Genomic DNA, 49,814 nt, shown 5'->3' with positions numbered 1-49,814 from the left:
GGCCAAGGCCCGCGCCGCCGGAGTCGACCTCGGCCGCCTGGTCGAGGAGCTCAAGCGCGTCACGGCGCAGCTCGCCCCCGACGCCGAGACGTACGCCTCGGTGGGGGTGGCGGCGGGCACGGTGCGGGTGTGGAGGAGGGTCATGACGAGTCCTTGGCTGGTCGGATCCGGGACGAGTGTCCGAGGGAGCGGATCCGGGTGTGCGCGATCGAGCCGGCCCGCGGTACGCGGTGGCGGCAGAGACGGATGCGGGGCATCCAGGGGATCGTCCGCGCCTCGGACGCTCAGCCGATCGTGACGATCAGCGGGCGGAGGCGGTGCGGGGATCCGGCGAGGTCAGTTCCTCATGCACACATTCGACAGCACATGACGGGGCCACCGGCCATCATCATGCCGGCATTCCCGATGGCCTCGAGGGAGGTCAGGGCGTGCAGGGTGTCAGTCATGTCCGTCAGTAAAGCGGAGGCCGGTGCGGTGCGTCAACACTTCCGTGGGATGGACGGCGCGTCGGGGGTGGTTCCGGTGCTCGGGAGGAGGCGTTAGTCGTGACGGGGGATCGCGATGCGGCCGCTGCGCGGGCTGCTCGATCAGCAGGACGGGCGGTGCCGGACGGTCTCGCTGAGGGGGTGTCGAGACCCTCGCTGCGCCGACCGACCGGCACGGCTCAGCGGGGCTCCCTGTTCCGGGGCGCGACGCGAGGCCCGCTCGTCCGGGAGCCGGCCGGCTCAGCCCGCGAGGCCGTAGAGGCGGTCGCCCGCGTCGCCGAGGCCGGGGACGATGTAGCCGAGCTCGTTGAGCCTCTCGTCGAGGGAGCCGAGGACGATGGTCACGTCGCGGTCGCCGAAGGCCTTCTCGACGGCGGCCAGGCCCTCGGGGGCGGCGAGCAGGCAGACGGCGGTGACGTCGACCGCTCCCCGGTCGAAGAGGAACTGGATGGCCGCGACGAGCGAGCCGCCGGTCGCGAGCATCGGGTCGAGGACGAAGCACTGGCGGTTCGACAGGTCGTCGGGCAGGCGCTCCGCGTACGTGGTCGGCTCGAGCGTCTCCTCGTTGCGTGCCATGCCCAGGAATCCGACCTCGGCGGTCGGGATGAGCTTGACCATGCCCTCGAGCATCCCGAGGCCGGCCCGGAGGATCGGGACGACCAGCGGCTGCGGGTCGCTGAGCGCGAGGCCGGTGGTCTGCGTCACGGGGGTCTCGATGGTGACGGTGCGGGTGCGGACGCCGCGGGTGGCCTCGTAGGCGAGGAGAGTCATCAGCTCCTCGGCGAGCTGCCGGAAGGTGGGGGAGGGGGTGCGCTTGTCACGCAGCACGGTGAGCTTGTGGGTGATCAGCGGGTGGTCGGCTACGTGGACGCGCATAAGCTCAATCTACTGGCCGGAGCGGCGCCCCACCGGCCGCAGCGGGCCGCCGCAGGAGGGGGAGCGATGCGCGACAGCGATCTCCGCGTCCCCCGCCGCTCCGAGGAGTGGATGGGCCTGGCGCTCGACGAGGCGCGGCGGGCCGCGGGCTGGGGCGACGTCCCCGTGGGCGCGGTGGTCCTCGACTCGGAGGGTGCGGTGCTCGGGCTCGGGCGCAACGAGCGCGAGCTGCGGCGGGATCCGACGGCGCACGCCGAGGTGGTCGCGATCCGCGCGGCGGCCGAGGCCCGCGGCGACTGGCATCTCGAGGGCTGCACGCTGGTGGTCACGCTCGAGCCGTGCGTGCTCTGCGCCGGAGCGATCCTGGCGGCGCGGATCGACCGCGTCGTCTTCGGCGCGTGGGACGAGAAGGCGGGCGCCTCCGGATCCGTGCACGACCTCCTCCGCGACCGCCGGCACAACCACGTGGTCGAGGTGTACCCCGGGGTCCGCGCCGCGGAGAGCTCGCGGCTCCTGCTCGACTTCTTCGCCGACCGCCGCTGACGCCGAGCGCCGCCGAACCCCTCAGCTCGGAGCGCCCAGCCACTCCGTCAGCGCGAGCCGCGTCGCCGCGTGCATCCGCTCGAAGCGCTCCGCCGCGACGTCGTCGGCCAGCACGGCGGCGTCGTAGCCCGCCGCTCCTGCCCACTCCCCGTCGCCCTCGAGCCACTGCGCGGCCATCGTGCCGGTCAGCTCGGGGTGGAACTGCACGCCGAGGAGCCAGTCCTCCACGGCGAACGCCTGCACCTCGCCGGTCGTCGACGACGCCAGCAGCGCCGCTCCGCTCGGCAGCGCGAAGGTGTCGCCGTGCCACTGCATCACGTCGACGCCGGCGAGGTGCCGGAGCGGGGAGCCGGCGCCCTCCTCCGTGAGCACGACCGGGCGGAAGCCGACCTCGCGGGCCGATCCGGGATGGACGGACTCGCCCAGGGCGGCCGCGATCAGCTGCGCTCCGAAGCAGACGCCGAGCGTGGGACGGCGGTGGTGCATCCGGTCCTGCAGGAGCGCGATCTCGGGGCTGATGAAGGGGTGCCGCGAGGTCTCGTAGACGCCGGCGCTGGAGCCGAGCGTGACGACGAGGTCGGGGGCGAGGATGTCGATCGCGTCGAGGTCCGTCCCTGAGACGGCGTCGACGGCGAACCCCCGCTCGGTCAGCATCGGCTCGAGCGCGCCGAGCCCGGCACCGCGCTCGTTGACGATCGCCAGGGCCCGGCGCATCTCAGGCGCTCCCGTGCGGCGCGGCCGGCGGGGAGGCGGCGGGCGGAGCGGCGGCGGCCGGAGCGGCCGCGGCGGCCGTCCCTTCCGCCTCGGTCACGGCCGGACGGGCCGCCACCGATCCCGCGCGTCCGCGGTCGACGTCGGGCTCGAGGTAGATCGTGGTGGCGGCCGGGACGGCCTCGCGGATCCGCTTCTCCGCGGCGTCGATCCCGGCGGCCACGTGCTCGAGGGTCTCGGCGGCCGGGAAGGCGAGCTTCGCGGCCACGAGGATCTCGTCCGGTCCGAGGTAGAGCGTGCGCATGTGGATGACGCGCTCGACGTCGCGCCCGGCCTCGAGCGCGGCGCGGATCGAGGCGGCGTCGGCGGGAGTCGCCCCCTCGCCGACGAGCAGGCTCTTCGTCTCGACGCCCAGCACGATCGCCACCACGATCAGCAGGGTGCCGATCATGATCGTTCCGATCGCGTCGTAGACCGAGTCGCCGGTGATCACGGTCAGCCCGACTCCGAGCAGCGCGAACGTCAGGCCGGTGAGCGCGGCGACGTCCTCGAGGAGCACGACCGGCAGCTCCGGCGCCTTCGCCCGGCGGATGAACTGGAACCAGGACTGCGAGCCGCGGACCCGGTTCGACTCCTTCACTCCGGTGCGCAGCGAGTAGCCCTCGAGGCAGATCGAGATCACGAGGACCAGGATCGGCAGCCAGGCGTTCTCGAGCTCGTGCGGCTCGGCGATCTTCTCGATGCCCTCGTAGAGCGAGAAGACGCCGCCGACGGAGAACAGGATGATCGACACCACGAAGGCGTAGACGTAGCGCTCCCGTCCGTAGCCGAACGGGTGCTCCTCGTCGGCGGCCTTCCGCGACTTGCGGCCGCCGAGCAGCAGGAGCAGCTGATTGCCGGAGTCGGCGAGTGAGTGCACGCCCTCGGCGAGCATGGAGGCGGATCCGGAGAAGAACCAGGCGACGAACTTCGTCAGGGCGATGCCGAGGTTGGCCGCGAGCGCCGCGATGATCGCGGTGCCGCCTCCGGATGCGCTCACGTGGTCTCCTCGGGCTCGCCGCTGGATGGTCGGGCCATCCTACGAGGCGCCGGACCGCCCCTGGACCCCCTTGCCGCGGGCTCTTCGTAGGATGAGCGGCGTGACCGATGCGCCCGTCCTGCTCCCGTCCATCGCCGTCCTCGGCCTCGGCTCGATGGGGGGTGCGATCCTCCAGGGCCTGCTGGCTCCCGGCGTGCGCGTCGAGGGGGGCGTGCGGGTGACCAACCGCGACTCCGCGAAGGCCGCCGCGTGGGACGGCCACCCGGTGGTCACCGCCTTCGCCACCGCGGACGACCCGGAGGCCAACCGGCGCGCGATCGAGGGCGCGGCGATCGTGCTCGTGGCCGTCAAGCCGCACATGGTGACGGACCTGCTCGACGAGATCGCCGACGCGCTCGCCCCGGGCGCGGTCGTCGTCTCCGTCGCCGCCGGCGTGACCGCGGCCACGTTCGAGCAGCACCTGCCCGCGTCCGTCGCCGTGCTCCGCTCGATGCCGAACACTCCCGCGGTCGTGGGCCGCGCCGTCACCGGCCTCAGCGCGGGCACGCGGTCCGGCGACGAGGACCTGGCGCTCGTGCGCCGCCTGTTCGAGACGGTCGGCGAGGTGGTCGAGGTGCCGGAGTCGCAGCTCGACGCGCTCTCGACGATCTCCGGCTCGGGGCCCGCCTACGTGTTCCTGCTGATCGAGGAGCTCATCGCGGCCGCTGTCGCGAAGGGCTTCACTCCGGAGCAGGCGTCGACGATGGTGGTCAGCACGTTCCGCGGCGCCGCCGAGCTGCTCGCGGACTCCGGCGAGGAGCCCGCGGAGCTGCGCCGGCGGGTCACGAGCCCGAAGGGCACCACCGAGCGGGCCGTCGCGGTCCTGCAGGAGGCCGACCTCGCCGCCCTCTTCACGCGGGCGACCGACGCCGCGCTGGCCCGCGCCCGCGAGCTCGCCGCCTCCTGACTCCGCCCTCCTCTCCGCGAGATGCCGCTCGGGTACGCGACACCCCGGAGCGGGCGTACCGGAGCGGCATCCCGCAGAGGAGGAGGAGGGAGGGGGCGCGGGTCAGGAGCCGAGGGCCGCGAAGCGCTCGATGTCGCTGGGGGTGCCGCTGACCACGATGAGGTCGTGGTTCGAGACGACGGTCTGCTCGGTCGCGTAGGTGAAGGGCTTGCCCGGGCTCTTGACGCCGACGACGGTCACGCGGTGCTTGCGGCGCACGCCCGACTCCGTGAGCGTCAGCCCCCGGATCGGCTTGGGCGGGTACATCTTCGCGAGCACGAAGTCGTCGTCGAACTCGATGAAGTCGAGCATGCGGCCCGAGACCAGGTGCGCGACGCGCTCGCCCGCCTCCGCCTCGGGGTAGATCACGTGGTTCGCGCCGATCCGCTCGAGGATCTTGCCGTGCGAGCGGGAGATCGCCTTCGCCCAGATCTGCGGGATCTTGAGGTCGACGAGGTTCGCGGTGATCAGCACGGACGCCTCGATGGAGGAGCCGACCGCGACGACGGCGACCTGGAAGTCCTGCGCGCCGATCTGCGCGAGGGCGTCGAGCGAGCGGGCGTCGGCCTGCACCGCGTGGGTGACCCGCTCCGACCACTTCTGCACGAGACCGGCGTCGGCGTCGATGGCGAGGACCTCGCGGTCGAGGCGGTCGAGCTGACCGGCCGTGGCGGCTCCGAAGCGCCCGAGGCCGATCACCAGCACCGGGGCGTCGTACCTGATGCGGTCAACCAACGATGGGCCTCTCTTCCGGTCGTCTGAACAGCTGCCTCCGCTGGCTCGCGGCGAGCGCGGCGGCGAGAGTCACGGTACCAACGCGGCCCATGAACATCGTCAGCGCGAGGATGTAGACCCCGGACGGCGGCAGCTCCGCGGTGAGCCCCGTCGAGAGCCCGGAGGTCGCGAAGGCCGAGATCACGTCGAAGAGCACGTGGTCGAGCGAGGCCTTGGTGATGTGCAGGATCAGGACGCTCGACACGGCGACCGTCGTCGCGCCCCACAGCACGACCGAGACGGCCAGGCGCAGGACGTCGTTCGGGATCCGGCGGCCGAACGCCTCCATGTCGTTGTTGCCGCGGGCCTCGGCGAAGGCGGCCAGGAACAGGATCGCGAGGGTCGTGACCTTGATGCCGCCGGCCGTGGAGGCCGATCCTCCGCCGATGAACATCAGCATGTCGGTCACGAGCAGGCTCGAGCCGTTGAGGTCGGGGATCGAGATCGTCGAGAAGCCGCCCGACCGCGTCATCGTCGAGAGGAAGAAGGACTGGAAGACGGTGTCTCCCGCATCGAGGCTGCCGAAGGTCCTCGGATTGTCGAACTCGAGCACGATGTAGAGGACGGCCCCGGCGACGAGCAGGATCACGGAGGTGACCAGCGTCAGCTTCACGTGCACCGACCACTTGCGCGGGCGCCGCCAGCCGCGGGAGAAGGCGTAGATGACGGGGAAGCCGATCGAGCCGAGGAAGACGCCGAGCATCAGGATGCCGAGGAACCAGTAGTCGTCCTCGAAGGGGGTGAGTCCCGCGGCGTTCGGGGCGAAGCCGGTGTTCGTGAACGCCATCGCGGAGTAGTAGAAGGAGTGCCAGACGGCCTCGCCGATCGGGATCCCGTCGATCAGCATCCGCGGGAACAGCAGCAGCGCGACGATGATCTCGATCGCGGCGGCGCTGATCGCGACGGTGGCGAGCAGTCCGCCGATCTCGCCCAGGCGCACGGCCTGGCCCTCGGCGACGGGGCCGGAGTGGATCCGCAGAGGGTTCGAGTCGCTGGCGACCATGAGCTTCGCCCGGAGCCCGAGGCGGCGCGAGATCGCCAGGCCCATGATCGAGGCGAGCGTCAGCACTCCCAGAGCGCCGATGTTCACGCCGACGAAGATGATCGAGTGGCCGAACGCCGACCAGTGCGTCGCCATGTCGACCGTCGCGAGGCCGGTCACGCAGATCACCGACATCGCGGTGAAGAAGGCGTCGTGCAGCGGAGTGACGGTGCCCGTGGTGCTCGACACCGGCAGCGAGAACAGCAGGGTGAAGACGAGCACGAGCGCCGAGAAGATGAGGATCGCGAAGCGGGACGGCGAGCGTCCGGCGAAGTCGTCGATGAGGTCGCGGGCCCGCTCGAACCCCGACCAGGGGGAGACGGGCGAGACGCCCACGGGGCTGCGGAACTGCTGCCGAACCACCACGGCGGATCCTCCACTCGATCGCGGCCATGCTACCCGCTCGGTGCCGGGCCCCCGGGGCGCTGACTAGCCTGGGCGCATGGCTGACATCTTCGGGGTGATCGCGGACGGGACCCGCCGGGACATCCTCGCCCTGCTGCTCGAGCAGCGGCGGGACGGCTCGGCCGAGGGCATGAGCGTGTCGCGGATCGTGGCGCGCCTCGAGCTGAGCCAGCCGACCGTCTCCAAGCACCTCAAGGTGCTGCGCGAGACCGGCCTCGTCACGGTGCGCGAGAGTGGACAGCACCGCTTCTACGCGCTCGAGTACGCGCCGCTGGCGGAGGTCGAGGACTGGTTGCTGCCCTTCCTCGCCGAGGACGAGGCGGCCGGCGCCCTGCTCGACGCCCCGACCGCGGCCCGGGCGGAGTCGCTGGGCCGGGCGCTCGCCGAGCGCACCCACCAGGTCAGCACCGTGGTGCAGGACATCCAGCGGGGCGTCAGCGAGGGAGCGACGAAGGTCGCCGAGGCGCTGCGCATCCGCAAGTGAGGGGCGCCGGGGAGCCGGAACCGGTGGAGCTCCGGGTCGTGTAAGCTCGCGGGAGCCAGTTTTTCGTAAGCGGCCGCCCGTCGGGCGGTCGACCCCCTGAACGTTGTGAGGTCTTCGTGGGTTCTGTCATCAAGAAGCGTCGCAAGCGTATGGCGAAGAAGAAGCACCGCAAGCTGCTTCGCAAGACTCGCCACCAGCGTCGCAACAAGAAGTAGGCTCGCGCCTCTTCCCACTCGAGCGTCCGCCCTTCCGGGGTCGGGCGCTCGTCTGCGTTCACGGATCATCCCGGCGGCGCTCGCCGTCTCGGTGCCCGTCGCCGGGGCCGCCGTACACTGACCGCATGGTGGACGTGGAGCTGACGCTCGTGGGCAAGCCGGGCTGTCATCTCTGCGACGACGCGCGGACCGTGGTCGAGCAGGTGGTCGCCGATCTGGGCGGCGAGGCGTCGGTCGCCGTCTCGGAGGTGTCGATCCTCGACGATCCCGAGCTGCACGAGCGCTTCGTCGAGGAGATCCCGGTGGTGCTGATCGACGGGCGCGTGCACACCTTCTGGCGGGTCGATCCCGTGCGGCTCCGGCGGGCCCTCCTCGATCGCGGGTGAGCTTCGACCGGGCCGTCCGGACGGAAGCACGACCGCGACGTCCCTCTGACGGGGGACGGGACGGCTCGCGATAGCTCGCCTCTCGCCCTTACCCTCGTGAGGGGGGAGTGCGCTCCTCCGTGCGCGGACGCAGATCGTCGCCCGTGGAGGAAGGAACCGCCATGCCGTCATCCCGCCGACTCGCCCTGCCCGCCGCCGCTCTCGCGGCGCTCGTGCTCGGCCTGGCCCTCCCCGGAGCGGCCGTCGCGGCACCCTCCGCCTCGACGGTCTCGACCACGGTCGAGCAGCCGGCCGCGACGACCATCCCCGGCGTGCCGGAGGATCCCGAGCAGCCGGGCGACGGCGGCTCCGACCCCGTTCCCGGCGTCCCCGAGGAGCCGTCCGTTCCCGGAGTGCCCGAGGAGCCGGCAGAACCCGAGCAGCCCGCTCCCGTCGACCCCGCGCCCGTGGACCCCGCGCCGGTCGATCCGGCACCGGTCGACCCCGCGCCCCAGCAGCCGAGCCAGCCCTCTACCGGCGGCGGATCCACCGGCGGTGGATCGACCGGCGGCGGCTCGACCGGCGGCGGCCAGCAGGGCGGCTCCGGCGGCGGTCAGCCCTCCACCGGCGGCGGATCGTCCTCCGGCGGCTCCGGCTCCGGCGCCGGCGGCGGATCCACCGGCGGAGGGACGTCCGGCGGCACCTCCGGCGGCGGCACCACCTCCGGCACCACCACGTCCGGCACCGCCGGCTCCTCCGGTGCGGGCGCCGTCACTCCGGCGGCGTCGGCCCCCGGACGCACCGAGCTCGGCACCTCGACCGAGGGCGCGAAGCCGGCGGCCGGTGCCGCGACCGCGGACGTCTTCCTCACCCGCGAGCTCGCCGTGCAGCCGGAGGCGCTCACCGTCGAGCTCGCCCGGTTCTACGGCGTCGGCTTCTCGTACACCGGCTTCGCGAGCGGCGAGGCCGTCTCGGCGGTCCTCCGCGACCCGAACGGCACCAAGACCCCGCTGACCCTCGAGGCGGGGAGCGGCACCGCGACCGTGCCGACCGCGCTGATCACCAAGTCGGGCGCCTTCACGGTCGACCTCACGGGCGACCAGGGCTCCGCCGCCAAGGTCGTCTTCCGGCTCGCGCCCTCCACCGGCAACGGCCTCCTGCTCGAGCCGCGCGAGCTCGGCGACGGCAGCACCGAGGCGCCCCGCGGCGCCGTCTGGGGCTTCGACGCCGACGAGGAGGTCGCCGTGGGCGCCTTCGAGACCTCCGGGGCCCGCGCCGACCTGGCCGCCGGCGACGTCGCCGTGCAGTCCGACTCCATCGGCTGGGCCGAGCTGGCGCTGGGCGACGCGGTCATCGCCGACCCCGACCCCTCCGTCTACTGCGTCGTCGCCTTCGGTCGCGAGTCGCACCGCACGGCAGCCGTGACCGTCTCCTACCGTGACAGCGACACCACGGCCGCACCGTGGGAGGCGCAGCAGGTCTGCGGCACCGCGATCAGCGCCGCGCGCACCGCCTTCCTCAGCACGGCCGCCTCGGCGGGACCGGCCGGCATCACGCCGACCACCGCGCTGATGATCGGCGGCGGCGCGGTCGCCGCGTCGCTCGTCGCCTGCGCGGCCGTCCTGGTCGTGATGCGCCGCCGGCGCATGAACACGGACCTCTTCATCGGCGGACCGCTGCCGCGCACGCAGAGCGACTGACGCGTCCGGAGGACGAGGGAAGGCCCGCGGGACGCGATCCCGCGGGCCTTCCCTCGTCCTCTCCCGGCGCTCAGCCGGCCGCGGTGAAGCGGAGGAGGATCGTCCGCGCCTCCGGCCGCAGCTGGAAGTCGGGCCACACGTCCGGACCGCACGCGCGGGAGCCCAGGCCGTGCTGGGCGGCGTCGATCACGAGGACCGCGCGCTCCGACTCCGGCAGCTCGTGCGGGTGCGCGGCGGCCGTGATCTCCTGCGGCGTGTGCCTCGCCAGGGTGAAGCCGGGGAGGCGCCCGTGCAGGTCGCGCGCGGCTTCGATGCGGAGCCGGGGCGAGCCCGCCTCCGTCAGCGTCAGCTCGCGCACGCTGCTGCGGTGACCGCTCTCCTGCGGGCGGGCGTACGGAGTCGTCAGCCGGTCCATCTCCGCCCTGAAGCGCCCCACTCGCGCGGCCCGGAGGCTGTCGGGGTAGGACTCGAGCGGGCCGGTGCCGAACCACTCCGCGCCGTCGATCGACGCGGGCAGGTCGATCCGGATGCCCAGCCGCGGCCAGACGGCGTCCCAGCCCCGGGTCGGCACGAGGTCGACGCGGAGGACCGTGCTCTCCCCGTCGACGCTCCAGCGCTCCTCCATCAGGAGTCCCGCATCGAGGTCCGCGGCCGAGAAGCGGGTCACGCGGCGGAGCCCGGCGGAGGCGTCCACCTCCTGCACGCGGCCGACCAGGCGGTCGAGTCCGGCCTCGCGCCAGCGGGCGGCGGAGGACGGGGCAGGGGTCCCGCGGCCGTCGCCGTCGTACGGGTCGCCGGTGACGTAGCCGGGGAAGCCCGCGCCCTCGTCGTTGTCGGTCGGGGCGCGCCAGAGCTCGGCGCGCGGTCCGTCGACGGGCAGGCCGGCGAGGGAGGCGAGCCGGCCGTCGCGGAACCGCGCGACTCCGAGCGCGCCGCCCTCGAGGGGCGGAGCGGCGCGGACGGCGCGGGTCCACGCGGGCACCGCCGACGGCACGGCGAGGAGGTGCTGACCGGTGGAGAGCACGTGGCCCTCCTCCGCCCACGCGGTCGGGGCGTCGAGGACCGCGTCGACGGTGAGCCAGGTCTCGCCGCCGGGGCGCACCTCGAGCGGGGGGAGCTCCACGTGCACGGCGTCGCCGGCCGCGATGACCGGGGCGTCGAGCACTCCCTCCGCGGTGACCCGCCCGTCCCGCTCGACCCGCCACGCGAAGCGCAGATCGGCGGTGGAGGCGTCGTGCCGGCGGTTCTCGATGACGACGCCGTCGCCGCGGACCGTGAGGCGCACCGGGGCGACGATCTGCTTCCACTCGAACAGGCCCGGGCTGGGCGTGCCGTCGGAGAGCACCATGCCGTCCATCACGAAGTTGCCGTCGTGCACCACCTCGCCGAAGTCGCCGCCGTACGCGTAGTACTCGACGCCCTCCGGCGTGCGCGCCCGCAGGCCGTGGTCGCGCCACTCCCAGACGAAGCCGCCGTGCAGCCGCGGGAAGCGGTCGACGAGGTCCTCGTACTGGTCGATCGCTCCCGGGCCGTTGCCCATCGCGTGCACGTACTCGCAGAGCAGGAAGGGCTTGGATCGCTGCCGAGCGGACTCGCCGGGGGAGCAGCCGAGCAGCGGAGTGAGTGAGCCGTCGGTGCCGATCCGCTCGGTCTCGGGGATCGAGGAGTACATCCGCGAGTACACGTCGGTGTACGCGCCGGTGTAGTCGCCCTCGTAGTGGACGGGGCGCTCGGGGTCGCGGCCGTGCACCCAGGCGGACATCGCGGCCAGGTTCGCGCCGGTGCCCGCCTCGTTGCCGAGGGACCAGAGCACGATGCTCGGGTGGTTCTTGTCGCGCTCGACGGTCCTCTCGATGCGGTCGAGGTAGGCCTCTCGCCAGGCGGGGTCGTCGCTGGGGTTGCCCGCCCAGCCGACCCGCTCGAAGCCGTGGGTCTCGAGATCGCACTCGAGGACCACCCAGAAGCCGAGCTCGTCGGCGAGATCGAGCAGACGGGGATGCGGCGGGTAGTGGCTGGTGCGGATGGCGTTCACGTTGAAGCGCTTCATCATCGCGAGGTCCTCGCGGGCGGAGTCCTCGTCGAACGCTCGACCGCGGTCGGGGTGCGTCTCGTGGCGGTTGACTCCATGGAAGACGACGCGCTCGCCGTTGACCAGGAAGCGGTCGCCGCGGATCTCGACCGTGCGGAAGCCGAGCCGCAGCGAGACCGTCTCGCCGGCGGAGGTGAGCGTCGCGTCGTAGAGGCGCGGAGCCTCCGCCGACCACGGCTCGACCTCGGGGACCTCGATCGCGGCGATCTCCTCCGCCGAGGCCCAGACCGTCTCGATCCCGAGCCCGGGCACGCGCAGCGTCAGCGGGAACGCGTCGGCCGCGGCGGTCACCTCCGCCTCGATCCGGCCCGCGCCGCCGGCGAAGGAGGAGCGCAGCCACACGTCCTCGATCCCGCCGACGGGGCGCGCGAGCAGGTGCACCGAGCGGAAGATCCCCGGCAGCCACCACTGGTCCTGGTCCTCCACGTAGCTCGAGGCCGACCACTGGTGCACGCGGACCACGACGAGGTTCTCGCCCGGGCGGACGACGCCGGTGACGTCGAACTCCTGCGCGAGCCGGCTGCCGGACCCGATGCCGATCTCGACGCCGTTGACCCAGACGCGGTAGCGCGACTCGACCCCGTCGAAGCGCAGGACGACCGCCTCGGCGGAGTCCCACTCCTCCGGGACCACGACGGTGCGGCGGTAGTCGCCCGTCGGGTTCGCGTCCGGAACGAACGGCGGCTCGGTCGGGAACGGGAACTGCACGTTCGTGTAGGCCGGCAGTCCGTAGCGCCCGTCGCCCTGCAGCACCCAGTGCGAGGGCACCGGCATCAGGTCCCAGCCGGAGTCGTCGAACGACTCGTCCCCGACGGCGTCCACGCCCTCGCCCTCCGGCAGCACGCCGGCGCCGCCCGGGGTCCCCGGAGCGGCGGGGAGCAGGCGGAAGCGCCACTCCCCGTCCAGCGGGAGCGCCGGGGCGTCGGTGTGCAGCCACGAGCGGGGGGCCCGGCGGCGGCCGGAGCCCGGTCCGGTGTCCGTCAGGTAGTGGGAGGTCGTCGGGGGAGTCGTCACTTCACGGAGCCTTCCGTCAGGCCGCCGCGCCAGAAGCGCTGCAGCACGATCATGGCGATGGCGAGCGGGATGATCGACAGCAGGACGCCGCCGGTCGTCAGCTCGTAGAACTCGGGCAGGCGGTCGACCTGTCCGAGCCAGTTGTTCAGTCCCAGTGTGATCGGGAACAGGTTCGTGTCCGAGAGCATCACCAGGGGCAGGAAGTAGTTGTTCCAGATCCCGACCAGCTGGAAGAGGAACACGGTGACCAGCGCGGGAGTCAGGATGCGCAGCCCGAGCGTGTGGAAGATCCGCAGCTCCCCGGCGCCGTCGATGCGCGCCGCCTCGATGATCGCGGTGTCCACGGTCGCCTGAGCGTAGATCCGGCAGAGGAGCAGCCCGAACGGCGAGACGAGCGAGGGGATCAGCACGCTCCAGTAGGTGTTCGCGATGCCCATCTGGCTGAAGAGCAGGAACAGCGGCAGAGCGGTCGCGGTGCCCGGCACCAGGACGCCCGCGAGGATCGTCCCGAACACCAGCCTGCTGCCGCGGAACTCGTACTTGGCCAGCGCGTAGCCGCCCGCCGCGGCGAGGTAGGTCGCGAGCAGGGCGCCCACTCCGGCGTAGAGGACCGAGTTGAGGAACCAGCGGACGAAGATGCCGTCGCCGTAGGTCAGCACCTGCGTCAGGTTGTCCCAGAGCGCGAACGTCGGGGCGAACCAGAAGCCGTAGGTGGCGAAGAGGTCCTCGGTCGTCTTGGTCGCCGCGACGACGACCCAGTAGACGGGGATGAGGAAGTAGACCGCCACGACGACGAGGATCGCGGTGACGATGATGGTCGAGGCGCGGTTGCGGCCGGCCGAGCGGTCGGGCCCGCGTCCAGCCTTCACGGGGCGGTCGGCGGTGACGACTCCGGTGGTCGTGGTCGGCGGGGTCTCGGTGCGGCTCATGACGACCTCCTGTTCGAGATCGAGAGGAACGTGAAGGAGAGCAGGAACGCGACCAGCGCGATCAGGACGGCCTGGGCGGCGGCGACGTTGTAGTCGTTGTAGGCGAAGGCCGTGGTGTACGCGCTGAGGTTCGGCGTGTACTGGCTGTCGATCGCCGGAGCGACCGTCTTCAGCACCTGCGCCTCGGCGAACAGCTGGAGCGTTCCGATGATCGAGAAGATCGTCGTCAGCACCAGCGCGGGGCGGATGAGCGGCAGCTGGATGCTGCGGGCGACGCGCCAGGTGGAGGCGCCGTCGACCTTCGCCGCCTCGTAGAGCTCGACCGGGATCGCCTTGAGCTGGGCGACGATGATCAGCATGTTGTAGCCGGTGTAGCTCCAGAGCGAGATGTTCGCGATCGACCAGAGCACCGTGTCCGCACCGAGGAAGTCGGGCTGGAGCCCGACCACGTTCGCCGCGTCGATGAGCGGGCTGAGGCCGGGCACGTAGAGGAACGACCACAGGATCGTCGCGATCACTCCGGGCACTCCGTAGGGGAGGAAGTAGGCCGCCCGGAAGAAGCCGGGGAACTTCGCCGACGCCGACTCGAGCATCAGCGCGAGGACGGTGCAGAGGGCGATCATCACCGGCACCTGGACGATGCCGAAGAGGAACATCCGCCCGATGGAGGCGATGAAGTTGCCGTCGGCGAGGGCCTGCGCGTAGTTGTCGAAGCCCGCGAACCCGCTGGTGACCCCGGCCTCGCCGAAGAGGCCGGAGCGCGTCACCTTCGTGAAGCTGGAGCCGACGGCGACGACGATCGGGACGATGAACGTGAGGACGAACAGGGCCAGGAAGGGTCCGAGGAGGATCCACGGGGCGCGGGCGACCGCGCGACTGCGCCGGGGCGCGCCCGGCGTCCGCGTGGTGGCCGCGACCGCGGCGGCGGCGGGGGAGGTCGTGGTGGTCATGCGGAGGCCCTCCTGATGCTCAGGCCCTTGTTCTCGAAGACCGTGATGATCTGCTGCTCCGCCTCGGCGACCGCGTCCACGAGCGAGAGCCCGGACGCCTTCTTCCGGAAGCCGTCGCTGAGGATGTTGAAGGACTGCTGCGTGACGGGCCACCAGGACCAGTCCGGGTTCTGCTCCTTCGATGCGGGCACGAGGATGTCCTCGTTGTAGTTCTGCCCGCTGAAGAAGTCGCTCGGACCCTTGCGGGCCGTGCCGATCTCGCCGACCGCGGGAGACCAGCCGATGCCGCTGTTGGCGATCATCGCGTCGATGCCCTCCTGCGTGGTGGTCATCCAGACGGCGAACTCGATCGCCTCCTCCGGGTGCTTGCTGCTCGAGAACACCGCCGCGGTCGATCCGCCGAGGAAGCTCGAGCCGAAGCCGGTGTCGCCCCAGACGGGCATGGGAGCAGCGCGCCACTTGCCCGCGCCTCCGCTGACCCCCTCGATCAGGGCGTCGCCCCAGCTGCCGGTGGCGCAGGAGGCGATGCCGCCCTTCGCCGCGGCCGCGAACCACGCGGGGGAGTAGGCGCCGTAGCCGGTCTGCACCAGGTCCTGGTCGATGGCCGTGTCGAAGAAGGAGGCGACGCGCGTCGTGGCGTCGTCGGTCATGTCGATGACCCAGCCGTCCTCCTCCGGGCGCAGCCACTGCGCGCCGGCCTGCGTCGCGAACGCGGCGAAGACCGAGGCGTCGGCGAGGGGGAAGCAGTCGATGTAGGAGCCGGCTCCGCGCAGCTCCGTCGCCACCGCTGCCCAGTCGTCCCAGGTCGTCGGCGGCTCCGCACCCACCTTCCCGAACACCTCGGGCTGGTAGAAGAGCGCCATCGGGCCGCTGTCCTGCGGGATGCCGTAGACGCCGCCCGTGTAGCTGACCTGGCCCCAGAGCGTGGGGTCGTACAGGTCGCGGTACTGCTCGACGCCGTACCGGGTGAGGTCGACCAGGCCGTTGACGAGCATGAACTCGGGGACGGAGCGGATCTCGACCTGGCCGAGGTCCGGCCCGCCGCCCGCGGCGAGGGCCGAGTAGAGCTTCTGGTACCCGCCCGCGTTGCCGCCGGGGATCCAGACGGCCTCGACCTGGATCTCGGGGTGCGAGGCGTTCCAGACGTCGCAGACCTTCTGCAGGTCCTTCAGCCAGCCCCAGTACTGCAGGCGGACCGGGCTGGTGGCCGGGGCGATCGTCGGCGCCGTGTTGACCGAGACGGTGCCCGGTGTCGCGCAGGCCGTCAGGCTCCCGAGTGCCGCGGTGCCGAGACCGGCGGCGATGAGCTGTCTCCGGGTGAACGGATGCATCTTCCCTCACTTCGTCGTGGTGGAGAGCCGGGGAGTCTCACCCGGCGATGATCGGGACGCTACCACGAATTCGAGTAGGTACTCGAAATTGGCGGCACTGCTCCTCCGCCGCCGCTACGCTGGCCGTTCGAGGGGCACGGCGGGGCGCCTCCGGTGCGGAGGAGGGGTCGATGGCGGAGGCGACGAGGCGACGCGGCCCGTACGCGAAGTCGGCCGAGCGCCGCCGCGCCATCATCGAGGCCGCCCACCAGGTCTTCGCCGCGCGGGGCTACGCCCGCGGCTCCCTCCAGGAGGTCGCCGACCGCGTCGGGCTCAGCCAGACGAGCCTCCTGCACTACTTCCCGTCGAAGACCGACCTGCTCTTCGCGGTCCTCGAGCACCGCGACCTGATCACGGGCGACGGTTCCTCGCCGCCGGACCCGGAGGAGGGGCTGGTCGCCGGCGTCCTGCGGCAGACCCGCTACAACGAGACGGCGCCCGGAGTGATCGAGCTGTACGCCGTGCTCTGCGGCGAGTCGACGACGCAGGAGCACCCGGGGCGCGACTTCTTCGCCGCGCGGTTCCGCCGGCTCCGCAGCGAGTACACGGCCGAGCTGCGCGAGCTCCAGGCCGCCGGGCGCCTCCGCGAGGGGTCCGATCCGGAGCGGGTGGCGGCGTCGATCATCGCGCTCTGGGACGGGGTGCAGCTGCAGTGGCTGCTCGAGCGCGACGCGGTGGACATGGTGGCGTGCCTGGCCGACTACCTCGACCTCGTGGTGCTGCCGGCTCCTTAGCCGCTGGCGCGAGGGAACCCCGGCCCGTCGAGGGGACCCGCCGTCCGCGGCGGTCTCGATGGTCCGGGGTTCCCGCGACCGTGGTGCGCGCCTAGGGCAGCAGGCGGGTCGGGCCGCGGAACAGGTAGGTGACCTCGCGGAGGTTCGCCTGGTTCAGCATCAGCATGATCACGCGCGAGAGGCCCATGCCGAAGCCGCCGTGCGGCGGGACGCCGTAGCGGAAGAAGTCGAGGTAGAACTCGAGCTCCTCCGGGTCCAGGCCCTTCTCGCGGGCCTGCTCGACGAGGACGTCGACGCGGTGCTCGCGCTGCGCTCCGGTCGAGATCTCGACGCCGTTGTAGATGAGGTCGTAGCTGTTGGTGATCGTCCCGTCGCCCTCGCGGCGCATGTGGTAGAACGGCCGGATGCTCGACGCGTAGTCGGTGAGGAACACGAAGTCGTGCCCGAACTCCTCCTGCACGTAGGCCGCGATGCGGCGCTCGCCCTCGGGGTCCATGTCGTCGTCGGCGCGGGGCACCTCGTAGCCGCGCTCGGCGACGATGCGCTTGGCCTCGGCGAGCGGGATGCGCGGGAACGGCGTGGTCGGGACGGTCAGGTCGATGTCGAAGAGCGCCTTGACCTCGGCGCCGTGCTTCTCGACGACGGCGGTGAGGCCGGCGACCATCAGCTGCTCGTGCAGCTCCATGACGTCCTCGTGCGAGTCGATCCAGGAGACCTCGGCGTCGACGCTCGTGAACTCGGTCGCGTGACGCGAGGTGAAGCTGGGGTCGGCGCGGAAGGCGGGGCCGACCTCGAAGACCTTGCCGAAGCCGGCGGGCTGCGCCATCTGCTTGAAGAACTGGGGGCTCTGCGCCAGGTAGGCCTTCGTCTCGAAGTACTCGACCTCGAAGAGCTCGGCCCGCGACTCCGAGGCGCTCGCCATGAGCTTCGGGGTGTGGATCTCGATGAAGTCGTGCTCGATCCAGTACGTGCGCAGCGCGTGCTCGAACGTGGTCTGCACACGGGCGATGAGGTTCTGCTCGGGACGGCGCAGGTCGAGGAAGCGCCAGTCCATGCGCTTGTCGATGCCGGAGTCGGGCGCGATCGGCGCCTCCGGGATCGACGCGGCGACGACCTCGAGCGTCTCGAGCTTGACCTCGATGCCGCCGAGCTTCACGCGCTCGTCGTGCTTGAGCGCGCCGGTGACGGTGATGAAGGAGCCCTGGGCGAGGCCGGAGATCTCCTCGGTGATAGCGAGGCGCGCAGCCGACGCGTCGTCGCCCTCGACGGCCTCGCGCACGGCCGGGTTCACCAGCTGCACGGCACCCGACTCGTCGCGCAGGACGACGAACTGCACCTTCTTCTGGTCGCGCACGGTCTCGACCCAGCCGGACACGCGGACGGGTCCGTCCTCGAGCGCGGCGAGCTTCTTGACAGTGGTTCGGGGGAGGCGGGTCTCGTCGGTCACGGTAGGGGAGTCTACTCGGGGGCCGCCGGGCGGCGACGGGTAGCGTCGGAGCATGAGCACCGCACTGATCACCGGCGCGTCCTCCGGCATCGGCCTCGCCTTCGCCCGGGCGTTCGCGCGCCGCGGCTGGAGCCTCGTCCTCGTCGCCCGCAGCGAGCAGCGCCTCCAGGAGGCGGCGGCCGGACTGCGCGGCCTCGGCGCCGCGGCGGTCGAGGTCCTGCCCGCGGACCTCGGCGACCGCGAGCAGGTCGAGTGCGTGCGCGCGCGGCTCGTCGATCCGGCCCGTCCGGTCCGCGTCCTCGTCAACAACGCCGGCTTCGGGATCGACGGGACCTTCGCCGAGCCGGACGTCGCCGCCCAGGACCACGCCTTCGAGGTGATGGTGCGCTCGGTCGCCGTGCTCTCGGGTGCGGCGGCGGAGGCGATGACCACCCGCGGCCGCGGCGCGATCCTCACGGTGTCGAGCGTCGCGGGCTTCGTGCACCTCGGCCCCTACTCCGCGGTGAAGGCGTGGGCGACCGCCTTCGCGCAGTCGCTGGCCGTCGAGCTGCGCGGCACCGGCGTCCGCTCGGCCGCGCTCTGCCCGGGCTGGGTGCGCACCGAGTTCCACGAGCGGGCGGCGATGGACACCTCCTCCATCCCCTCCTTCCTCTGGCTCGATGCGGACGCGGTGGTGGAGGAGTTCCTCCGGGACGTCGCGCGCGGCTCCGTCGTCTCGGTGCCGTCGGTGCGCTTCGGAGTCCCGATGGCCGTGGTGCGGCACCTGCCCGGACCGCTCGTGCGGCGGCTGTCGGCGGCGGTCTCGGCGCGCCGCTGAGGCTCCGCTCAGGTCCGGCTCAGGCGACCCTTTCCCGGCGTTCCCCCACGCCGCGTTCCGTACACTTGACGCTCGTGGTTGCCGATCAGATCCATCTCGTGCGGCACGGCGAGGTGTTCAACCCCGACCGGGTCCTCTACGGACGACTCCCGAACTTCCGGCTCTCGGATCTGGGCCACCGCATGGCCCGCTCCGCCGCCGACGACCTGCTCGAGCGCCGGCGCCACGTCACGGCGCTGATCGCGTCGCCGCTCCAGCGCACGCAGGAGTCCGCGCAGCCCATCTCGCAGGCGTTCGAGCTCGAGATCCGCACCGATGAGCGGGTGATCGAGCCGAGCAACCGCTTCGAGGGGAAGTCCCTCGCCGCGCGCAGCTCCGCCCTGCGGAACCCCAAGCACTGGCCCTGGCTCCGCAACCCCTTCGAGCCCAGCTGGGGCGAGCCGTACCTCTCCATCTCGGCGCGGATGTACGCGGCGATCGAGTCGGCGTGGGAGAGCACGGAGGAGGGCGACGCCGCGATCGTCAGCCACCAGCTCCCCATCTGGACGGTCCACCGCGCCCTCGCCGGCGAGCGACTCTTCCACGATCCGCGCAAGCGCCGCTGCGCGCTCTCGAGCATCACGACCCTCGAGCGCCGCGGCGACGGCTTCGTCGAGGTCGGCTACTCCGACCCGGCCGCCGGCCTGCAGGGCCTGGCCACCGACGTGGGAGCGGTCTGATGCGCCGGACGGGGCGGCTCCGCGCCGCGGGCGTCCTCGCGCTGGCCGCCGCGCTCGCGCTGACGGGCTGCTCCGAGGATCCGCTCGCCGACCAGTACCGCAACGGCAGCAACAAGGGCTACATCTCGGGGGACGGCACCGTCACCGAGATCGCCGCCGCCGACCGGGACGACCCCATCGTCTTCTCCGGCACCGACGAGACCGGCGCCACCATCGACTCCGCCGACCTCGCCGGGCAGGTCGTCGTCGTCAACTTCTGGTACGCCAGCTGCGCTCCGTGCCGCGCCGAGGCCGCGGATCTCGAGACGGTGAACACGGAGTTCGCCGACAAGGGCGTGTCGTTCGTCGGCGTCAACGTGCGCGATCAGGCCCCCACCGCGGCCGCCTTCGCCGAGACCTTCGGGCTCGGCTACCCCTCCATCGTCGACACCGACTCGTCGGTGCAGCTCGCCTTCACCGGCACCGTCCCGCCGAACGCCGTGCCCACGACGCTCGTCCTCGACAGGGAGGGGCGCGTCGCGTCGCGCATCCTCGGCCAGCTCCAGGAGGCGTCGATCCTCTCGACCCTCGTGGGCGACACGCTCGCCGAGGGGGAGTAGCGGCGTGGGCGACATCGTCGTCAGCGGTCAGCTCCTGCTGGCCGTGCCGATCGCGCTCCTGGCCGGGCTCGTGTCCTTCGCGTCGCCCTGCGTGCTCCCGCTGGTGCCCGGCTACCTCGCCTACGTCGGCGGATTCACCGACGCCGACGAGCGCGCGGCCCGCGGACGCCGCCGGGTCGTGCTGGGCGTCCTCCTCTTCGTGCTCGGATTCTCGCTGGTGTTCGTCCTCTACGGTGCGGCGGCGGGCACGGTCGGCTTCTGGCTGCGCCAGTACACCGACCTGATCACCCGCGTCCTCGGGCTCGTCGTGATCGCGATGGGGCTCGTCTTCATCGGCCAGTTCTCGTTCCTCCAGCGCACGCTCCGGCCCGGGATCCGTCCCGCCACCGGGCTGATCGGAGCGCCGCTGCTCGGCATCGTCTTCGGCGTCGGCTGGACGCCCTGCCTCGGCCCGACGCTGAGCTCGATCCTCGCCCTCAGCTACGGCGTGGGCTCGCCCTGGCGCGGCGCCCTCCTCGCCCTGGTCTACTGCCTCGGACTCGGCATCCCCTTCCTCCTCGTCGCCTTCGGCTTCAGCTGGGTGACCAGCACGCTCGCCTTCGTGAAGCGCCACATCCGCGTGGTCAACGTCCTCGGCGGCGCCGCCCTCGTCCTGATCGGAGTCCTGATGGTCACGGGCATCTGGAACACCCTCGTCTACGGATCCCTCTCGGCGGTGATCGATGGCTTCCAGCCGGCGATCTGAGCCCGAGGAGAGCACGCGCCGCCCCGACGAGGCCGCGCAGCGGAGGACGGACGCCTCCTTCCGCCCCGCCGACCACTACGACTCCGACGGCACCGTCACCCAGCCGGCGCTCGGGTTCACCGGCTGGCTCCGCTGGATGTGGCGCCAGCTCACCAGCATGCGCACGGCGCTGTTCCTGCTGCTGCTGCTGGCGATCGCGGCGGTCCCCGGATCGCTCGTGCCGCAGCGCTCCTCCGACCCCAACGGCGTGACCCAGTACTTCGTCGACAACCCCGACCTCGCGCCCCTGCTCGACAGGGTGCAGGCGTTCGACACCTACACCTCCGCCTGGTTCTCGAGCATCTACCTGCTGCTGTTCATCTCCCTGATCGGCTGCATCGTCCCGCGCACGCGCCACCACTTCCAGGCGATGCGGTCGCGGCCGCCGCGCACGCCCGCGCGCCTGCAGCGCCTCGCCGGCTACACCGTCCGCGAGGTCGAGGGCGCGACGGAGGAGGAGGCCGTCGCCTCCGCCCACTCCGTCCTGCGCCGGGCGGGCTACCGTGTCGAGCGCTACGACGACCCGCGCGGCCGCTGGTCGAGCGTCTCGGCCGAGCGCGGCTACCTCCGCGAGACCGGCAACCTGGTCTTCCACTCCGCCCTGGTCGGCATCCTCGTCGCCGTCGGAGTGGGCGGCGGGTTCGGCTACAGCGGGCAGCGCGTGCTGGTCGAGGGCTCCCAGGGGTTCGCGAACAACCTCGCGGCCTACGACTCCTTCAACCCCGGCCGCTTCTTCGACAGCAGCCAGCTCGACCCGTACCAGCTGACCCTCGACAGCCTCGACGTGAAGTACGAGGAGCAGAACCAGTCGGCGCTCGGCCAGCCCGTCGACTTCACCGCGAACGTCACGACCTCCGAGCGCGGCGGGGGCACCGAGGACCGCACGATCAAGGTCAACGACCCGCTGGCGATCGGCGGCACGAACGTCTACCTCCTCGGCAACGGCTACGCGCCGACGATCACGGTCCGGGATCCCTCCGGCCGGGCGATCTTCACCGACTCGGTGCCGTTCCTCCCGCAGGACGCGAACCTGACCTCCGTCGGCGTCGTGAAGGTGCCGGACGGGCTCTCGGAGCAGCTGGGCCTCACCGGCTTCTTCTACCCGACGCAGGACACGCTGGCCTCCGGGGCGTCGACCTCGATCTTCCCCGACCTGCAGTACCCCGTGCTCTCGCTGAACGTCTTCGCGGGCGACCTCGGCCTCGACGGGGGAGTGCCCACATCCGTCTACGTGCTCAACACCGACTCGCTGACCCGGCTCACCGGCGGCACCACCGGCGTCGCGCCGATCACCCTCAAGCCCGGCGACACGGCCGAGCTCCCGAACGGGCTCGGCAGCGTGACCTTCGACAACACGGGCGCCGACCCCACGCGGATCGGCACCGACAGCGTCAAGCGCTTCGCCTCGTTCGACATCCACCACGACGCGACCCAGGGCTGGGTGCTGCTCTTCGCGATCCTCGTGCTCGCCGGACTCCTCACCTCGCTGTTCGTCCCGCGGCGCCGCGTGTGGGTGAAGGCGACCGCCCAGGACGACGGCGGCCTCCTCCTCGAGTACGCGGGACTCGCCCGCGGCGAGGACCCCCAGCTGGTGCGCGCCGTGCGGACGATCGCCGACCGGCACGCCCCGCTCGACTGACCCGCCTCCCGGACGCCCCGGAGGCCCCTCCACAGGCGCCGCCCGGCTGGGCAGGGGCCGAGTCTGTGCAAGCGCGAAGGGGCGGGCGGGGCGGCGAGCGATTACCCTGAGGAGGTGATCGCGACCCTCTCGCAGTACTCGGTGCTGTGCCTCTCCTCCGCCATGGGCATCTACGCCATGGCGTTCGTCTTCTTCGCGATCGACCTCGCCCGCCGCGCCTCCCTGGCCGACGGCGAGTCGATCGAGGTCGTGCAGGAGGCGGAGCGCGTCGCCTCCGCGGCCGCCGCCGACCGCGCGGCCAGCGGCAAGGCCACCGTCGCCGCCGCAGGCTCCGGACGCACCGCGACGCTCTCCCGCATCGGCAGCCGCGTCGAGGACGAGGTCTACCGCGCCCCCGCCCGCTCGAAGACCATGCGCATCGGGTTCTCGCTCACGCTCCTCGGCTTCGTGCTCCACCTCGCCGCGACCGTCCTCCGCGGCGTCGCCGCCGGCCGCGTCCCCTGGGCGAACATGTACGAGTTCTCGATGACCGGGACGCTCATCATCATCGGCGTCTTCCTCGCCGTCCAGCTGCGCTGGGACCTCCGCTTCCTCGGAGCGTTCATCACCGGCCTCGTCCTGGTGCTCCTCGGCATCGCGACCGTCAACTACTACGTCGCCGTCGTCCCGCTCCCGCCGGCACTCCAGTCCTACTGGCTGGTCATCCACGTGCTCGTCGCGATCCTCGGCACCGCGTTCTTCGCCCTCGGCTTCGCGCTCTCGGTCACCCAGCTCCTCCAGGCCCGCCGCGAATCCTCCGGCGACAGCCCCCGCTCGGTCCTCCGCTTCCTGCGCACCCTGCCCAGCTCCCTCACCCTCGAGAACCTCGCCTACCGCGTCACGATCCTCGGCTTCATCCTCTGGACCTTCACGCTCATCGCCGGCGCCGTCTGGGCCGAGAAGGCCTGGGGCCGCTACTGGGGCTGGGACACCAAGGAGGTCTGGACCTTCATCATCTGGACCATCTACGCCGGCTACATCCACGCCCGCGCCACCCGCGGCTGGCGCGGCACCCCCTCCGCCTGGCTCGCCATCGTCGGCTTCGCCGCCGTCATGTTCAACTTCGGCGTCGTCAACGTGTTCTTCAAGGGACTCCACGCCTACTCCGGCCTCGACACCGGCATGTGATCGGCGGGGCCTGGCGGGGCCGCTCGCGGCGTTGTCGGCGACGAACGTAGCTCCGCTACGCCCGACCCCTCCGCCTTGCGATCGGGTCGGCGGGGCCTGGCGGGGCCGCTCGCGGCGTTGTCGGCGACGAACGTAGCTCCCGCTACGCCCGACGCCTCCGCCTTGCGATCGACCCCACCAGGCCCCGCCGAACGCCCACCAGGACACGCTTTGAGGACGGCTCCGCTTCGCGGTCGCCGCGGGAGGCCTCCGCTTCGCGGTCGGGTCTGGCCGGGCTCCGCTATGCGGTCGGGTTCGTTGGGCTCCGCTACGCGGTCGAGTTCGTTGGGCTCCGCTTCGCGGTCGGGTCCGGGTGGGCTCCGCTTCGCGGTCGGGTCTGATGAGCTGGGCTTCGCGGGAGGGCCGGGGTAGACGGCGGTCGACGGAACATGCTGATCGGGTAGCGCGCGCGGCGCGCGTATCGAGATCCCATGGCGCGAACGCGGGGAGCGGGCCGATCGAGTTCCCGTAGATGGACGCGCAGGGGGCGGTGCCTGCTGATCGAGTAGTGCGCGGAGCGGGCGTGTCGCGCACAGGGGGCACGGGCGGTTTGCGGGCGGATCCGTGCCTGTCGAGTGGCTGTGGTGGACGCCGGGGCGACGGCGGACGGGTCAGACGGCGGTGACGACGTCGATGAGGTGGGGGGCGAAAGGGGCGTCGAGGGCGAGGACGACGCGGGTGCGGGCGTCGGAGGGGTGGACGCCGCGGTAGATGCCGCGGAGGTCGGCGACGGTCTGGCCGCGGCCGGGGCCGTGGGTGGCGTCGACAGTGACGTGGACGCGCGGGGCGGAGGTGAGGGCGACGGCGTCGACGGCGATCGCGGCGGCCATGGGGTCGTGCATGGCAGCGGTGCGCTCGCCGAAGTGGCCGACGTAGAAGTCGAAGTAGAAGTCGAGCGCCTGCCCGATGGCCTGCGCGAGGGGATCGGGCGACGCGAGCAGGACGGCGCGGTCCTCCTCCGTCAGCAGGTGCCGCATGGTCACGTCCAGGGGCACGAGCGTGAGATCCCAGTCGGCCGCGACGACCTCGGCGGCGGCCGCGGGGTCGTGCCAGATGTTGGCCTCCGCCACGGCGGTCACGTTGCCGGGGACCAGCGCGGCTCCGCCCATCACGGTCACCGAGTGGACGAGGGACGCGATCTCCGGGTGCGCACGGAGGGCGAGCGCGAGATTCGTCAGCGGGCCGATCGCGACCAGCCGCAGCTCGCCCTCGTGCTCACGAGCGAGACGGAGGAGGAGGTCGGCCGGATCCTCGTCGACCGGCTCGCCGCCCTCGGGCAGCGCGACCCCGCCGATGCCGTCGTCGCCGTGCACGTGCGGAGATCCGCCGGCGTAGTCCTCCTCGAGGAAGTGGTGCGCCCCCACGGCGACCGGCACGTCGTCGCGGCCGGCCAGCGCGAGCAGGCCGAGGCTGTTGACGGCGGCCCGGCGGGCGTCGGTGTTGCCGCTGACCGTGCTGATCCCGACGAGGCGGGCCCGGGGCGAGCGGAGGAGGTACGCCAGGGCGAGCGAGTCGTCGATGCCGGTGTCGCAGTCGAGGAAGACGGGGACGGTCGATGCGCTCACGGTGCTCCGATGCTCGAGGGTGGGGGACGCGTCGGGCACCGGCGGCCGACGCTCCCATTCTGCCGCTCCTCCGACGCGGCGCCCGCCGCCGACGATCAGAGCAGCGCGTAGGAGTCGCGGAGCCGCGCCCGCCACCAGGCGAGCCGCTCCGGTGACACGGCGTGACGGGAGAGGAGCTCCTCCGAGACCTCCACGCGGCCGACGGGGATGCCGCCGTCGACCGGCCGCAGCGGCCGCTCCGTGACGTCCGCGGCGAGGAGGGACGCGGTGCCGAGTCCGCAGTCGAAGGGCAGCTCGGGGAGCGCCGCGGCCAGGGCGGCGCCCATGGCGAGTCCGACCGAGCTGTCGATCGCGCTCGAGACCACCGCCGGCAGCCCCGCCTCGGCGACGAGCGCCAGCGCCCGGCGCGTCCCGCCGAGCGGCTGGGCCTTCACGACCAGCAGGTCCGCGGCTCCGGACCGGGCGACGGCGAGCGGATCGGCGGCCTTGCGGACGCTCTCGTCGGCGGCGATCGGGATGCCCATGTACTTCACCCGGTAGCGCAGCTCCGCCAGCTCGTCGACACTCGCGCACGGCTGCTCGACGTACTCGAGGTCGGACTCCGCGAGGGCGTGGACGGCGTGCTCGGCCTCGTCGAGGTTCCAGCCGCCGTTCGCGTCCACGCGGATCCGGCCCTCCGGACCGAGCAGGCGGCGGACCTCGACGACCCGGGCCACGTCGTCGGCCAGCGTCTGGCCGCGCTCGGCGACCTTCACCTTCGCCGTGCGGCAGCCGTGGTAGCTCGCGAGCACGGCGGCGACCTCGTGCGGTGCGACGGCCGGGATGGTCGCGTTCACCGGGATGCGGTCGCGCAGCGGTGCCGGCTGCTCGCTCCAGCCGTAGTCGATCGCCGCCCGGAGCCACGCCGCCGACTCCTCCGCGCCGTACTCGAGGAAGGGCGAGAACTCGGTCCAGCCCTCGGGGCCGCGCACGAGCGCGATCTCGCGGTTGTCGACGCCGCGGAAGCGGGTGCGGAGCGGCAGAGCGACGACGCGGAGTCCCGCGTCGATCTCGCCGAGGGAGGGGAGCGGGGAGGCGGGCACGACGTCGTCCATCCGGCCATTGTCCACCGGCCGGGGCGACGCGGCGGCCACCCGGGCGCAGGAGGTCGGCGACGCGCGCGCAAGCCCCCGGGGTCCCTCCTCCGAGCGACCGCCGAGGTGCCAGACTGACGAGGCTGCCGTTGGAGTCCGGAGGAGTGCGATGAGCCAGATGCCGATGAGCCCGCCGCCCGCGCCCGCCCCGGGCCCGACGCAGGGCTCCGTCCCCTCCCACCGCCCGCTCGGCAGGGGCGCCTGGATCGCGCTGGGCACGAGCCTCCTCGTGGGCGTCGTCTACACCGGCGTGCTCGGCACGCTCGTCGCCGTCGGAGTGGGCGGCGCGCTCGACTCCGCCGCCGGCAGCGCGTCGACGAGCGCTCCGTCCGAGCCGTTCGGCGACCCGACGGACGACCCGTTCGGCAGCGGGGACCCGTCCGATCCGCTCTACGACTACCCCGGCTACCAGGACGGCGACGCCGCGACGATCCTCGGCCAGCCGGCCGCGGAGGACGTGCGCGCGAGTGCCGAGAAGGCCGTCGCGGCCGTCGAGGGCGCCGTCCCCGAGGAGTGGACCTCGGCCGACGACGAGTACTACGAGCAGTCGCAGAACGCCTACGGCGGGCCCTCCCTCCTCTACGACTACATCTCGGCGACCGAGTACGCCGCCGCCGACGTCTCGACCGACGCCGACAGGCAGGCGGCGGTCGACCGCTTCACCGCAGCGCTCTCGCCCCTCGGCTTCGACGACGTCGAGGTGGCCGACACCCCCGAGGAGTGGTCGGAGGCGGGCTACGAGCTCGACGGCGACCTCTCGGACGAGGAGGCCTCGGCCGCGCTCTGGATCGTCACCGCCCGCTCCTCCGCCGACCTCGTGCCCGCGATCGAGCTGGGCCTCGTCGACCTCGACGCCGATCCGACCGGCCTGGTCGCCGACATGCTCGACGGAGTCGGCCTCTCGCCGGACCCGCAGGGCGCGTTCCTCGCCGGGTACGCGAACGGGGTCCTCCAGGACGAGGACCGCGGCGAGTTCACCGACCGCCTCGAGGAGTACGGCGGAGTCGCCACGACCTGACCGGGCGCTACAAGCAAGCCCGTCCGCCCGCAAGCCCGAGTCGGCGCACCGCCCGCGCCCTACGGTGAGGGGATGGCTGCACCCCGCTCGACCAGGCCCCTGCGCGACTACGCCGCGATCGGAGACGGTCGCACGGTCGCCCTGATCGCGAAGGACGGCAGCGTCGACTGGATGCCCGTCCCGGACCTCGGCTCCACCCCCGCCTTCGCCGCCCTGATCGACGCCGAGTCCGGCGGCTGCGTCGAGCTCGCCCCCGAGGAGCCCGCCGAGGTCTCGCGCGCCTACATCCGCGACACGAACGTCCTCGAGACCACCTTCACCACCGAGTCGGGCACCGTCCGCGTGACGGACGCGCTCGTCACCGGGATCGCGGGCCGCCTCCCGTGGGCCGAGCTCGCGCGCCGCGTGGACGGTGTCGACGGCGAGGTGCGGATGCGGTGGGCCGTGCGTCCCGGAACGGGACTCGGCCGGTTCTCCCCGTGGATCCAGAACGCCGACGGCCGCTCGCTCATCCGCGCCGGAGACATCACCATCGGCGTCACCGGGCAGGAGCACGGGCCCGACGGCGACGACGCGCCCTCCGGCGCCGGCGACGAGCTGACGGGCTCCTTCGTCGTGACCGCGGGGAAGGACGCCGTGCGGCACGTCCTGGTCGTGTCGGCCACGCACGACGAGCCGCTGCACTTCCCGGTCGCGAAGAACGTCGACCGCGGCATCGACCGCACCATCCGCAGCTGGCAGGACTGGTCGGAGGAGTTCTCCTACGACGGCCCGTGGTCCGAGGCCGTCCAGCGCAGCGCCCTCGCGCTCAAGCTGCTGATCTACTCGCCCACGGGAGCCATCGCCGCGGCCGCGACCACGTCGCTCCCGGAGTCGCCCAACGGTGGCAAGAACTGGGACTACCGCTTCGCCTGGGTGCGCGACGCCGCGTACACGATGCACGCGCTGGTGCGCTTCGGCCTGCGCGAGGAGACGCACGCCGCGCTGTCCTGGCTCCTCCGCACGATCAAGGAGCACGGGCCGGACCTGCACATCTTCTACGGACTCGACGGCTCCATGCCGACCGTCCTGGAGGAGTTCGACGTCCCGGGCTACGCCGGCATCGGCCCGGTCGTCGCCGGCAACGCAGCGCAGAGCCAGCTGCAGCTGGGCGTCTTCGGCGACCTCTTCGACATCTGCCGCATCTACGTCGACGAGGGCAACGTCCTCGACATCCAGACCGGTCGGCTCCTCGCCCGCGTCGCCGACACCACCTGCGACCTGTGGCGGAACCGCGATGCGGGCATGTGGGAGCTGGAGGAGGAGCAGCACTACACCTCCTCGAAGATGGGCTGCTGGCAGGCGCTCGACGCGGCCGTGCACCTGGCGGAGCTCGGCCAGGTCGCGGGCAGCCCCGACCGCTGGCGCTTCGAGCGCGACCGCATCCGCGAGTGGATCGAGGAGCACTGCTGGTCCGAGGGGCTCGGCTCCTACGTGATGTACCCGGGCAGCGAGGAGCTGGACGCCTCTGTGCTCCTGCACGCGCCCAGCGGCTACGAGCGCGGTGAGCGGATGATCTCCACCATCGACGCCCTGGTGAAGGAGCTCGGCCGCGGCGCGCTGCTGTTCCGCTACTCCGGCATGGAGGGCGAGGAGCACCCGTTCGTGGCCTGCTCGTTCTGGCTCGCCTCCGCCCTGGCCTGCGTCGGTCGGCACGACGAGTCGGTCGCCCTGATGGACGAGCTCGTCGCCACGGTCCCGAACGACGTCGGGATCATGTCCGAGATGATCGCGGTCGACGACCTGGCCTTCTGGGGCAACCTGCCGCAGGGGCTCAGCCACCTCGCGTTGATCAACGCGGCCATCACCATCGAGGAGCTGGCGCCGGAGAAGGTCGGCCGCGCGTAACCCCGCCGACGGCGTCCGCGCAACCCGTTGAGGGCCGGCTCCGAGGGGCGTAGACCGGTACCACCCCCTCGCACCGCACCCACAAGGAGCACCTCAGCATGGATCTCGGCATCAGCGGCCGCATCGCCCTCGTCACCGGAGGCGACTCCGGCATCGGCCTGGCCACGGCGCAGCTCCTCCTCGCCGACGGCGCGACCGTCGTGATCACCGACAAGGACCAGGCGGAGCTCGACCGGGCGGCGGCCGGGCTCGACGCTCCGGAGGGCCGCCTGCACGCCTTCGCCGCCGACGTCACCAGCACGGAGCAGCTCGCCGAGCTGCACCGCCGCGTGGCCGGAGCGGTCGGCGCGATCGACATCCTCGTGCAGTGCGCCGGAGTCACAGGGGCGCAGGGCCTCTTCCACGAGATCGACGACGAGGGCTGGACCAGCACCCTCGAGGTCGATCTGCTCGGGCCTGTGCGGCTCGTGCGCGAGTTCCTCCCCGACCTCCGCACCGGAGGCTGGGGCCGGCTCGTGCTCACCGCCTCCGAGGACGCCGTGCAGCCCTACGACGACGAACTGCCCTACTGCGCCGCGAAGGCGGGCGTCCTCGCCTTCGCCAAGGGCCTCTCGCGCTCCTACGCGCAGGAGGGCCTGCTCGTGAACACGGTCTCGCCCGCGTTCATCCGCACTCCGATGACCGACGCGATGATGTCCAAGCGCGCCGAGCAGAGGGGCACCTCGGTCGACGAGGCGATCTCGTCCTTCCTCGACGAGGAGCGGCCGTACATGGAGCTGAAGCGCCGGGGCGAGGCCGAGGAGGTCGCAGCCGTGATCGCCTTCCTCTGCTCCGACCGCGCCTCGTTCGTGAACGGCTCGAACTACCGCGTCGACTCCGGATCCGTCGCCACGATCTGATCCCTGCGACCACGGGCCCCGCCCAGCGCGCGCACCCTGCGCGTGCGGGCGCCGTCCAGCCGAAGAAGCCAGACTCGGGGCGGGACACCGCACCCGGCACTGCAAGAGAAAGGAACGGTCCATGACCACCACCCTCGAACGCCACGTCGAAGCCCCCGCGGGCTCCGGTGCCAAGACCAGCCGCCGTCAGAACGCCGAGAAGGGCTTCAAGGCCTCCAAGGAGCTGCTCGACAGCCTCCAGATCGTCCTCGTCGACCTGATCGAGCTCCACGTCCAGGGCAAGCAGGCCCACTGGAACGTCGTCGGCAAGAACTTCCGCGACCTCCACCTGCAGCTCGACGAGATCATCGAGGCCGCGCGCGAGTTCAGCGACGACATCGCCGAGCGCATGCGCGCCCTCCACGGGATCCCGGACGGCCGCAGCGACACCGTCGCCGCGACCACCACCCTCCCCGAGTACCCGCACGGCGAGATCGACACGGCCGAGACCGTCGACCTGGTCACGATCCGCCTCGAGAACACCGCCGCCACCATGCGCGAGGTCCACGACCAGGTGGACGAGGAGGACCCGACCAGCGCGGACCTCCTCCACGCGATCATCCAGAGCCTCGAGCAGTACGCCTGGATGGTGTCGGCCGAGAACCGCACCACCTCCGCCGCCAAGTAGGGGCGAGCACCGGCAGGGGACTCCGCGTCAGCGGGGTCCCCTTCCGTCTGCCCGGGCGGTGTCGAGTCACCGTGCAGTCCGGATCAGTAGGGTCGTGGCATGAGCACGCAGGTCTCCGAACTGTTCGACGCGCACCGCTGGGCGGCCGTCGACGGCTTCGACGCACTCGAGGACATCACCTACCACCACGACCGCTCCGGCCGCATCGCGCGGGTCGCGTTCGACCGGCCCGAGGTCCGCAACGCGTTCCGGCCGCGCACGGTCGACGAGCTGTTCCGCGCCCTCGAGGACGCCCGGACGAACCCGCGCATCGGCGTCGTCATCCTCACCGGCAACGGCCCGAGCCCGCGCGACGGAGGCTGGGCCTTTTGCTCCGGGGGAGACCAGCGGATCCGCGGCCGCGACGGCTACCGGTACTCCGACGGCGAGACCGCCGAGGGCATCGACTCCGCGCGGAACGGCCGCCTGCACATCCTCGAGGTGCAGCGCCTCATCCGCTTCATGCCGAAGGTCGTCATCGCGGCCGTCCCCGGCTGGGCCGCGGGAGGCGGGCACTCGCTGCACGTGGTCTGCGACCTCACCCTCGCCTCCGCCGAGCACGGGCGCTTCAAGCAGACGGACGCCGACGTCGGCTCCTTCGACGCGGGCTACGGCTCGGCGTACTTCGCCCGCCAGATCGGGCAGAAGGCCGCGCGCGAGGTGTTCTTCCTCGCGCGGGAGTACTCCGCGCAGCGCGCCTACGAGATGGGTGCCGTGAACGCGGTCGTCCCGCACGCCGAGCTCGAGACGACCGCGGTGGAGTGGGCCGAGACGATACTCACCAAGTCGCCCACGGCCATCCGGATGCTGAAGTACGCGTTCAACGCCGTGGACGACGGCCTCGTGGGCCAGCAGCTCTTCGCGGGCGAGACCACGCGCCTCGCCTACGGCACCGACGAGGCCGTCGAGGGACGAGACTCCTTCCTCGAGAAGCGCGAGCCCGACTGGTCGCCGTTCCCGTGGCAGTTCTGAGCCGGAGGGCACGCAGGTGACCCGCCCGCTCGCCGGTGTCGACGCGACGGTCGAGGCCGTCCTCCTCGCTCTTCGCGCGGCCCTGGACGGCAGCGGCCCGGCGATCCGCGTCTCCGCCCCCGGCGCTGCGACCGCCTCCGAGGATGCCGTCGTGCCGCAGCGCGTCGCCGTCGTCGTCGAGACCTCGGGCTCGTCGGGGCCGCCCAAGCGGGTCGCGCTCTCGACAGCGGCCCTGCTCACCAGCGCCTCCGCGACCCTCGCCGAGCTGGGCGGGCCGGGACGCTGGCTGCTCTGCCTGCCGACGCACTACGTCGCGGGACTGCAGGTGCTCGTCCGCTCGCTGACGGCGGAGGCCGACCCGGTCGTCCTCCCGGCCGGCGGCTTCGACGCGGCGGCCTTCCTCGCTCTCGCTCGGACGATGCCGGCGGGGGAGCGGCGGTACTCCTCGCTGGTCCCCGTGCAGCTCGCGCGGCTGCTGGACCTCGCCGATCGCGATCCGGCCGCGGCCGAGGCGCTCCGCTCGTTCGACGCGCTCCTGATCGGCGGCCAGGCGACGCCGCAGCCGCTGCGGGACCGCGCCGCCGCCCTCGGCGTGCGCATCCGCCTGACCTACGGATCGAGCGAGACGTCCGGTGGCTGCGTCTACGACGGCGTCCCGCTCCACGACGTGCGGATGCGCGTCGAGGACGGGCAGGTGCTGCTCGGCGGGCCGACCCTCGCGGAGGGCTACCTCGACGCCGACGGCGCGATCGACCACGAGCGCAGCGCCGCCGCCTTCCTCGAGATCGACGGGGAGCGCTGGTACCGCACGGGCGACGCGGGCTCGATCGTCGACGGGCGCCTCCGGGTGACCGGTCGGCTCGACCGCGTGATCGTGTCGGGCGGGGAGAAGGTCTCGCTCGACTCCGTCGAGGCCGTGCTCCGCGAGGGGACCGTCCCCGACGCGGTCGTCGTGCGGCGAGCGGACGAGCAGTGGGGCGAGGTCCCGGTCGTCGTGACGGCGGAGGAGGCTCCCGCGCTCACCGACCTGCGCGCCCTGATCGCCGACCGCCTCGGGCGCGCCGCCGCTCCCGCGGCCGTGCTGCCGGTCGGCCGCATCCCCCTCCTCGCCTCCGGGAAGCCCGACCGCCGCGCCCTCGAGGTGCTCGCCGAGCAGGCCTGACCGGCTCCGAGCGTCGACTGGCCGGTGGGTAGGATTCCCTCCGTGTCGAGTACGAGTCGCAAGAAGAAGTCCTCCAGCGGCCGCCCCGGGGGCAGCCCGCGAGCGGTCGTCGTGAAGCCCGCCGGTCCCCGCGAGTGGATCGCCGGCGCCCGCCTCCGCACCCTCCCGCTGGCCGTCGCCCCCGTGCTCATCGGCACCGGAGCGACCCAGGTCGTCGACGAGGGCTGGCACTGGGTGCGCGCCCTGCTCTGCCTGGCCGTCTCGCTCGCCCTGCAGATCGCCGTCAACTACGCCAACGACTACTCCGACGGCGTGCGCGGCACCGACGCCAACCGCGTCGGACCCTCGCGGCTGACCGGCTCCGGAGCGGCGAAGCCCCGCCAGGTGCTCACCGTCGCCCTGGTCTTCTTCGGGATCGCGGCCGTCGCCGGCCTCGTGCTCACCGCCCTCTCGGGGCAGTGGTGGTTCCTGATCGTCGGCGCGGCGGCGATCGCAGCCGGCTGGTTCTACACCGGCGGACGCCGCCCTTACGGCTACCTCGGGCTCGGCGAGCTCTTCGTCTTCGTGTTCTTCGGCCTGGTCGCCACCGTCGGCACCACGTTCGTGCAGATCGGCCGCACCAACCAGGAGTCGTGGCTCGGCGCCGTGGCGGCGGGCCTGTTCGCCTGCGCCGTGCTCATGGTCAACAACATCCGCGACATCCCGACCGACCGCCTCTCGGGCAAGCGGACCCTCGCGGTCCTCGCGGGACCGGCCGTGTCCCGGGCGATATACACGGGCTTCGTGCTGATCCCGTTCGGCATCGCGGTGATCCTCGCGCTGTTCTACCCGCTGGCATGGCTGACGCTCTTCGTGCTTCTGATGATCCTGCCGGCCATCCTGATCACCCTGACGGCGAAGACGGCGAAGGAGCTCATCCTGGCGCTGCAGCTGACCAGCCTGGGCGGGCTCGCCTACGCGGTCATCCTCGGGGCGGCGCTGGCGTTCTAGAGCGGCGGCTCGCACGAGGCGGGCTCGGGTGGGCCGGATTCGGGTGAGATCGGCTGTTGCGCGCCGGGCCTGGTGCGAGCGGGGTCAGCCCGTCCGAGGGGAGCCCTCGCCGGCGGGATCGCCCGGCTCAGCGGTCGTCGCGGGTCGCGTCGACCGCGGCGTCCTCGACGTCGTCGTCGGTCGGAGCGCGCGGGACGTCCTTGCGGCGCTCGTAGATCGCCTCCGCGATGCGCTCGCGGGGCTTCCTCAGCAGGATGTAGGAGAGGGACAGGCTCGCGATCGCGGCGACGAAGCCCGCGGTGACCGCGGCCGTCAGCTCCGAGTCGACGAAGGTGCGCGCCGGCAGGTACACCAGCACGAAGACGCCGGCGAACATCGCCAGGCGCAGGAGCGAGTAGACGACGACCGCGCGGCTCAGTTTCACCGGGACAGTGTACGTCGGCCCCTGCACGCGGTTCCGTGAGCACCGTGGGAGCCTCCTGTCCAGCGTCCGTGCGGACCCTCCCCGACGGGGGTGCCGGACGTAGACTCGTGTCCATGATCCGCCTCGTCATCGGCCTGCTCGTGGCCCTCGCCGTCTTCACGGTCTACACCGTGATCGACGTCGCGATGAGCAACCGTCACGCCGTGCGGGCGATCCCGAAGTGGTCCTGGCTCCTGGTGGTGCTGATCCTCCCGGTCATCGGTGCGGGACTGTGGTTCTGGATCGGCCGCCCTCGCAAGCAGCGCGCCGCCGGCCGCCGCTACACCGCTCCGGACGACGACCCCGACTTCCTCGGCACCCTCCGCACCGAGCGCGACCCCGAGGAGGAGCGCCTGCAGGCCGAGCGCATCGCCCAGCTCGAGCGCGACCTCGCCGACATGGACGAGCAGGGCGAGGCCGACGGCCCCGGCCGCCGGGATGCCTGAGCACCGGCCGGTCGCCCCCTCCACCCGATTCGCGGTCGACCTCCTCACCCGCTTCGTCGCGCTCGGCGTCCGCGACGTCGTCGTCGCTCCGGGCTCCCGCTCGCAGGCGCTCGCCCTGGTGGCGGCCGAGCTCGAGACCCGCGGCGACGTCCGGCTGCACGTGCGGATCGACGAGCGCTCCGCGGGGTTCCTGGCGCTGGGCCTCGCCCTCGAATCCCGGACGCCGGCGCTCGTGATCACGACCTCCGGCACGGCGACCGCGAACCTGCACCCGGCCGTGCTCGAGGCGGACGCCTCGGACGTGCCGATGATCGTCCTGACCGCCGACCGGCCCGACGAGCTGCGCGGCATCCGCTCGAACCAGACGGCCGAGCAGCGCGAGCTGTACGGGCGAGCCGTGCGGCTGTTCGAGGACGTCGCTGCTCCGGACGACGCCTCCCGGCCCGAGGACGCGCGGGCGCTCGCCGATCGTGCCGTCACCGCGGCGCGGCGTGGGCCGGTCCACCTGAACCTCTCCTTCCGCGACCCGCTCTCCTCCACTCTGCCCGACATGGAGGGGATCGAACCGGTCTCGTCGCCCGCTGTCGGATCCGGGATCCCGCGTGCCGTCGTGACCGCCGGTCCCGGTGAGCCGCTCACGGTCGTCATCGCCGGGGACAAGGCGGGAGCCGAGGCCGAGGAGATCGCTCGCGCCGGCGACTGGCCGCTGCTGGCCGAGGTCTCCTCCGGCGCCCGCTTCGGACCGCAGCTCGTCGTCGCCTGGCGTCGCCTGCTCGGCGAGCCCGACTTCGGCGGACGCATCCGCCGGGCGATCGTGCTCGGACACCCGACGCTCTCCCGCGAGGTCCCCGAACTGCTGCGCCGCGAGGACGTCGAGGTGATCGTCGTGGACGCCGTGCGCGAGCAGTTCTACAACCCCGGCCGGCGCGCCCGCCGCGTCGGAGGCGTCGACGTGGTCCGCCCCGAGGGGGCGCCGCGTCCCGAGCGCGGCGAGCGCGCCTGGGCCGGATCCTGGGTGTCCGCGAGCCGCGCCCTGACGGTCGACCCCGACGAGCTGGACGAGGTCCCCGACGCCGGGTCGATGTCGGTCGAGGACCGCCGCGGCTACGCGCGCAACGCCCTCGCCGCGATCAGGGCACCGCTCACCCGCGACTTCGTCGTCGCCGCGGTCTGGAAGGTCACCTGGCCGCACGACCGGCTGCTGTTCGGAGCGTCGCGGCTGATCCGCGTCGCCGACGGGACCCTGCCGGGCAAGCGGATATCCGTCCTGGCGAACCGCGGCCTCGCCGGCATCGACGGCACGATCTCGACGGCTCTCGGGATCGCGGTGGCGTCGCAGGCGACCGAGCAGGGAGCAGGCGGAGTCACCCGCGCGGTCCTCGGCGATCTCACTCTGCTCCACGAGGCCGGCGGCCTCCTCCTCCCGCCCGGAGAGCGACGCCCGCGCGTGCAGCTCGTCGTCGTGAACGACGGGGGCGGCACGATCTTCGACGGACTCGAGGTCGCGTCGAGCTCGCATCCCGATGCGTTCGACCGCGTGCAGTTCACCCCGCAGAACGCCGATCTGGAGGCTCTCGCGCGCGCCTACGGGTGGGGCCACCGTCGTGCGGCGACGCGCGGCGAGCTGGAGCAGGCGCTGACCTCGCCGGGTGACGGGCCGGGCATCGTGGAGATCCGGCTCGAGCGCTGAGTCCGCGCGGGTCCGGTCGGACGGTCCTCCACAGGTCGTCGTCGGACGCTGTTCTCCCGGGGACGCCTCGTTCGAGCTCCGCAGCTCGTCTGCTGCTGCTTCGCTGGAGGCATGGCTGATGCGGAGACCGTGCGAGGAGAGGTCCTCGCCCTCGGCGACCGGGCGGCGGCGCTCGCGAGGAGCGCCTCCCCGGTGCTCCTGTCCGCGGCGGAGGCGCTGCACGCGGGACACTGCGCGGCGCTGACCTGTCCCGACGCGTTCGCCCGAGGCTCCTCGGCGGACAGCGAGGATGCGACGGACCTCGTCGAACGGTCGATCCGAGCGGAGTTCGCCGTCGCCCTCGGGGTCTCCGAGCGCACCGCCGCCAGGGAGCTGCTGCACGCGTCGCTCCTGATGGAGGAGCTGCCGCGGACCCGGTCCGCGCTCGCCGACGCCAGAATGCGCTGGGAGGCCGGCCAGCTCATCTGCTCCGTCGCGGCGACCCTCCCCGCAGCAGCGCGCGCGGCCTACGACGACCGGGCCGTCGACCTCGCGGAGACGCTGACCCCGGGGCAGCTGCGACACGCCCTCGCGCGGGTGCGGGAGGAGCTGCACGACGAGCCCCTCGCCGAGCGGCACGCTCGCGCCCGTGAGGACCGCCGGGTGTGGATGACAGCCGGGATCGACGGCATGGCGACGGTCTGCGCGCACGTCCCCGCGCCCGAGGCCGTCGGAGCGCTCGCCCGGCTCGACCGCATCGCGAGGGATCTGCGGGACGGCGCCGAAGGGGACCGCGATCTGCGGACGCTGGCGCAGCTCCGCGCCGATGCGTGGGCCGACCTGCTCTGCCACGGGGACGTGGCGGGGACCACTCCGGAGGGAGCCGCGGCGCCCTCGACCGGGCTGCGGGCCGAGGTGAGAGTCACCGTGGCGGCGAGCACCGCCGCGGGTGACGACGAGGCGGCCGCCGAGCTCGACGGCTACGGGCCGATCCCTGCCGAGACGGTGCGAGCGCTCATCGACGACGACGCCGCCTTCACTCCCGTGCTGACCGACGAGGAGACCGGCGCGGTCGTCTCCGTCGGGCGCCGCCACCGGCTCCCACCGCCGAGGATGAGGCTGCTGGTCCGCCTCCGCGACCAGACCTGCCGCTTCCCGGGCTGCACCCGGCCGGCGTCCTCGACGGAGACCGACCACAGCGTCGAATGGCGGAACGGGGGAGAGACGACTCTCGACAACCTCGCCTCCCTGTGCGTCGCCCACCACCACGTGCGCCACGGCGACCGGTGGACGTATCTGCTCCATCCGGACGGCACAGCGGACTGGACCACACCGACCGGCCGCCGCGTGACGACCCGGCCGCCGGCGCTGCCCGGGCGACCGCCGGTGGGCGCAGGACGACGGCCGGATGCTCCCCGGCTCGACGGGGACCCGGCGGGGTAGGCGCCGGGTAGCCGACCGCTTCAACGACTCTCGACGTGCGTCAGGCCAGCGCGTCGGCGATCGGGCGGAACTTCATGCGGGTCTCGGCGAGCTCGGACTCGGGAACGCTGTCGGCCACGATGCCGGCGCCCGCCCAGGCCGTGACCGCGCCCTCGGCCGTGACCTCGGCGCTGCGGAGTCCGACAGCCCACTCGCCGTCGCCGTTGCCGTCGATCCAGCCGACGGGTCCTGCGTACCGACCGCGGTCGAAGGGCTCCAGGTGCTCGATGAGCGCAAGGGCGTCGGCGGTCGGAGTGCCGGCCACTGCGGCGGTCGGGTGAAGAGCATCGACGAGATCGAGCGCGCTGGAGGAGTCGTCCAGAATTCCTCGCACGTCCGTCGCGAGGTGCCAGAGGTTCGGCAGGCGGAGCGTGAACGGGGCGGCGCCGGCGGTCAGCTCCCGTGTGTGGGGCTCGAGCTCCCGGACCAGACTGGCGAGAGCGAAAGCGTGCTCTGAGCGGTCCTTCGGACTCTCGAGCAGAGCGGCTTCCACGTCCGCGTCGGCGAGGGGGTCCGCTCCGCGTGCAGCCGTGCCGGCCAACACCCTCGCCGAGATCTCGCCCCGATCGACCGCGACCAGCGTCTCCGGACTGGCGCCGAGGAATCCGTCCACGGCGAAGCCCCAGCAGTCCGGGTAACGCTCGGTGAGCGCACCCAGCATCCGACGCAGGTCCGCCCCCGGCGGGAGCCGCCCCTGCAGATCGCGCGCGATCACGACCTTGGACAGCTCGCCCGCCCGGATCGTCTCCACCGCGGCAGCTACCGCTGCGCGGTACCCGTCCGGCGACAGCGCACCCGGCGAGAGCGGCACGTGGTACTCCGCCCCCAGCGGCTCCTCGCCCGGCGTATCCGGTCCCTCCGCCTCGCCGATCGTGATCCGCGTCAGCCATGACCGGCCGTCGCGCGTCCCGATCACGGTGCGCGGCACGATCAGCACGCTCGTCGCCTCGGATCGGCTCGAGAAAGCGAAGGTCCCGAACGCGACCAGCCCCGTCCCGGGCAGTCCGACCCGGTCCTCCACCGTCGCCGCGTCGCAGAGCCGCCGCCAGGCCGCCGCCGCATCCCGCAGCCGTTCCGGGCCCGAGAACTCGAGGCGCAGGGCCTCGCCGCGTCCGCTGAGGCCGGCGCCGTCGCGCTGCCAGAGGAGGGGCCGCCTCGGGTCGGAGTGGGAGAGGAGCGACTGCGGAGAGTCCAGTGGAGTCGTCTCCGCACGCAGCAGGGGGGTTCCAGCGCCGATGAGCGTCACCTCAGCAGGGTACGCCCGCGCCAGAAGGTGGGACGTCCCATGCCGCGGGGCTCGGGGCGCAGGGCTCCGTTGCTACCGTGATCCGGTCCGGGGCCGCCGCGCGAGGCGGAGCGGGGCGGTCCCGGCGCTTCCCCATGGGGAGCGCGCCGACCGGGCGCGGGACGGCGGATGCACAGCCGCCGTCCCGCGTCTCGCCGTAGACTTGCGGATCGTGACGAAGGCAGACCTCACCAAACGGCCCGACGAGGTCGCCTCGATGTTCGACACCGTGGCTCCCGCTTACGACCTGGTGAACGGACTCCTCTCGGTGGGGAACGACCGGCTCTGGCGGATCGCGACGACTCGCGCCGTCAACCCTGCTCCCGGTGAGCGCATCCTCGACATCGCGGCCGGCACCGGAACGTCGAGCGCGTCGCTGGCGCGGTCGGGCGCCCAGGTCGTCGCAGCCGACTTCTCCCCGGGGATGATCGCCGTCGGCCGTCGCCGTCAGGCGGGCAACGACCGGATCGAGTTCGTCCAGGCCGACGCGATGGACCTCCCGTTCGAGGACGAGTCGTTCGACGCCGTGACCATCTCGTTCGGTCTGCGCAACGTGGCCGAGCCGAGGACGGCGCTCGCCGAGTTCCTGCGTGTGCTGAAGCCCGGCGGCCGGGTCGTGATCTGCGAGTTCTCGACTCCGCCGATCGCTCCGCTGGCCGCCGCGTACGACTTCTACCTCTCGAGGGTCATGCCCGCCGTCGTGCGCCTCGCGTCGTCGAACAATCCTGCGTACGACTATCTCGGCGATTCCATCCGGGCCTGGCCGGAGCAGAGCGTCGTCGCCGCCTGGCTCCGCGCGGCGGGCTTCGAGCGTGTGGCCTACCGCGATCTGACCGCGGGCATCGTGGCGCTGCACCGCGGCGTCAAGCCGATCGCGGCGACCCGATGACGACCGGGGTCCGCACAGGCCGAGACGTTAGGGTTTCCCTGTGAACGCCACTGCGCCCGTCGCCCGTCGCAGCCCGTCTCTGACGGCGCAGCTCGGCCTCTCCGAGCGCATCTTCTCCTCCTCGTCGGACCGGGCTCTCGCCCGCACGATCGACGCGGGTCTGGAGCAGGTCGAGGAGGGTCTCGTCCGACAGCTGTCCTTCGCGGACGCCGTGGCCGACGTCTCCACCCGGTACCTCCTCGAGGCGGGCGGCAAGCGCGTGCGCCCGATGCTCACCCTCCTGGCCGCGTCGCTGGGCCGTGGCAACACGCCGCAGGTGCTGCTGGGCGCGCAGGCGATCGAGATCACGCATCTCGCATCGCTCTACCACGACGACGTCATGGACGAGGCGGAGAAGCGCCGCGGCGTCCCGTCGGCGCAGACCGTGTGGGGCAACAACGTGGCCATCCTGACGGGCGATCTGCTCTTCGCCCGCGCGAACCAGCTGATGGTCGAGCTCGGCGACAAGGCGATCCGGCTCCAGGCCGACACGTTCGAGCGGCTCGTCCTCGGGCAGCTGCACGAGACGGTCGGCCCGACCGACGGCGAGGACCCGGTCGAGCACTACCTGTCCGTCCTGGCCGATAAGACCGGGTCCCTGATCGCCGCGGCGGGCCGCACGGGAGTCGCGTTCTCGGAGGCTCCGGAGGAGTACGAGGAGGCCATGCGCGTCTTCGGCGAGAAGATCGGCGTCGCCTTCCAGATCGTCGACGACGTCATCGACCTCTCTCCCCAGCCGGAGGAGACCGGCAAGAACCCCGGCACGGACATCCGCGCCGGCGTGTCGACGCTGCCGATCCTGCGCCTGCGCGAGCGCGCCTCCTCCGATAGGGAGGCCGCGGCTCTCCTCGCCCGCATCGAGAGCTATGTGAGCCGCTCGAACGACGCCATCGCGCACACGGAGGAGCAGAGCGCCGACATCTCGGACGCCATCGCTCAGCTGCGCGATCACGACGTCACCGCGCAGACCCTCGCCGAGGCCCACCGGTGGGCCGACGAGGCCGTCGCCGCCCTCGCTCCGCTGCCCGACGGCTCCGTCCGCAAGGCGCTGACGCGCTTCGCCGACACCGTCGTCGAGCGCAACGGCTGACCCCGATCGTCGCGGCGCGCCCTGCGCCGCAGGAATGAGACCGGTTGTGCGCTGCGGCGCCCCGGCAGGAGGAACGCAATGACCAAGCTCAGGCTGGCCATCGTCGGCGCGGGTCCCGCGGGCATCTACGCCGCCGACCTCATGATCAAGGCCGAGAAGAAGTACGACGTCTCGATCGATCTGTTCGAGCACCTGCCCGCGCCCTACGGCCTGGTCCGCTACGGCGTGGCGCCCGATCACCCGCGCATCAAGGGGATCATCACCGCGCTGCGGGAGGTGCTCGACCGGGGCGACATCCGCATCTTCGGCAACGTGCACTTCGGGACCGACATCACGCTCGAGGATCTCAAGCGGCACTACCACGCCGTGATCTTCGCGACCGGCGCCGTCCGCGACGCTCCGCTCGACGTCCCCGGGGTCGAGCTCGAGGGCTCCTACGGTGCGGCCGACTTCGTCAGCTGGTTCGACGGCCACCCGGACGTGTCGCGCACCTGGCCGCTGGAGGCGTCCTCCGTCGCCGTCATCGGCAACGGCAACGTGGCGCTCGACGTCTCGCGGATGCTGGCGAAGCACGCCGAGGACCTCCTGCCCACCGAGGTCCCGCCGAACGTCTACGAGGGGCTGAAGGCGTCTCCTGTCACCGACGTGCACGTCTTCGGGCGCCGCGGTCCCGCTCAGGTGAAGTTCACGCCGCTGGAGCTGCGCGAGCTGGGCGAGCTGCGCGACGTCGACATGATCGTCGCCGACGAGGACTTCGACCTCGATCCCGCTTCGGAGGCCGCCATCGCGACCAACAAGCAGGTCATGGTCATCAACCGGGTGCTCAACCAGTGGCGCACCCGCGAGGTCGGGAGCGCCTCGCGTCGTCTCCACCTGCACTTCTGGGCGAAGCCGCTCGAGTTCGTGGACGACGGATCGGGTCGGGTCGGCGCGATCCGGTACGAGCGCACCGAGCCGGACGGCGAGGGCGGAGTGCGCGGCACGGGTGAGATCCGCGAGGTCCCGGTGCAGGCCGTGTACCGCGCGGTCGGCTACTTCGGCTCGCCGCTCGACGGCCTCCCGTTCGACGAGATGCGCGGCGTGATCCCGAACCGCGAGGGCCAGGTCCTGGACGACGAGGACCAGCAGGTCCACGGCGTCTACGCGACCGGCTGGATCAAGCGCGGACCGGTGGGCCTCATCGGGCACACCAAGTCCGACGCCATGGAGACCGTCGCGCACGTGCTCAACGACCAGGCGTCCTGGTGGACGCCCGAGCACCCCGAGGAGGCGGCCGTGGTCGCCCTGCTCGAGGACCGGGAGATCGCCTACACGGATCTCGACGGCTGGCACCGGCTGGACGAGCACGAGATGGCGCTCGGCGAGCCCGAGGGCCGTGCGCGGGTGAAGGTCGTTCCCCGCGAGGACATGATCGCGATCTCGCGGGCGGAGCCGGTCGCGCTCTGACGCGTGGTCTCCGAACGGCCCTCCGGTGCACTCCGGGGGGCCGTTCGTCGTTCCGGCGTGGACGCCTTGCGCCTCCTCTAGGATTCGGGCACCGCTCTGGACGGAGACAGCATGACCACGGCCGCGCCCCACGACGTCATCCGGGTGCGCGGTGCGCGCCAGAACAACCTCCGGGGGATCGACGTCGACATCCCGAAGCGGAGGATCACCGTGTTCACCGGGGTCTCGGGCTCCGGCAAGTCGTCGCTGGTCTTCGGCACCATCGCGGCCGAGTCCCAGCGCCTCATCAACGAGACCTACTCCGCCTTCGTGCAGCAGTTCATGGGGTCGCCGGCTCGCCCGGACGTGGAGTCGCTCGACGGACTGTCGGCCACGATCGTCGTCGATCAGGAGCGGATGGGGTCGAACGGCCGGTCCACGGTCGGCACGGCGACCGACGCGTACACGATGCTGCGGATCCTCTTCAGCCGGCTCGGCGACCCGCACGCGGGCACGAGCGGTGCGTTCTCCTTCAACCTGCCGGAGGGGATGTGCCCGCGGTGCGAGGGGACGGGCCGGGTGTCGAGCATCGACCTCGACGCGCTGATCGACCGCTCGAAGTCGCTCGAGGGCGGTGCTCTCGACGCGATCCCCAACTTCGTCGTCGGCGGCTGGTACTGGAAGGGCCTCGCCGAGTCGGGCCTCTATCCGGCCGATGTGCCGATCGCCGACTTCACGCCCGAGCAGATGGACGCGTTCCTCCACCGTCCGGCCACGAAGATGGCCATCGCCGGGATGACGATGACCTACGAGGGCCTCCTGGTGAAGGTCACCCGCCTCTACTTGGCGAAGGAGGCGGCGCAGCCGCACATCCGCGCCTTCGCCGAGCGGGTGGCCACCTTCGCCGCCTGTCCCGAGTGCGGAGGCGGCCGGCTCACCCGCGCGGCACTGGAGTCGCGTATCGGGGGCCGGAACATCGCCGAGTGCGCCGCGCTGCAGGCGACCGACCTCGCCGCGTGGCTCCGCGGGCTGCAGGCGCCGTCCGTCGCTCCTATCGTCGAGACCCTCCTCGGGACGCTCGACGCCCTCGTCCAGGTCGGGCTGGGCTACCTGTCGCTCGATCGGGAGTCGGGCACCCTCTCGGGTGGTGAGGCGCAGCGGGTCAAGATGGTGCGGCATCTGGGATCGAGCCTCACGGACGTCACGTACGTCTTCGACGAGCCGACGACGGGTCTGCATCCGCACGACGTCTCGCGGATGATCGAGCTGCTGCGCCGCCTGCGAGACAAGGGCAACACCGTCCTGGTGGTCGAGCACAAGCCGGAGATCATCGAGATCGCCGATCACGTGGTCGACCTCGGTCCGAGGGCCGGTGCGCACGGCGGCGAGCTGCGGTTCGAGGGGACGGTGGCGCAGCTGCGCACGTCCGACACCCTGACGGGCCGTCATCTCGGTCACCGCGTCCCGCTGAAGGAGGCCGTGCGCCGTCCGACCGGGGCGGTGGAGATCCGCGGGGCCTCCACGCACAACCTCCGCGGCGTCGACGTGGACGTCCCGCTGGGCGTGCTGACCGTCGTCACCGGAGTCGCAGGGTCGGGGAAGTCGTCGCTCCTGCACGGCTCGCTCGCGGGTCGGCCCGGCGTGGTGGTGGCCGACCAGTCGCCGATCCGCGGCTCGCGGCGCAGCAATCCGGCGACCTACACCGGGGTCCTCGACGCGATCCGGGCGGCCTTCGCGAAGGCGAACGGTGTGAGACCGGCGCTTTTCAGCGCGAACTCGGCAGGCGCCTGCCCCGTCTGCAAGGGGGCCGGGATGATCTTCACCGAGCTGGGCCCCGCCGCGACGGTCTCGTCGGTCTGCGAGGAGTGCGACGGCAAGCGGTTCACCGCTGAGGTGCTCGAGTACCGCCTCCGCGGGAGGAACATCCACGAGGTGCTCTCGATGCCGATCGTCGACGCCGCGGAGTTCTTCGCGAGCGGACCGGCGCACACGGTGCTCGCCCGTCTCGTCGACGTCGGTCTCGGCTACCTCACGCTCGGACAGCCGTTGAACACGCTGTCCGGGGGCGAGCGCCAGCGCCTCAAGCTCGCGATCAACATGGCCTCGTCCGGATCCGTCTACCTGCTCGACGAGCCGACCACGGGCCTGCACCTCGCGGACGTCGACACGCTGCTCGGACTGCTCGACCGGCTGGTCGACTCCGGGAACTCGGTCGTGGTGATCGAGCACCACCGCGCCCTGATGGCGCACGCGGACTGGATCATCGACGTGGGGCCCGGAGCCGGGCACGACGGAGGGACGATCGTCTTCGAGGGGACGCCGGTCGGGCTCGCGGCGGCGGACACGCTGACCGGACGCGCCCTCGCCGAGTACGCGCGCTGACGCATTCGCAGCCGCGACGCTCGCGCGTCAGCGCGAGAACGGGCCGGACAGGGCCGCCCACTGCAGGAGCATGATCGTCTTCGCGTCGACGATCTGCACGCCGATCTGGGTCAGCGCCTCGTCGAACGAGAGCTCGAGGACCTCGATGTCCTCGCCCTCATCGGCGAGTCCCGCGAACGCTCCGCTGCGGGTGCCCGCGCGGTAGCGCCCGGCGTAGAAGTGCAGCTTCTCGGTGACCGAGCCGGGGCTCATGAACGCGTCGAACACGTGCTCGAGCCGGCCGACCTCGAGTCCGGTCTCCTCGGACGCCTCCCGGCGGGCGCCCTCCTCGGGCCCGTCCTCGTCCAGGAGACCGGCGGGCACTTCGAGGAGCATCCCGTCGAGGTCGCCGTTCACGTACGCGGGGTAGCGGAACTGCCGGATCAGGACGACGGTGCGCGCGTCGGCGTCGTAGAGCAGGACCGCCGCGCCGTTCCCCCGGTCGTACGTCTCGCGCTGCTCGCTCGTCCAGCTGCCGTCGCGGTGCCGGTAGTCGAAGCGGGTGGTGCGGAGGACGTACCAGTCGCTCGAGAGGAGGGTGACCTCCTTCACGACCACGTCGGGGTTCCCGACGAGGTCGAGCCCGTCCCTGTCGAGTCCGGTGCGGCCCCGCCGGTCGGGGTCGTCGATTCCGGCGGTCACGCGCGTGCTCCCGTGTGCGTCATTCCTCAGCGGAAGTTGACGAACTGGAGGTCGAGCTCGAGGTCGGCTCCGCGCAGGAGCGCCATGGTCGCCTGGAGGTCGTCGCGGCTCTTCGAGGAGACGCGGAGCTCGTCGCCCTGGATCTGCGACTTGACCGACTTCGGCGCCTCGTCGCGGATGAGCTTGTTGATCTTCTTCGCGTGCTCCTGGTCGATGCCCTCCTTGAGGGTGGCCTCGATCCGGTACTCCTTTCCGGACGCGAAGGGCTCGCCCGCGTCGAGGCTCTTGAGGCTGATGCCGCGCTTGATCAGCTTCGACTGGAAGACGTCGAGGATGGCGTTCGCCCGCTCCTCGGTGTTGGCCTTGATCAGGATCTTCTCGCCGCTCCAGGCGATCGAGGCGCCGACGTTCTTGAAGTCGTAGCGCTGCTCGACCTCCTTGTGGGCCTGGTTCAGGGCGTTGTCCGCCTCCATCTTGTCGATCTTGCTGACGACGTCGAACGTTGAATCTGCCATGGCTCCGAGTTTAGCTTTCAGGCGTGGCGGAGCCCGGCCCCAGGCGCGGCTGGTACCTCTGAGGGGTGCGCCGCCTCCCCGTTCTCGTCCTCGTCCCGCTCGCCGGCCTCCTCCTGGCCGGCTGCGGCCAGCGGCCGCCCGCGCTGACGGTCGAGGAGGGCCTGTCCACCGTGCCTCCCGCGGCGACCGCTCCCGTCGCGGCCGACCCCGTCGTGCTGGAGGATCCCGAGCAGGCCGCGGCGACGCCGGTGCGACTGCTCGCCGACGAGGCGTGGCTGGGCTCGGCGTCCGAGGGGAGCGGCATCCCGCTGCGTGCGCTCACCGCCTACGCGGGCACGGCCCTCCTCACGGCGTCGGTCGACCCCGACTGCCGGTTGGACTGGGCGACCCTGGCCGGCATCGGCTACGTCGAGAGCAGGCACGGCACGATCGACGGCGGCGAGCTGGGCGAGGACGGGCGGCCGACGGAGCCGATCTACGGTCCGCGCCTGGACGGAACGCGCTTCGACCGGGTCCCCGACAACGACGGCGGGGCTCTGGACGGCGACGCCGAGGTCGACCGGGCGATGGGTCCGCTGCAGATCATCCCCGCGACGTGGATGGCGTGGGCGTCGAGCGGATGGGATCCGCAGAACGTGGACCAGCAGGCGGTGACCGCCGCCCGGTACCTCTGCGACGCCGGCGGCGACCTCTCGACGGAGTCGGGATGGCGGGCGGCGATCGCGGCCTACAACCCGGCCGGGAGCTACGCGGGGAAGGTCGCGGAGGCGGCGTCCCGCTACGCGGCGGAGGCGGACTGAGGCCTCGCGGCACCGATTTCCGATCCGCCGGTCGCGTGGGTATCCTTGCTGAGCGCCTCCGGTTGTGAACACGCGGTCGGGTGCGCCACGGCGAGTTACCCTAGCGGCCAAAGGGATCTGACTGTAAATCAGACGGCGTAGCCTTCGGGGGTTCGAATCCCTCACTCGCCACCGAGCAGGAACACCCGGCAGACGCCCCGGCATCACGAGATGCGCGGGGCGTTCCGCATGTCGGGGGATCGCCGTTCCGGCGGAGTGCCTTTCCGGGGGAGCACCGGTCCGGCGGATCGCCGGGCCCGGCGTCTTCGTCCCGTCGCACCCCGCACGCCGTCGGCCCGGCCTCCGCGGTCGCCCGGCCCGCGCTGTCGGCCCGGCCCGCGCCGTCGCCTCAGCCCCGCGCCTCCTGCTCCAGGAACCCCGCGAGGGAGAGCGGCGGCCGTCCGGTCAGCCGCTCGACGTCGCCCGAGACGTGCTCCAGCTGTCCGGCGGCGATCGCGGAGTAGGTGCTGACCCAGGCGTCCAGCTGCCAGTCCGGTGCGTTCCAGCGGCGGCGTGACGCGTACGCCTCCTCGAGGGTCTCGTCGACGTACACGGCGGGGCGGCCCGCCGCCGTCAGGGTCGCCGCGACCTCGTCGAGGGTGAGGGCCTCGGGCCCGGTCAGCTCGTAGGCGGCTCCGCGGTGCTCGGAGGGGGAGCGGAGGACCGCGGCGGCGGCGCGGGCCACGTCCTCGCGCGCGACGACGGCGGCACGGCCCGATCCCGCGGGTCCGCGGATCGCGCCGTCCCCGCCCAGCATCGCGGGCAGGAAGTCGAGGTAGAGGTTGTCGCGGAGGAACGTCCAGAACATGCCGGAGCGGCGGATCGCGTCCTCGGTGGCCGCGTGGTCTCGGGCGAGGGTGAAGACCGCGTCGGGTGCGGCTCCGGCGAAGGAGGTGTAGACGACGTGCTCGACACCCGCGGCGGCGGCTGCGTCGACGAATGCGAGGTGCTCGGCGCGGCGCTCCTCGTTCTCGGAGGCGGAGACCATCAGGAGGAGGCGCACGCCCTCGAGCGAGTCGCCCGCGTCGGCGAAGGAGGAGCGCACCACCTCGGCCCCGGGGAGCTCGGGCGCGCGGGACGGGTCGCGGACCAGCAGGCGGAGGGCGTGACCGGCGTCGGCGAGCTCGCGCGCGACGCGGCCGCCGACGGCTCCGGTGGCTCCGGTGAGGGCGATAGGGGTGCTCATCCCCCCATGATGGGCCCGATCCCTAGGCTGGGACCATGAGCGACAACGCCCCCCTCCTCGCCATCGCCCGCTCGATCGCCGTCGAGGCGGCGCACCTCGCCCGCCAGCGGCGGGAGGACGGTGTCGAGATCGCCGCGTCGAAGTCGTCTTCGGAGGACGTGGTGACGGCCGCGGACCGGGAGGTCGAGGAGCTGATCCGCCGGCGCCTGGCCGAGGCGCGTCCGGACGACGGCTTCCTCGGCGAGGAGTCGGGGTCGGGGGGCGGCACGAGCGGGCTGACCTGGGTCGTCGATCCGATCGACGGGACCGTCAACTACCTCTACGGCATCCCCTCCTACGCGGTCAGCATCGCTGTGGTGGAGGGGGAGCCGGATCCCGCGACCTGGACCGCGCTCGCCGGCGCGGTCGTGAACGGAGCGACGGGCGAGGTGACCACGGCCAGCCGAGGCGGGGGAGCCGAGCGGGACGGAGTCGCGCTGCAGGTCTCGGCTCCCTCCTCCCTCTCGCTCGCGCTGGTGGGCACCGGCTTCGGCTACGACGCGGGCCGCCGGATGCGCCAGGGCGCCGTGGTGCAGGAGCTCCTGGGCTCGGTCCGCGACATCCGCCGCATCGGCTCGGCGGCGCTCGACCTGTGCTCGGTGGCCACCGGGCAGCTGAACGCGTACTACGAGCGGGGCCTGAACCCGTGGGACCTCGCTGCGGGCGCCCTCATCGCCGAGGAGGCGGGCGCGCGAGTCGCGGGACTCGACGGCGCGCCCTTCGGCTCCGGCCTGCTCATCGCGGCACCGGACCCTCTCTTCGCCGAGCTGGAGGATCTGCTGCGCCGCCTGCGCGCGGACGAGGTGTAACCGCTCTCCCGGGCCGAGCCGACACGGATTCCGTGCGCCGAGAGGCGGATCGGCGCAGGATCCCGCCGGGGCTCGCCGCGCGTCATGCCCCGATCACGCCTGTGCGCGGCGGCCTCTGGCCGGATCCCGCCGGCCGTGGTTATCCTTTATGAATTCGTGATGTTCGCACAGGCTGCGCTCACGGAGCCGAGCGGTGCCTCTCCCTGGAGGCCCGCTCGTCCCCTGCCCCCGACGGAAGACATCGATTTCGTGAGCCCCGATTCGCCCGCCCCCGCCCCCCCTTCATCGACCCCCTGCCAACCGCCTCCACCCCTCCCCCGTC

General features: G+C 72.4%; 46 protein-coding genes and 1 tRNA gene. 30 read left to right on the top strand and 17 right to left on the bottom strand.

Going from position 1 to position 49,814, the window contains the following annotated elements; translation table 11 throughout:
* Positions 1-725: 725 nt before the first annotated feature.
* Complete coding sequence (gene upp / locus C5C10_RS12470; protein WP_104239094.1) at positions 726-1,361, bottom strand: uracil phosphoribosyltransferase; 636 nt, start codon at positions 1,359-1,361, stop codon at positions 726-728.
* Between the two features lie 66 nt (positions 1,362-1,427).
* On the opposite strand from upp, the gene C5C10_RS12465 reads away from it, so the two are divergent.
* Positions 1,428-1,904 carry a nucleoside deaminase gene (locus C5C10_RS12465; protein WP_104254860.1) on the top strand — a complete coding sequence of 159 codons (477 nt, stop codon included), beginning with the start codon at positions 1,428-1,430 and terminating at the stop codon, positions 1,902-1,904.
* 21 nt (positions 1,905-1,925) lie between these two features.
* On the opposite strand, the gene C5C10_RS12460 is transcribed toward C5C10_RS12465, so the two are convergent.
* Positions 1,926-2,618 carry a gamma-glutamyl-gamma-aminobutyrate hydrolase family protein gene (locus C5C10_RS12460; protein WP_104329365.1) on the bottom strand — a complete coding sequence of 231 codons (693 nt, stop codon included), beginning with the start codon at positions 2,616-2,618 and terminating at the stop codon, positions 1,926-1,928.
* 1 nt (position 2,619) lies between these two features.
* Positions 2,620-3,654, bottom strand: coding sequence for a cation diffusion facilitator family transporter (locus tag C5C10_RS12455; RefSeq protein WP_104329364.1), 1,035 nt, complete (start codon positions 3,652-3,654; stop codon positions 2,620-2,622).
* Positions 3,655-3,808: 154 nt separating this feature from the next.
* Between C5C10_RS12455 and proC the strand changes: the two genes are divergently transcribed.
* A complete protein-coding gene (gene proC / locus C5C10_RS12450; protein WP_374953350.1) occupies positions 3,809-4,600 on the top strand; it encodes a pyrroline-5-carboxylate reductase in 792 nt (263 codons plus the stop codon).
* Positions 4,601-4,702: 102 nt separating this feature from the next.
* Here proC and C5C10_RS12445 read toward each other — a convergent pair whose 3' ends face one another.
* Both C5C10_RS12445 and C5C10_RS12440 read right to left on the bottom strand, forming a co-directional pair.
* Positions 4,703-5,374, bottom strand: a complete 672-nt coding sequence (locus C5C10_RS12445) for a TrkA family potassium uptake protein (RefSeq protein ID WP_068255410.1) — start codon at positions 5,372-5,374, stop codon at positions 4,703-4,705.
* Complete coding sequence (locus C5C10_RS12440) at positions 5,367-6,737, bottom strand: TrkH family potassium uptake protein (RefSeq protein WP_258060566.1); 1,371 nt, start codon at positions 6,735-6,737, stop codon at positions 5,367-5,369. Before C5C10_RS12440 ends, C5C10_RS12445 begins: the two co-directional genes overlap by 8 nt.
* Before the next feature lie 160 nt (positions 6,738-6,897).
* On the opposite strand from C5C10_RS12440, the gene C5C10_RS12435 reads away from it, so the two are divergent.
* The 4 genes from C5C10_RS12435 (at position 6,898) to C5C10_RS12420 (ending at position 9,624) form a co-directional block, all read left to right on the top strand.
* Positions 6,898-7,344: a helix-turn-helix transcriptional regulator gene (locus C5C10_RS12435; protein ID WP_104224854.1), complete on the top strand. Its 447-nt coding sequence runs from the start codon at positions 6,898-6,900 to the stop codon at positions 7,342-7,344.
* 116 nt (positions 7,345-7,460) lie between these two features.
* Entirely contained in the window at positions 7,461-7,559 is a 99-nt protein-coding gene (locus C5C10_RS12430; protein ID WP_003792170.1) for a 30S ribosomal protein bS22, read from the top strand.
* 125 nt (positions 7,560-7,684) lie between these two features.
* Positions 7,685-7,945 carry a glutaredoxin family protein gene (locus tag C5C10_RS12425; protein ID WP_104329362.1) on the top strand — a complete coding sequence of 87 codons (261 nt, stop codon included), beginning with the start codon at positions 7,685-7,687 and terminating at the stop codon, positions 7,943-7,945.
* A gap of 161 nt (positions 7,946-8,106) precedes the next feature.
* Positions 8,107-9,624, top strand: a complete 1,518-nt coding sequence (locus C5C10_RS12420) for a hypothetical protein (protein WP_104329361.1) — start codon at positions 8,107-8,109, stop codon at positions 9,622-9,624.
* A gap of 70 nt (positions 9,625-9,694) precedes the next feature.
* Here the strand turns inward: C5C10_RS12420 and C5C10_RS12415 are convergent, their stop codons facing one another.
* From C5C10_RS12415 to C5C10_RS12400, 4 genes are read right to left on the bottom strand one after another with little or no spacing between them, the layout of a single operon-like run.
* A complete protein-coding gene (locus C5C10_RS12415) occupies positions 9,695-12,727 on the bottom strand; it encodes a glycoside hydrolase family 2 TIM barrel-domain containing protein (protein ID WP_219813262.1) in 3,033 nt (1,010 codons plus the stop codon).
* Entirely contained in the window at positions 12,724-13,656 is a 933-nt protein-coding gene (locus C5C10_RS12410) for a carbohydrate ABC transporter permease (protein WP_104329360.1), read from the bottom strand. The genes C5C10_RS12415 and C5C10_RS12410 overlap by 4 nt, the downstream gene beginning before the upstream one ends.
* Positions 13,653-14,606: a carbohydrate ABC transporter permease gene (locus C5C10_RS12405; protein ID WP_104225918.1), complete on the bottom strand. Its 954-nt coding sequence runs from the start codon at positions 14,604-14,606 to the stop codon at positions 13,653-13,655. Before C5C10_RS12405 ends, C5C10_RS12410 begins: the two co-directional genes overlap by 4 nt.
* On the bottom strand, positions 14,603-15,937 hold the full coding sequence (locus C5C10_RS12400) for an ABC transporter substrate-binding protein (protein WP_104329359.1): 1,335 nt from the start codon (positions 15,935-15,937) through the stop codon (positions 14,603-14,605). The genes C5C10_RS12405 and C5C10_RS12400 overlap by 4 nt, the downstream gene beginning before the upstream one ends.
* Before the next feature lie 170 nt (positions 15,938-16,107).
* Here C5C10_RS12400 and C5C10_RS12395 point away from each other — a divergent pair, with 170 nt between their 5' ends.
* Positions 16,108-16,710 carry a TetR/AcrR family transcriptional regulator gene (locus C5C10_RS12395; protein WP_258060563.1) on the top strand — a complete coding sequence of 201 codons (603 nt, stop codon included), beginning with the start codon at positions 16,108-16,110 and terminating at the stop codon, positions 16,708-16,710.
* A 91-nt stretch (positions 16,711-16,801) separates the two neighbouring features.
* Here the strand turns inward: C5C10_RS12395 and aspS are convergent, their stop codons facing one another.
* Positions 16,802-18,157, bottom strand: a complete 1,356-nt coding sequence (aspS, locus tag C5C10_RS12390; protein WP_244229585.1) for an aspartate--tRNA(Asn) ligase — start codon at positions 18,155-18,157, stop codon at positions 16,802-16,804.
* A 52-nt stretch (positions 18,158-18,209) separates the two neighbouring features.
* Between aspS and C5C10_RS12385 the strand changes: the two genes are divergently transcribed.
* From C5C10_RS12385 to ccsB, 6 genes are all read left to right on the top strand, one after another.
* The gene (locus tag C5C10_RS12385; protein ID WP_104329357.1) at positions 18,210-18,974 is read left to right on the top strand and encodes an SDR family oxidoreductase; all 765 of its coding nucleotides are present in this window, start codon (positions 18,210-18,212) and stop codon (positions 18,972-18,974) included.
* A gap of 74 nt (positions 18,975-19,048) precedes the next feature.
* The gene (locus tag C5C10_RS12380) at positions 19,049-19,693 is read left to right on the top strand and encodes a histidine phosphatase family protein (protein WP_104224864.1); all 645 of its coding nucleotides are present in this window, start codon (positions 19,049-19,051) and stop codon (positions 19,691-19,693) included.
* Positions 19,693-20,292 (top strand): TlpA disulfide reductase family protein, encoded by a 600-nt coding sequence (locus tag C5C10_RS12375; protein ID WP_104249773.1) that lies wholly within the window; start codon positions 19,693-19,695, stop codon positions 20,290-20,292. The genes C5C10_RS12380 and C5C10_RS12375 overlap by 1 nt, the downstream gene beginning before the upstream one ends.
* 4 nt (positions 20,293-20,296) lie before the next feature.
* The gene (locus C5C10_RS12370; RefSeq protein ID WP_258060562.1) at positions 20,297-21,037 is read left to right on the top strand and encodes a cytochrome c biogenesis CcdA family protein; all 741 of its coding nucleotides are present in this window, start codon (positions 20,297-20,299) and stop codon (positions 21,035-21,037) included.
* Positions 21,015-22,715: a cytochrome c biogenesis protein ResB gene (locus tag C5C10_RS12365; protein ID WP_104225914.1), complete on the top strand. Its 1,701-nt coding sequence runs from the start codon at positions 21,015-21,017 to the stop codon at positions 22,713-22,715. The genes C5C10_RS12370 and C5C10_RS12365 overlap by 23 nt, the downstream gene beginning before the upstream one ends.
* Positions 22,716-22,877: 162 nt before the next feature.
* Positions 22,878-23,882 carry a c-type cytochrome biogenesis protein CcsB gene (gene ccsB / locus C5C10_RS12360; RefSeq protein WP_104249832.1) on the top strand — a complete coding sequence of 335 codons (1,005 nt, stop codon included), beginning with the start codon at positions 22,878-22,880 and terminating at the stop codon, positions 23,880-23,882.
* 650 nt (positions 23,883-24,532) lie between these two features.
* Here the strand turns inward: ccsB and C5C10_RS12355 are convergent.
* Positions 24,533-25,486 carry a nucleoside hydrolase gene (locus C5C10_RS12355; protein ID WP_104239146.1) on the bottom strand — a complete coding sequence of 318 codons (954 nt, stop codon included), beginning with the start codon at positions 25,484-25,486 and terminating at the stop codon, positions 24,533-24,535.
* 95 nt (positions 25,487-25,581) lie between these two features.
* A complete protein-coding gene (locus C5C10_RS12350; RefSeq protein ID WP_104329356.1) occupies positions 25,582-26,580 on the bottom strand; it encodes an o-succinylbenzoate synthase in 999 nt (332 codons plus the stop codon).
* A 148-nt stretch (positions 26,581-26,728) separates the two neighbouring features.
* Between C5C10_RS12350 and C5C10_RS12345 the strand changes: the two genes are divergently transcribed.
* From C5C10_RS12345 to C5C10_RS12315, 7 genes are all read left to right on the top strand, one after another.
* Complete coding sequence (locus tag C5C10_RS12345; RefSeq protein WP_104329355.1) at positions 26,729-27,637, top strand: hypothetical protein; 909 nt, start codon at positions 26,729-26,731, stop codon at positions 27,635-27,637.
* Positions 27,638-27,709: 72 nt separating this feature from the next.
* On the top strand, positions 27,710-29,524 hold the full coding sequence (locus tag C5C10_RS12340) for a glycoside hydrolase family 15 protein (protein ID WP_104329354.1): 1,815 nt from the start codon (positions 27,710-27,712) through the stop codon (positions 29,522-29,524).
* A 98-nt stretch (positions 29,525-29,622) separates the two neighbouring features.
* Entirely contained in the window at positions 29,623-30,423 is an 801-nt protein-coding gene (locus C5C10_RS12335; RefSeq protein ID WP_104329353.1) for an SDR family NAD(P)-dependent oxidoreductase, read from the top strand.
* A gap of 121 nt (positions 30,424-30,544) precedes the next feature.
* The gene (locus tag C5C10_RS12330) at positions 30,545-31,090 is read left to right on the top strand and encodes a Dps family protein (protein ID WP_104223596.1); all 546 of its coding nucleotides are present in this window, start codon (positions 30,545-30,547) and stop codon (positions 31,088-31,090) included.
* A 99-nt stretch (positions 31,091-31,189) separates the two neighbouring features.
* A complete protein-coding gene (locus C5C10_RS12325) occupies positions 31,190-32,101 on the top strand; it encodes a 1,4-dihydroxy-2-naphthoyl-CoA synthase (RefSeq protein ID WP_068255374.1) in 912 nt (303 codons plus the stop codon).
* A gap of 16 nt (positions 32,102-32,117) precedes the next feature.
* Complete coding sequence (locus C5C10_RS12320; protein ID WP_104329352.1) at positions 32,118-33,263, top strand: AMP-binding protein; 1,146 nt, start codon at positions 32,118-32,120, stop codon at positions 33,261-33,263.
* Between the two features lie 42 nt (positions 33,264-33,305).
* On the top strand, positions 33,306-34,253 hold the full coding sequence (locus C5C10_RS12315) for a 1,4-dihydroxy-2-naphthoate polyprenyltransferase (RefSeq protein WP_374953116.1): 948 nt from the start codon (positions 33,306-33,308) through the stop codon (positions 34,251-34,253).
* Between the two features lie 127 nt (positions 34,254-34,380).
* On the opposite strand, the gene C5C10_RS12310 is transcribed toward C5C10_RS12315, so the two are convergent.
* Positions 34,381-34,677, bottom strand: coding sequence for a DUF4229 domain-containing protein (locus tag C5C10_RS12310; protein ID WP_104239140.1), 297 nt, complete (start codon positions 34,675-34,677; stop codon positions 34,381-34,383).
* Positions 34,678-34,790: 113 nt separating this feature from the next.
* On the opposite strand from C5C10_RS12310, the gene C5C10_RS12305 reads away from it, so the two are divergent.
* From C5C10_RS12305 to C5C10_RS12295, 3 genes are all read left to right on the top strand, one after another.
* Positions 34,791-35,162, top strand: a complete 372-nt coding sequence (locus C5C10_RS12305) for a PLD nuclease N-terminal domain-containing protein (protein WP_104225908.1) — start codon at positions 34,791-34,793, stop codon at positions 35,160-35,162.
* Entirely contained in the window at positions 35,155-36,852 is a 1,698-nt protein-coding gene (menD, locus tag C5C10_RS12300; RefSeq protein ID WP_104329351.1) for a 2-succinyl-5-enolpyruvyl-6-hydroxy-3-cyclohexene-1-carboxylic-acid synthase, read from the top strand. Before C5C10_RS12305 ends, menD begins: the two co-directional genes overlap by 8 nt.
* Positions 36,853-36,963: 111 nt before the next feature.
* On the top strand, positions 36,964-38,274 hold the full coding sequence (locus C5C10_RS12295) for an HNH endonuclease signature motif containing protein (protein WP_104329350.1): 1,311 nt from the start codon (positions 36,964-36,966) through the stop codon (positions 38,272-38,274).
* Positions 38,275-38,314: 40 nt separating this feature from the next.
* Here C5C10_RS12295 and C5C10_RS12290 read toward each other — a convergent pair whose 3' ends face one another.
* Positions 38,315-39,559, bottom strand: a complete 1,245-nt coding sequence (locus C5C10_RS12290; protein ID WP_374953349.1) for an isochorismate synthase MenF — start codon at positions 39,557-39,559, stop codon at positions 38,315-38,317.
* Positions 39,560-39,770: 211 nt separating this feature from the next.
* On the opposite strand from C5C10_RS12290, the gene ubiE reads away from it, so the two are divergent.
* From ubiE to C5C10_RS12270, 4 genes are all read left to right on the top strand, one after another.
* Positions 39,771-40,487: a bifunctional demethylmenaquinone methyltransferase/2-methoxy-6-polyprenyl-1,4-benzoquinol methylase UbiE gene (ubiE, locus tag C5C10_RS12285; protein ID WP_104326264.1), complete on the top strand. Its 717-nt coding sequence runs from the start codon at positions 39,771-39,773 to the stop codon at positions 40,485-40,487.
* A gap of 40 nt (positions 40,488-40,527) precedes the next feature.
* Positions 40,528-41,616, top strand: coding sequence for a polyprenyl synthetase family protein (locus tag C5C10_RS12280; protein WP_104249782.1), 1,089 nt, complete (start codon positions 40,528-40,530; stop codon positions 41,614-41,616).
* Positions 41,617-41,694: 78 nt separating this feature from the next.
* Complete coding sequence (locus tag C5C10_RS12275) at positions 41,695-43,062, top strand: FAD-dependent oxidoreductase (protein ID WP_104329349.1); 1,368 nt, start codon at positions 41,695-41,697, stop codon at positions 43,060-43,062.
* A 111-nt stretch (positions 43,063-43,173) separates the two neighbouring features.
* Positions 43,174-45,423 carry an excinuclease ABC subunit UvrA gene (locus tag C5C10_RS12270; RefSeq protein ID WP_104329348.1) on the top strand — a complete coding sequence of 750 codons (2,250 nt, stop codon included), beginning with the start codon at positions 43,174-43,176 and terminating at the stop codon, positions 45,421-45,423.
* Between the two features lie 27 nt (positions 45,424-45,450).
* Here the strand turns inward: C5C10_RS12270 and C5C10_RS12265 are convergent, their stop codons facing one another.
* Together C5C10_RS12265 and C5C10_RS12260 are read right to left on the bottom strand one after the other, a co-directional pair.
* On the bottom strand, positions 45,451-46,104 hold the full coding sequence (locus C5C10_RS12265) for an NUDIX domain-containing protein (RefSeq protein ID WP_104233413.1): 654 nt from the start codon (positions 46,102-46,104) through the stop codon (positions 45,451-45,453).
* Between the two features lie 26 nt (positions 46,105-46,130).
* Complete coding sequence (locus C5C10_RS12260; protein WP_104223606.1) at positions 46,131-46,619, bottom strand: YajQ family cyclic di-GMP-binding protein; 489 nt, start codon at positions 46,617-46,619, stop codon at positions 46,131-46,133.
* A gap of 65 nt (positions 46,620-46,684) precedes the next feature.
* Between C5C10_RS12260 and C5C10_RS12255 the strand changes: the two genes are divergently transcribed.
* Positions 46,685-47,419: a hypothetical protein gene (locus C5C10_RS12255; RefSeq protein WP_104319312.1), complete on the top strand. Its 735-nt coding sequence runs from the start codon at positions 46,685-46,687 to the stop codon at positions 47,417-47,419.
* 89 nt (positions 47,420-47,508) lie between these two features.
* A tRNA-Tyr gene (locus tag C5C10_RS12250) sits at positions 47,509-47,590 on the top strand.
* Between the two features lie 217 nt (positions 47,591-47,807).
* On the opposite strand, the gene C5C10_RS12245 is transcribed toward C5C10_RS12250, so the two are convergent.
* The gene (locus C5C10_RS12245) at positions 47,808-48,644 is read right to left on the bottom strand and encodes an SDR family oxidoreductase (RefSeq protein WP_104329347.1); all 837 of its coding nucleotides are present in this window, start codon (positions 48,642-48,644) and stop codon (positions 47,808-47,810) included.
* A 35-nt stretch (positions 48,645-48,679) separates the two neighbouring features.
* On the opposite strand from C5C10_RS12245, the gene C5C10_RS12240 reads away from it, so the two are divergent.
* Positions 48,680-49,492, top strand: coding sequence for an inositol monophosphatase family protein (locus tag C5C10_RS12240; protein WP_104329346.1), 813 nt, complete (start codon positions 48,680-48,682; stop codon positions 49,490-49,492).
* Positions 49,493-49,814: the final 322 nt, after the last annotated feature.

It is taken from the genome of Rathayibacter sp. AY1A3, assembly GCF_002930975.1.
In the GTDB taxonomy this organism is placed as follows: Bacteria; Actinomycetota; Actinomycetes; order Actinomycetales; family Microbacteriaceae; genus Rathayibacter.
This window is presented reverse-complemented; position numbering and strand designations above follow the sequence as displayed.

Coding starts and splice junctions, on each gene's coding strand:
- C5C10_RS12465 (WP_104254860.1), top strand. CDS start 1,428: ATGCGCGACAGCGATCTCCGCGTCCCCCGCCGCTCCGAGGAGTGGATG.
- C5C10_RS12240 (WP_104329346.1), top strand. CDS start 48,680: ATGAGCGACAACGCCCCCCTCCTCGCCATCGCCCGCTCGATCGCCGTC.
- C5C10_RS12335 (WP_104329353.1), top strand. CDS start 29,623: ATGGATCTCGGCATCAGCGGCCGCATCGCCCTCGTCACCGGAGGCGAC.
- C5C10_RS12435 (WP_104224854.1), top strand. CDS start 6,898: ATGGCTGACATCTTCGGGGTGATCGCGGACGGGACCCGCCGGGACATC.
- C5C10_RS12330 (WP_104223596.1), top strand. CDS start 30,545: ATGACCACCACCCTCGAACGCCACGTCGAAGCCCCCGCGGGCTCCGGT.
- menD (WP_104329351.1), top strand. CDS start 35,155: ATGCCTGAGCACCGGCCGGTCGCCCCCTCCACCCGATTCGCGGTCGAC.
- C5C10_RS12345 (WP_104329355.1), top strand. CDS start 26,729: ATGAGCCAGATGCCGATGAGCCCGCCGCCCGCGCCCGCCCCGGGCCCG.
- C5C10_RS12325 (WP_068255374.1), top strand. CDS start 31,190: ATGAGCACGCAGGTCTCCGAACTGTTCGACGCGCACCGCTGGGCGGCC.
- C5C10_RS12245 (WP_104329347.1), bottom strand. CDS start 48,644: ATGAGCACCCCTATCGCCCTCACCGGAGCCACCGGAGCCGTCGGCGGC.
- C5C10_RS12385 (WP_104329357.1), top strand. CDS start 18,210: ATGAGCACCGCACTGATCACCGGCGCGTCCTCCGGCATCGGCCTCGCC.
- C5C10_RS12405 (WP_104225918.1), bottom strand. CDS start 14,606: ATGACCACCACGACCTCCCCCGCCGCCGCCGCGGTCGCGGCCACCACG.
- C5C10_RS12375 (WP_104249773.1), top strand. CDS start 19,693: ATGCGCCGGACGGGGCGGCTCCGCGCCGCGGGCGTCCTCGCGCTGGCC.
- C5C10_RS12410 (WP_104329360.1), bottom strand. CDS start 13,656: ATGAGCCGCACCGAGACCCCGCCGACCACGACCACCGGAGTCGTCACC.
- C5C10_RS12305 (WP_104225908.1), top strand. CDS start 34,791: ATGATCCGCCTCGTCATCGGCCTGCTCGTGGCCCTCGCCGTCTTCACG.
- C5C10_RS12260 (WP_104223606.1), bottom strand. CDS start 46,619: ATGGCAGATTCAACGTTCGACGTCGTCAGCAAGATCGACAAGATGGAG.
- C5C10_RS12395 (WP_258060563.1), top strand. CDS start 16,108: ATGGCGGAGGCGACGAGGCGACGCGGCCCGTACGCGAAGTCGGCCGAG.
- C5C10_RS12365 (WP_104225914.1), top strand. CDS start 21,015: ATGGCTTCCAGCCGGCGATCTGAGCCCGAGGAGAGCACGCGCCGCCCC.
- upp (WP_104239094.1), bottom strand. CDS start 1,361: ATGCGCGTCCACGTAGCCGACCACCCGCTGATCACCCACAAGCTCACC.
- C5C10_RS12340 (WP_104329354.1), top strand. CDS start 27,710: ATGGCTGCACCCCGCTCGACCAGGCCCCTGCGCGACTACGCCGCGATC.
- C5C10_RS12270 (WP_104329348.1), top strand. CDS start 43,174: ATGACCACGGCCGCGCCCCACGACGTCATCCGGGTGCGCGGTGCGCGC.
- C5C10_RS12425 (WP_104329362.1), top strand. CDS start 7,685: ATGGTGGACGTGGAGCTGACGCTCGTGGGCAAGCCGGGCTGTCATCTC.
- C5C10_RS12460 (WP_104329365.1), bottom strand. CDS start 2,618: ATGCGCCGGGCCCTGGCGATCGTCAACGAGCGCGGTGCCGGGCTCGGC.
- C5C10_RS12400 (WP_104329359.1), bottom strand. CDS start 15,937: ATGCATCCGTTCACCCGGAGACAGCTCATCGCCGCCGGTCTCGGCACC.
- C5C10_RS12420 (WP_104329361.1), top strand. CDS start 8,107: ATGCCGTCATCCCGCCGACTCGCCCTGCCCGCCGCCGCTCTCGCGGCG.
- proC (WP_374953350.1), top strand. CDS start 3,809: ATGGGGGGTGCGATCCTCCAGGGCCTGCTGGCTCCCGGCGTGCGCGTC.
- C5C10_RS12275 (WP_104329349.1), top strand. CDS start 41,695: ATGACCAAGCTCAGGCTGGCCATCGTCGGCGCGGGTCCCGCGGGCATC.
- C5C10_RS12350 (WP_104329356.1), bottom strand. CDS start 26,580: ATGGACGACGTCGTGCCCGCCTCCCCGCTCCCCTCCCTCGGCGAGATC.
- ccsB (WP_104249832.1), top strand. CDS start 22,878: ATGGGCATCTACGCCATGGCGTTCGTCTTCTTCGCGATCGACCTCGCC.
- C5C10_RS12295 (WP_104329350.1), top strand. CDS start 36,964: ATGGCTGATGCGGAGACCGTGCGAGGAGAGGTCCTCGCCCTCGGCGAC.